The following is a 40,565-nucleotide window of genomic DNA, read 5'->3' as shown; positions in this document are numbered from 1 at the left end:
TGCGGGGCTGCGGGGCTGCGGGGCTGCGGGGCTGCGGGGCTGCGGGGCTGCGGGGCTGCGGGGCTGCGGGGCTGCGGGGCTGCGGGGCTGCGGGGATTGTTGACCACCCTCGGCCGGCGGGCCTGTCAGGACCACCACCGGCCTGCGCCCCTGCCGCCAAGGCCCCTCTCAGGACCACCACCGGCCAGCGCCCCAGCTGTCAAGCCCCTCTCAAGACCACCGTCCGCCAGCGCCCCGGCTGTCAGGGCCCCTGAAACGCTCGTCGGCCAGCGGGGCTGCCGGGACCGCCGACCCGCGCCAGCCGGTGGCACGGTTCGCCGCGACCGCTCACCGCCGGCGCGATGCTGCCTTCGGCATGCCCGGAGGCCACATGACCGGAGGCCGCACGCCAACAGAGGCCGCACGCCCGCCGAACGCCGCATGCTCTCCGACGCCCGCCGAACTCCGCATGCCTGCCGCGTGCCCGCCGAACGCACGCCGCACGCCGCACGACGAACGCACGCCGCACGACGACCGAACGCCGCACGCTGCACGCCGCACGCCGCACGACGAACGCACGCCGCACGCCGCACGCCGACCGAACGCCGCATGCCCGCCGAAGGCAGCGTGCCCACCGGAGGCAGCATCGCCGGCGGTGAGCGATCTACGCGCGCGGGCGAGCGATGCGACCCCCAAGCGATCCGTGGCAACGAGCCGATGCGAGCGACCCACGGCAGTGGAACGAGGCGGGTCCCGGTGACGGCCGGCCGCTTCCCACACCGTACCTCAGCTCACCTAATTGATCTTCAATCCGGTGACGAGGCAACGACGCAGGGAAGTTTCAGCTGGTCAAGGTTGGCACGACAGGGTTGGGGATGGCGCCGCCGAAGCGGCGGTCGCGCTTCGCGTAGACCTCGCAGGCGTACCAGAGGTGGCGGCGGTCGAAGTCAGGCCAGAGGGTGTCGACGGAGACGAACTCCGCGTACGCCGCCTGCCAGATCATGAAGTTGCTGGTGCGCATCTCGCCGGAGCTGCGAACCAGCAGGTCGACGTCGGGCAGGTCGGGCTCGTCGAGGTAGCGGGCGAAGGTCTTCTCCGTGATGCGGTCGGGCTTGAGGCGACCGGCCTGGACGTCAAGAGCGATACGCGCCGCCGCGTCGGCGACCTCGGCCCGGCCGCCGTAGTTGACGCACATGGTGAAGGTGAGCTTGTCGTTGCGCTTCGTGAGCTCCTCGGCGTACTCGAGCTCGTTGATGACGCTGCGCCACAGCTTGGGGCGGCGGCCCGCCCAGCGGACGCGGATGCCCATCTCGTGGAACTCGTCGCGACGGCGGTGGATGGTGTCGCGGTTGAAGTTCATGAGGAAGCGGACCTCCTCGGGGGACCGCTTCCAGTTCTCGGTCGAGAAGGCGTAGGCGCTGACGTACTTGACGCCGAGCTCGAGCGCGCCCTCGATGACGTCGAAGAGGGCGGCCTCGCCGGCGGTGTGGCCGGCGGTGCGGGGCAGGCCGCGTTGCTTCGCCCAGCGGCCGTTGCCGTCCATGATGATCGCCACGTGCTGCGGCACGGCCTCTTTCGGCAGCGCCGGCGGGCGGGCGCCGGTGGGGTGCTGCGACGGCGGACGGAATCTGCTCACGAACTGTCCTTTCGATCCCGGGCGCGGCCACGGGTGGTGTCGTCCCGGTCTACCAGCGGGAGCGAGCGTAGCGCCCGCTCCAGGTGCCACTGCAGATGCGCCGCGACCAGCCCGCTGGCCTCGCGCCGATGGTTGGGCTCGCTGGCGTCGGCGACCAGCCAGTCCGACAAAGCGAGCGCCGCCATCAGTTCGATCGTCGCAGGCGCCGGGTGCGACGCGCCGGGCGGGCGGCAGTCGGGACACACGGCGCCGCCGGCGGGCACGGAGAACCCGCGGTGCGGGCCGGCGGTGCCGCAGACGGCGCACTCCCGCAGCGCGGGTGCCCAGCCGGCGATGCCCATCGCGCGCAGCAGGTAGGCGTCCAGGACGAGGCTGCTGCCGTGCTCGCCGAGGGCGAGGGCCTTGATGGCGCCGAGGGTCAGCTGAAACAGGCGCAGCGCCGGCTCCTGCTCGACGGGGGTGAGCCGTTCGGCGGTCTCGGCGATCGCGGAGGCGACCGTGTACCTGGGGTAGTCGTCCATGATGCGGCGGCCGTACAGGTCGACGCCTTCCACCTGGCTGATCACGTCGAGGCTGCGGCCTTCGAGGAGCTGCACGTCGACGTGGCCGAAGGGTTCGAGGCGGCCGCCGAACTTCGACATGGTCTTCCGGACACCCTTCGCGACGGCGCGGATGCGGCCGTGCCGGCGGGTGAAGAGGGTGATGATCCGGTCGGACTCGCCCAGTTTCTGCACCCGCAGGATGACCGCGTCGTCGCGGTACAGCTTCCCCTTGAACCCGGCCCCGGACACCGAAGAACCCTCAGAAGCCCAGGCGGCGCAGCTGCTTCGGGTCCCGCTGCCAGTCCTTGGCGACCCGGACGTGCAGGTCGAGGTAGACGCGGCCGCCGACGAGGTCCTCGATCGCCCGGCGGGCGCGGGTGCCGACGTCCTTGAGGCGGCTCGCCTGGTGGCCGATGACGATCGCCTTCTGGCTGGGGCGCTCCACGTAGACGTCGGCGAAGACCCTGGTCAGGCCGCCTTCCTCGACCAGCACCTCCTCGACCAGGACGGCGATCGAGTGCGGGAGCTCGTCGCGTACGCCTTCGAGGGCGGCCTCACGGATGAGCTCGGCCATGAGGACGTGCTCGGGTTCGTCGGTGAGCATGCCGTCCGGGTACAGCTGCGGCGACTCCGGCAGGTGTTTGATCATGACGTCGACGAGGGTCTGGACCTGCGCGCCGGAGACGGCGCTGACCGGCACGATGTCGGCGAAGTCGCCGAGCTCCTGCACGGCGAGGAGCCGCTCGGCGAGCTTGCCGCGGTCGACGAGGTCGGTCTTGGTGACGACCGCGACGAGGGTGGCCTTCAGCTCGGCGATCTCGCCGGTGATGAAGCGGTCACCGCGGCCGATCTCCTCGTCGGCGGGCAGGCAGAGGCCGATCACGTCGACCTCGCTCCAGGTGGCCCGGACGAGGTCGTTGAGTCGCTCCCCCAGCAGGGTCCGCGGCCGGTGCAGCCCGGGGGTGTCCACGAGCACGAGCTGCGAGTCCGGCCGGTGTACGACGCCGCGGACGGTGTGCCTGGTGGTCTGCGGCTTCGCCGACGTGATCGCGATCTTCTGGCCGACGATCGCGTTGGTGAGCGTCGACTTGCCCGCGTTGGGCCGGCCGACGAAGCACGCGAAGCCTGCGTGGTAGTTGTGCTGCACGGTGGTTCAGCGTACTCAGACCTCGAGCTGCAACTGGCGGGGGCGTTGTGCAGGTGTTGTGACGGTGCGTGCGTCGGGTGGTGTGGCGAGGGCCGTCTGCAGCTCGATCGTGCCCTCGACGAGGCCCCGGCCGGCGGACCGGAGCACGATCCGGCCGGGCATGAGCCGGGACAGGGCCGTCGGCACGGCGCTGCGCTGCTCGGTCGCGAGGACCAGGTGCACGCCGACCGCCTTGCCGTCGCCGGCGAGCCGGATGAGGGCGTCGTTGAGCCGTACGTCGTGGCCGTCGACGAGGACGAGGACGCGGGCGCCGGCGTGCTCGGCGAGCGCGGCCCGCTCCACGACCAGCTTGTCGATGGTGGCGAGCAGCGCCTCGGCCTGCTCGACGGCGGTGCCGTCGACGCGGTACACGCGCAGCCTGGTGCCGTCGAACCGGGCCGAGAAGGAAGCGGCGATCGTGTCGAGCAGGCTGCTCTTGCCGCCGCCGGTGGGTCCGAAGACGAGCAGGTGGCCGAGCTCGTCGAGGTCGAGCTGCCAGACCTGCCGGGCCTGCGAGTTGGGCAGGTCGACCATGCCGATCGCGGCGGCGAACCCAGATGCGTGGGCCGTCGTCTCCGGCTGGGTCAGCTCGTCCAGCGTGTACGACTGGGCGAGCGGCGGCTGCCAGGGGCGGGGCTGGTCGGGGACGCGGGCCTCGCGGTGCGCGGCGGTGATCGCCTCCACGAGCCGCTGCAGGTCCGTCGGCGCATTGTCGTCGCCACCGACGGGCGCGTCGAGCGCCTCGCGGTCGATGAGCCCGGACTCGAAGCGGACCTCGGTGATCGTCGTGGGGGTGGCGCGGCGGCCGGCCGGGGACCGGAACCCGCCGTAGGCGACCTGGACGGCCTGGAAGCCGCCCTCGGTGGTCCGCACGAACGCCCGCCCGGCGAGCAGCGGCGACAGGTGTGCCGCGTCGGGGCGTTCGAGCACCTCGAGGCTGTCGGCCTCCTCCTCGACGCGCAGCGCGATGCGCAGGTCGGCCTCGGCGCGCAGGTCGTCGTCGACGGCGCCGTGCGGTTTCGCGGTCGCCAGCAGCAGGTGGACGCCGGCGTGCCGGCCGCGGCGGGCGAGCTCCCGCAGGGCGGGCACGAAGTCGGCGGGGGCGTCGACGAACTCGGCGACGACGACGAGCAGGTTCGCCGGGGCGGCGGCCGGGAACTTGCGTTCCATCTCGACGATGTCCTTGACCGAGTGCCGGCGCAGGACGGCCTCGCGGCGGCGCAGCTCCGCGTTGAGCGACACGAGGACCCGGCGGGCCTGGTGCGGGTCGGTGTCGGTGAAGACGCCGACGGTGTGCGGCAGCGAGACACATTCGGCGAAGGTGCCGACGGGCGCGGACCCCGGGTCGGCGTCGGCGGCCGGATCCGACGCGGCAACGGAATCGGAGGCGGGCGGGAAGTCCATGAGGACGAACGTGAGACGGTTCGCCGGGTAGGTGGCGGCCAGCGCGGCCAGGTAGGACCGCAGCAGCCACGAGCGGCCCGAGCCGCCCACCCCCGCGACGAGCCCGTGCGGCCCGTCCCGGCGCAGGTCGACGCTGACCGGTCCGACCCCGCCGGGTGCCATGCCGCCGAGCCCGATCGGCGCGGCCAGCCCGCGGTCACGGGTCGACGGCACCCAGCGCTTCACGATCGCGCTCGGGCTCAGGTCGGTCAGGTTCAGCACCTCGGCGAGGGGCGCGACCCGCGGCGCGGCGCTGCCGGCGGCGTCGGGCGTGGCGGCGAGCGCGTGCGCGACCCGTGTCGCGACGTCCGCCGGCAGCGGCTCGCCGTCCTGCACGGAGACGCCCGGGGGCAGCTCGTCGCGGGTCGGCGCGCCGACCAGCAGGCTGATCCCGCAGCGCGGGCCCTCCTCGACGAGGCGGGTCAGGGACGCCGGCGGCACCAGCGACGGGTCCGGCAGCACGACGACGACGTGCGGCACGAACGACTCGGCGATCGCGTGCCGGCCCCGGCGCCGCTGGCGCAGCAGCGCCTCGACGAGCGCCAGGACCTGCAGCCGGTCCTCCTCGCCCGCGGCGATCGTGCGGGCGCCGGGGGCGATCGCGGCGGTCAGCGTCCGGGTGTGCGGCAGCCAGCCGGTCCAGGTCCACTCCGGCGCGTCGCTGAGCACGACGACGGCGAGGTCGGTGGGGTTGGCGAGGGTCGCCAGCTGGGTCAGCCAGGAGCGCAGCACCCCGTCGGTGACGCCGGTGGGGCCGGCGACGCCGAGCGCGCCGAGGACCCGCAGGTCGGCCTCGACGGGCACGTCCCGGTCGACGGCGTGCCGGGCCCGCAGCGTCTCGGTCCGCTCGACGTGGGCCGGGTCGGCGTCGGGGCCCGGCGGCGGCTGTTCGAAGCGGAGCCGGCCCGGCAGGTCGGCGGTCCGCAGCCGCAGCGTGAGGAAGTCGCGGTCGTCGGGGCGGCGGGTCCAGAGGCCACCGGCGCGCACCGCGGCGAGCTCCGGGTTGTCGATGCTGCCGGCGTACCGGTCGGCGGCGCGGGCGAGATGCGCCAGGCTCGGTGTCGCGGCGCGGCGCATCCGCAGCACCGCCCGGTGCTTGACGGCGGCGTCGGCCTCGGCGCGTTCGACGGCGGCGGCGAACTCGGCGACCGGGTCGAGGGTCGAGCGCCGGAACGCCAGGCGCCGCTTCTTCGGCGGCTGCGGCACCGCCGGCAGCCACACGGCCGGCGCCGGGCCGACGGCCACGTCGAGGGCGGGTGTCTCCTCGACGGTGACGAGGGTGCCGGCGAGGCGCAGCAGCTGCCCGGGGGCGAGGGTGACGGTGCCGGTCAGCGGCTCGCCGTCGATGGTGGTGCCGGCCGGCGAGCGCAGGTCGGTCGCGGCGACCTCGTGGCTGCCGATGCCCAGGTGCAGGTGGCGGCGGCCGGCGGCCGGGTCGGCGAGGACCAGGTCACCGGAGGGGTCGGTGCCGATGACGAACTCCCCCGCCGGCAGCGGCAGCCACCGTCCGGCGTCGGGCCCGGCGACGACGAGCAGCTCGAAGCGGTGCTCGGCGGGCGCGACCGGCGCTTCGGGTGCCTGCTCGGGCGGGCCGAGCACGATCGTGTCGCCGCACCGCAGCCCCTGCGCGCCGAGCGGGCGGGCCGGGTCGAGGCGGCGGCCGGTGCGCAGGTTCCACGCCCAGGTCGCCTGCTGCGGCCGGTCGGCGGGGTCGAGGTCGCTCAGGAGCGCGGTGATGAGGTCGGTGACGGTGCCGCCGTGGTCGGCCCGGAGGCGGACCGTGCGGTCCCGTCCGGTTGACAGCGACGACGGCGTCGTGCCGTCCCGTCGCGCCACTCGCACGTCGATCAGCAGGTCCATGGACCGGCCCCTTCCTTCCCGCGCAGTGCGTCCGTCGGCTACCTGTCGGCGTTGTCCAGTAGGCCTGGTGGCGGGGCGGGCGCACTGCAGGGCTCCGCATCCGACAGTAAGCGCCGGAAGGCCGAGTGGATCGCATCGACGCGCACCAGGATTCCGTCACATACAGCAGTAAAACTGGCGGAAAGCCGCGTCGGTTACCCTCGTCAGCCATGACGGTACGAGTGGCGATGTGGTCCGGCCCCCGCAACATCTCCACCGCGATGATGCGCAGCTTCGGCGCGCGGGCGGACACGGTGGTGGTCGACGAGCCGCTGTACGCGCACTATCTGGCCGCGACCGGCATCGAGCACCCGGGCCGGGAGGAGATCCTGGCGTCCCAGCCCGTCGACTGGCGGGAGGCCGTGTCGGCGCTGGTCGCGGACGTGCCGGCGGCGGTGCACTACCAGAAGCACATGACCCATCACCTGCTGCCGGACATCGGCCGGGACTGGCTGGGGGCGGTCCGCAACGCGTTCCTCGTCCGGGACCCGGCGTACGTGGTCGCCTCCTACGCGAAGGTCCGTGGCGAGCCGACCCTCGCCGACCTCGGCTACGAGCAGCAGGTGGAGATCTTCCGCGCGTACGGCGGCCCGGTCGTCGACGCCGCGGACGTGCTGCGCGACCCGGCGGGCACGCTGTCGCGGCTCTGCGCGGCGCTCGGCGTCCCGTGGGACCCGGCGATGCTGGCGTGGCCGGCGGGGCGGCGCGACACCGACGGGGTGTGGGCGCCGCACTGGTATGCGGCGGTCGAGTCCTCGACGGGCTTCGCCGCCTACGACCCGCGCCCCGCCGACGTCCCGGAGCGCCTGCGGTGGCTCGTCGACGCGGCCGCCCCGCTCTACGCGGAGCTGTCCGCGCACAGCCTCTGAGCCGCTACAGCCGCTGGGCGTGCTTGCGGGCATGCTCGCGGTACGTGCCGGCGAGGCGTCGCGTGACCGGGCCGACGGTGCCGTCGCCGATGGGGCGGCCGTCGATCCGCACGACGCCGGCGATCTCGCCCATCGTGCCGGTGCAGAAGACCTCGTCGGCGGTGTACATCTCGACCTGCGACACGTCGCGGACGGCCACGCCCAGCCCTTCGCCGGGCGCGAGCCGGATGACGGTGTCGCGGGTGATGCCCTCCGGGCAGGCGACCGCCCGTGGCGTGACGAGGCCGCCGTCGACGACCGCGAACAGGTGCGTGGCGTTGGTCTCCGCGACGAACCCGCGGCCGTCGAGCATCATCGCGTCGTCGGCGCCGGCGAGGTTCGCCTCCATCTTCGCCAGGATCGAGTTGATCAGGTTGTTGTGGTGGATCTTCGGGTCGAGCACGTCCGGGCCGGGCCGGCGCACGCTGGAGGTCACCAGGGAGAGGCCGCCCGTGTCGTACACCGGCGGCTTGTGCTCGGCGAGCACGATCAGCGTGCAGCCGGACGCGTTGAGCCGCGGGTCCATGCCGCTGGTGACCTTGACGCCCCTGGTCAGGGTGAGCCGCACGTGGACGCCGTCGGTCATGGCGTTGGCGTCCAGCGTCGCCCGGACCGCGGCCACGATCTCCTCGTCGGCGGGGATCCGCGCGAAGCCGAGCGCCAGGGCCGAGCGCCGCAGCCGCGCCAGGTGCTCGCGGAGGCCGTAGACGCCGCCGTCGTAGACCCGCAGCCCCTCCCAGACGGCGTCGCCGCCCTGCACCACCGAGTCGAACGGCGAGATCCCCGGCTCGTCGCGGTGCCGCAGCACGCCGTCGACCCAGTAGCGGATGTCGGCGTTGCGGGGGTCGTACTGCTGCAGCACGTGTTCAGGCTCCTTCGGATACGGCCTCAGCGGCCTCAGCGGCCTCGACGGCCTCGTCTCCCAGCTCCACCAGCAGCTCCCGCAGGTGGCCGGCCGCGGTGAGCAGCAGCTCGTCCGGCACGGGGGCGAAGAGCCGCGCCTGCGCCCTCGTCACGGCCCGCACGACCCGCTCGGCGACCGTGACCCCCTTCGGCGTCAGCCTGACCCAGGCGACGCGGGCGTCGGCGGCGTCGGCGGCCCGCTCGATCACGCCGTCCTGCTGCAGCCTGCGCAGCACGTTGCTGATCCCGCCGGACGTGAGCAGCAGGCTGCCGGCCAGGTCGGACGGTTTCAGCGCGTACGGCGCACCCACCCGCCGCAGCGCGGACAGCACGTCGAACTCGGCCGGCGTCAGCCCGACCGCCGCCGTCTCGGCGCGGACGACCTCCTGCAGCCGGCCGGCGAGCCGGTGGATCCGCTTGCCGAGCTCCATCGCGGGCCCGACCGTGTCGGGCAGCTGCACCCGCCACTCGTCGACGACGTCGTCGACCCGGTCTCTGCGCACCACCGTGGATCCCGGCGTCAGTCCGCGATGGTGGCGAAGACGACTGCGTCGGGGGCGGCCAGGTGGATGGGGGCGGACGGCGACACGTCGCGGACGGCGGCGCGGCCCAGGGTGTCCAGCGACGACGCCTCGGTGACGACGGCGGCGGCCTCGATCTTGCCGGCGCCGGACGCGACCGCCATCGCCACCGCCAGCTGCAGCGCGGTGACCGACAGGGACGGCAGGGCGACGGAGGCGGCGTTGTAGGTGCGGCCGTCGCCGTCGCGGACGGCGGCGCCCTCCGCGGCGCCGATCCGGGCGCGGGCGGCCCGGGCCAGGGTCACCAGCTTCGCGTCCTCCGCGGAGAGCTGCGAGGGCTCTGACTCAGGCATCGGCGTGCTGCCTTTCGCTGTCGTGGCTGGCCTGCTCCTCGTCGTCGGGGTCGGCCCGGCGGACGAGCAGGGTGTCGATGCGGTTGCGGCGGCCGGCGGTGCCCTCGGCGAGCAGGTGCAGGCCGCCGACGACTGCGGCGGCGCCGGGGATCGGGACGCGGCCGAGGGCCTGCGCGAGGAGGCCGGCGACGGTCTCGACCTCGTCGGCGGGCAGCTCCACGTCGAACAGCTCGCCGAGGTCCTCGACCGGCAGGCGGCTGGTGATCCGGTACGCGCCGTCGGGGAGCTCCTCGACCGGGGGACGCTCGGCGACGTCGTACTCGTCGGTGATCTCGCCGACGATCTCCTCGAGGATGTCCTCGATCGTGACGAGGCCGGCGGTGCCGCCGTACTCGTCGATGATGATCGCCATGTGGGTGCGGGCGGCCTGCATCTCGCGGAGCAGGTCGTCGACGGGCTTCGACTCGGGGACGAACGTGGCGTCGCGCATGATCTGGGCGACGGGGATGTCGCCGGCGGCCGCGTCGCCGGACGTGCGGCGGACGAGGTCCTTGAGGTAGGCGATGCCGAGGACGTCGTCGACGTTCTCCCCGACGACGGGGATGCGGGAGAACCCGCTGCGCATCGCGAGCATGAGCGCCTGGCGGACGGTCTTGTGCGTCTCGATCCAGACCATCTCGGTGCGCGGGACCATGACCTCACGGGCGATCGTCGTGCCGAGGGCGAACACCGAGTGGATCATGTCGCGCTCGCCGTGCTCGACGACGCCGCGCTGCTCGGCGAGGTCGACGAGCTCGCGGAGCTCGATGGTGGTGGCGAAGGGCCCCTCGCGGTAGCCCTTGCCGGGGGTCACGGCGTTGCCGATGAGGATCAGCAGCCGGGCCAGGGGGCCCAGGGCGGTGCCGAGCCACCGGACCGGGGGCGCGGCGATCCGGGCGACCGCATAGGCGTGCTGGCGGCCGATCGTGCGCGGGCCGACACCGACGACGACGAAGCTCACCACCGTCATCGAGCCGGCGGTGATGAGCGCGGCGAGCCAGTCGCGGTCGCCGCCGACGGCCGCGGCGGTGACGAGCGCGACGAGCGTGGTCGCGGTCAGCTCGCACAGCAGCCGCAGCAGCAGGAGCAGGTTGATGTAGCGGGCCGGGTCGGCCGCGATGACCTGCAGGGCGTTGGCGCCGGGCTTGCCCTCCCGGGCCAGCTCGTGGGCACGGGCCGGCGACACCACGTTGAGCGCGGCGTCGGACATCGCGAACAACCCTGCCACCACGACCAGCCCTGCGGCGGTCGTCAGCAAGGTCACGTCACTCACTTGCGCCAGCTCTCCAGAAGCCGTGCCTGCAGGCCGAACATCTCGGCCTCCTCCTCGGGCTCGGCGTGGTCGTAGCCCAGCAGGTGCAGGGTGCCGTGGACGGTGAGCAGCGCCAGCTCGTCGATGGTGGCGTGCCCGGCGGCGGCGGCCTGTTTCGCCGCCACCTCCGGGCACAGCACGATGTCGCCGAGCAGCGCGGGCTCGCCGCCGCCCTCGCCGGGGCCGTGGTCGACGCTGCCCTCGTCCATCGGGAAGGCCAGCACGTCGGTCGGGCCGTCGCCGTCCATCCAGCGGTGGTTGAGCTCCGTCATGTACTCGACGTCGACGAGCAGGATCGACAGCTCGGCGAGCGGGTTGACCCCCATCTCGTCGAGCGCGTGCCGCGCCACCGCGAGAATGGTGTCGGAGTTGACGTCGACGCCGGACTCATTGGCGATCTCGATGGACAACAACTGCTCCTGTTAGCCGGGGTTACCTGCGGCGCCCGCGGTCGGGCACAGCACGCACCGGCGGCTTCTGGGCCTCCTGTGCCTCCTGCGCCTCGTCCCACTTGGCGTAGGCGTCGACGATCTCACTGACCAGCCGGTGGCGCACGACATCGGCGCTGCCGAGCTGGGCGAAGTGCACGTCTTCGACGGCACCGAGGATCTCACGGACCACCCTGAGGCCGCTGCGGGTGCCCCCGGGTAGGTCGATCTGCGTCACGTCGCCGGTGACCACGATGCGCGAGCCGAAGCCGAGCCGGGTGAGGAACATCTTCATCTGCTCGGGCGTCGTGTTCTGCGCCTCGTCGAGGATGATGAAGGCGTCGTTCAGCGTGCGGCCGCGCATGTACGCCAGCGGCGCGACCTCGATCGTCCCGGCGGCCATCAGTTTCGGGATGGACTCCGGGTCGAGCATGTCGTGCAGCGCGTCGTACAGCGGGCGCAGGTACGGGTCGATCTTGTCGTAGAGCGTGCCGGGCAGGAAGCCCAGCCGCTCGCCGGCCTCGACCGCCGGCCGGGTCAGGATGATCCGGTTGACCTGCTTGGCCTGCAACGCCTGGACCGCCTTCGCCATGGCGAGGTAGGTCTTGCCGGTGCCGGCCGGGCCGATGCCGAACACGATCGTGTGCTGGTCGATCGAGTCGACATACCGCTTCTGCCCGAGCGTCTTCGGCCGGATGGTGCGGCCGCGCCGGGAGAGGATGTTGAGGGTCAGCACATCGGCGGGGCGCTCCGTGGTGTTCTGCTGGAGCATCCCGACGGTGCGCCGGACGGTGTCCTGGGTGAGCGTCTCCCCCTTGCGCACCAGCTCGATGAGCTCGCTGAAGATGCGCTCGGCCATGGCGTTGTCCGCGGCCGCGCCGGTGATGGTGATCTCGTTGCCCCGCACGTGCACGTCGCTGCTGACGGCCCGCTCGACGAGCTTGAGGATCTCGTCTCCGGCGCCGAGCAGCCTGACCATCGTGTGCGGGTCGGGGACCGTGATCTTGCTGATGGCCCGCACGGGCGGCTCCGACGACACTGCCGGTGCGGGGGTTGGGGTCTCGGTCATACGTCGGCCGCGTAGGGCCTCAAGCACCTGCTTCCGGGGCTCGCTCCTGCTGGGGTTGTCCAGGCTCTTCATGGTATCGGCTGACCGCCCCTGAAGCCGTTCCCATTTCTTGCCCATGCCCGGTTCATGCCTTATAGACGTTATATCCGGTTGGTTGTCGCCCGATCATGTCCTTTGCGCTGAAAGTCCGGACAGGCCCCTCCGCCCGGTGGTACTGAGGCAGAGGACCACATCGACAGGGAGGCCTGATGGTCGAGCGCAGCGGATACGTCGACGGTGAGCCCTGCTGGGCCGACCTGGTCGCCCCCGACCTCGCCGCCGCCCAGCGGTTCTACTCGGCGCTGTTCGGATGGACGTTCCTGGACACCGGCGCCGACTTCGGGCACTACGTCATGTGCCTCAAGGAAGGCAAGGTCGTGGCGGGGATGAGCCCGCCGATGCCCGGCGCGGAGCAGACGCCCGCCGCCTGGAGCCTGTACCTCATGTCACACGACCTGGAGGACACCGCCCGCCGGGTCGACGCCGGCGGCGGCAAGATCATCGTCGCGCCGATGGACATCCCGGGCAACGGCCGGATGCTCTTCGCCCTCGACCCGTCCGGCGCCGCGTTCGGCGCGTGGGAGCCGGGCCAGCACACCGGCTCGCAGCTGTTCGACGAGGACGGCGCGCTGTGCTGGGCGGAGGTCAACACCCGCGAGCCGGACCTCGTCGACGCCTTCTACCAGGGCCTCTTCGGCTACCGGCAGGCCCGGGTCGAGGCCGACGAGCAGTTCGACTACACGGCGTGGAGCCTCGGCAACGCCGACCCCGTCGCCGGGCGGCTCACGATGACCGACGCGTGGGAGGGCATCCCGCCGCACTGGATGGTCTACTTCGCCGCCGCCGACACCGACCGCGCCGCCGACCTGGTCCGGTCGGCGGGCGGCCAGGTGCAGCACGGGCCGTTCGACTCCCCGCACGGCCGCATCGCGGTCGTCGTGGACCCCAACGGCGCCGTCTTCACGATCATCTCCCGCTGACCGCGCCCGGCCGTGCGGCACGGCCGGGCGCAGGGCGGCCCGCGGCGGCCCGCGGCGGTCAGAAGCGGTACTTGTCGAACGTCTCCTGGCCGCGCGTGAAGCGGTACGTCGCCCAGTGCAGCCGCTCGACCGTGCCGTCCCCGGCGCGGGTCAGCCGCAGCAGCTCGCCCGCCTCCCGCCCGGACACCGTGCGGAACACGTCCGGCTGGCCGTCGACCGGCGCGAAGACCGCCGGCGGCCGGTTCGCGGGCTGGTCCGCCTGCCGTGCCTGCAGGGCGCCGGAGTGCCAGCTGAAGACGTACTCGAAGCCCTCACCCCACCAGCGGCCCAGCAGCGAGCGGTACCGCTGCGGCGGCGGCTCGGCCGGCTGCCACGGCGCGATGTCGGCCGGGTCGCTCTCGACCGCCGCGGCGAGCAGCCGGTGCGTCAGGTCGATGACCTCACCGGCGGTGCCGGACGAGCCGAGCGCCGCCGCCCCGAACGCCGCGGGGGTGCCGGCGCCGCCGACCCGCCCGTAGGCGCCGGCGAGGAACCCCGGCATCGCCCCGTCGTGCCCGACGTGCACGATCCGGTCGCCGCCGGGCTGCGGCTGCAGGATCAGGCCCAGGCCGATCCCCCGCGCCCACAGCACGTCCTCGGTGACGGCCCGCGGCGCCCGCATCTCCTCGACCGTCTCCGCCGCCAGGACGCCGCCGGAAGGGTCGACCGCGCGCGGGTCGGCCAGGAACGCCGCCCACTTCGCCAGGTCCGCGGCGGTGCTCCACAGCTGCGCCGCCGGGCCGACCGCGCCGAAGTCGTCCGGGGGCTCCGGGTGCGCGTAGTCGGACCAGGCGTCGACCTGGTAGCCGACGACCGGCCGGGCCGGCGTGACGACGACGTCGTCCAGGCCGAGCGGGTCGAGGATCCGCTCCCGCAGCACCTCCTCCCAGGTGCCGCCGCGCAGCCGCCCGGCGAGGTGCCCGAGCAGCGCGATCGCGAGGTTGGAGTAGTGGAACCGCCGGCCGGCCGGCAGCACCCGCTCGGCCCGGTCGAGCTGGTCGAGCAGCGTGTCCACGTCGGGCGCCTGCATCGTGTCCCAGACGTCGCCGAACGGCTCGCGCTGCAACCCCGACAGGTGCGACAGCATCCTGCCGACGGTCAGGTCGCCGTGCGCCTTCACCGGCAGGTGCCGGGAGATCGGGTCGTCGAGGTCCAGGAGCCCCTCGTCGCGGCACTGCATGACCAGCACCGCCGTGAACGTCTTGGTGACCGAGCCGATCCGCAGCTGGCTGCGCTCGTCGACGTCCGCGCCGACGGTGAACGTCCACAGCGGCCGGTCCGCCCGGTGGATCGCGACGCTCAGCGCCGGGACCCGGGCCTCGGCCTGGACCTGACGGGCGAGCCGCTCGTACTTCTCGAGCGCGGTCATGCCGCCAGCATCCGGCCGAGCGGGCGGCCGCCGAGCACGTGCCCGTGCACGTGGAAGACCTCCTGGCCGCTGAACCGGCCGGTGTTGAAGATGATCCGGTACCCGTCGCCGGTCAGCCCCTCCTGCTCCGCCACCGCGGCACAGGCGGCGAGCACCTTCCCGGCGAGCGCCGGGTCGGCGGCGGCGAGCGCGGCGACGTCGGCGTGATGCGCCCTCGGGATCACCAGCACGTGCGTGGGCGCCTTCGGGTCGATGTCGCGGAACGCCAGGGTGTCGTCGGTCTCGTGGACCACGGTCGCCGGGATCTCGCCCGCGACGATGCGGCAGAACAGGCAGTCATCAGTCACAGTCGCATCGTATGTGGCCTGCGGCTCTTGTACGGTGCTGCCATGGCTGGACGCAAGGTGTTGGTGACAGGGGCATCCCGCGGCATCGGCGAGGCGGTCGCGCACGCGTTCGCCGCGGCGGGCGACACGGTCGCGGTGCACCACCGCGACTCGGCGGACCTCGCTGAGAAGGTCCGGGCGGCGCTGCCCGGCGACGGCCACGTGATCGTCTCCGGCGACCTGACCGACCCCGCCGCGGTCCAGGCCTTCGTCGACGGCGCGGCGCTCTCCCTCGGCGGCCTCGACGTGGTCGTCAACAACGCGGCCGTCGCCGTCGAGCACCCGATCCTCACCGACGACTACGCCACCTGGCAGGCCGCCTGGCAGGTGACCCTGGCCGCCAACCTGGCCGGCCCCGCCAACGTCTGCTGGTGCGCCGCCCGCCACCTCGGCGAGGGCGGCCGGATCGTCAACGTCTCCTCGCGCGGCGCGTACCGCGGCGAGCCCCGCTACCCGGCGTACGGCGCCGCCAAGGCCGGCCTGAACTCGCTGACCCAGTCCCTCGCCCTGGCCCTGGCCCCTCGCGGCATCGCCGTCAACGCGGTCGCCCCGGGCTTCGTCGCCACCGACATGGGCAACGCCGTCATGGCCACCGGCGACGGCGACGCGATCCGCGCGCAGAGCCCGTTCAACCGGGTCGCCCGGCCCGAGGAGGTCGCCGAGGCGGTGCTGTTCCTCGCGGGCTCGGAATGGTCCTCGGGCGCCGTCCTCGACCTGAACGGCGCCTCCTACTTCCGCTGAGCGGTCCTCACCAGCGGCCGAGGCGGACCGACAGGGCGGCCAGGGCGGCGGCGCCCGCCGTCGACGTGCGCAGCACCTCGGGGCCCAGCCGCACCGGGACGGCGTCGGGGAACGCGGCCAGCTCCTCCGGGGCGATGCCGCCCTCGGGGCCGACGACCAGGGTGATGTCGCCGCCGAGGGGGACGGTCGACAGCGGTTCCGACGCCTCCTCGTGCAACAGCAGGACGGTGCCGGCAAGGGAGAGCTGCTTCGTGGTTCGCGCGTCGGTGACCTCGGGCAGCCAGGCGCGGCGGGACTGCTTGACCGCCTCGCGGACCGTGGACCGCCACCGTTCGACCGGCTTGGCGTCCTTCCACCGCGCGATGCTGCGGGCCGCCTGCCACGGCACGATGCGGTCGACGCCGAGCTCCGTCATCAGCTGCACGGCCAGCTCCGCCCGCTCCCCCTTGGCGATCCCCTGCACGACGGTGATCCTCGGGTCGGGTGCGGGGACCTGCTTCAGTTCGCCGAGGTCGAGATCGAGCGCGCCCTTGTGCGCGGCCGCGACCACCGCCTGCCGCAGGCCGCCGCGGCCGTCGCAGAGCAGGAGCGCCTCACCGGGCGAGAGCCGCTGCACGTTGGCCGCGTGATGCCCCTCCGGCCCGTCGAGCCGCCAGTGGTCCCCGACCGGAAGATCGGGGACCAGGAAGAGCGGAAGGCTCACGCAGCGACACCCGGACCGGACAGCCCACACGCGTGAACGCCCTCCGCTACGCTCCGGCCGCTCACGCGTGTCCGTTGAAGGCGTCGCGCACACGGGAGAAGAAGCCGCCCTGCTTGGACAGCTCGGCGACCTCCTCGCCGCGGGTGCGGGCGAAGTCGCGCAGCAGCTTCTCCTGCTCCGGCTCCAGGCGCGTCGGGGTGCGCACGTCGAGGTGGACGTGCAGGTCACCGCGGCCGGTGCCGCGCAGGTGCGGGACACCCTTGCCGCGGATGCGCAGCGTCTGGTTGGGCTGGGTGCCGGCCTTGACGTCGACCGTCTCCTCGCCGTCGAGGGTCTTGATCGTCAGCCGGGTGCCGAGGGCCGCCGCCGTCATCGGGACGGTGACCCGGCAGTGCAGGTCGTCGTCCTTGCGGGAATACACGTCGTGCGGGCGCTCGTGGATCTCGACGTAGAGGTCCCCGGGCGGGCCGCCGCCGGGGCCGACCTCGCCCTGCTGGGCGAGGCGGATGCGCATGCCGTCCTCGACGCCGGACGGGATCTTCACGGTCAGCGTGCGGCGGGTGCGGACCCGGCCGTCGCCGCCGCACGTCGCGCACGGGTGCGGGATGACGGTGCCGAAGCCCTGGCAGGCCGAGCACGGCCGGGCCGAGACGACCTGGCCGAGGAACGTGCGCTGCACCGACTGGACCTCGCCGCGACCGCCGCAGATCTCGCAGGTGGTCGGGTGGGTGTTGGGCGCGGTGCCGGCGCCGGTGCAGGTGCTGCACACGACGGCGGTGTCGACGGTGATCGGTGCCTCGACACCGAACGCGGTCTCGTGCAGGTCGAGGTCCAGCCGCAGGATCGCGTCGGCGCCCGGCCGGATCCGCGGGCGAGGCCCGCGGCTGGCGGTCGTGCCGAAGAACGCGTCCATGATGTCCTGGAACCCTACGAACGCCCCGCCCTGCGGGCCGGCCCCGCCGCCACCGGGCGCGAGCGGGTCGCCGCCGAGGTCGACCATCTCCCGCTTACGCGGGTCGGACAGCACCTCGTAGGCCGCGTTGATCTCCTTGAACTTCTCCTGTGCCACAGGATCGGGATTGACGTCCGGGTGGAACTCGCGCGCCAGCCGCCGGTAAGCGCGCTTGATCTCGTCGGCCGTGGAGTCCCGTTTGACACCGAGAATTCCGTAGTAGTCCTTCGCCACTGAGTCCTATGCCCCTGACTCGTCCATGAGGTTCAACCTTGTCCCAGCAGATCGCCGACGTAGCGTGCCACGGCACGCACCGTGGCGATGTTTCCGGGGTAGTCCATCCGCGTCGGCCCGAGCACACCCATGCCGCCCACCACGATGGAGCCCGGCCCATAGCCGGTCGCCACGATGGACGCGCTGCGCAGGTCCTCGATCTCGTTCTCGTCGCCGATGCGGACCCGGGTCATGCTCGGCTCGACCTCGCCGAAGAGCTTGAGCAGGATGACCTCCTCCTCGAGCGCCTCGAGGATCGGCCGCAGCGAACCCTGGAAGTCCAGCAGACCGCCGCGGGCCAGGTTGGCGGTGCCGGCGAGCGCGATCCGCTCCTCGGTGCGCTCGACCAGGGTCTCCAGCAGGACGGTCGACAGGACGGTCATCGGCGGGCGCAGGCTCGGCCCGGACTCCTCGACGAGCGCCTGGACGAGTGGCGGGGTGTCCACGAGGCGCTTGCCGACGAGCTTCTCGTTGATCCTGCGGCGCAGCTCGGTGACGTCGTCGGCGAGGATCGGGCCGGGCAGGTCGACCATCCGCTGCTCGACCCGGCCGGTCTCGGCGATCATGACCACCATCAGCCGGGTGGTGGACAGCGGCACCAGCTCGAAGTGGCGCACGCTGGCCCGCGACAGGCTCGGATACTGCACGACGGCGACCTGCCGGGTCAGCTGCGCGAGCAGCCGCACGGTGCGGTGCACGACGTCGTCGAGGTCCACGGCGCCGATCAGGAACCGCTCGATCGCCCGTCGCTCGGCGGGGCTCAGCGGCTTGACGCGGGACAGCTTGTCGACGAAGAGCCGGTAGCCGGCGTCGGTGGGCACGCGACCGGCGCTCGTGTGCGGCTGCCGGATATAGCCCTCCTCCTCGAGGACGGCCATGTCGTTGCGGACCGTCGCCGGAGAGACCCGCAGGTTGTGCCGCTCGACGAGGGCCTTGCTCCCGACGGGCTCCTGGGTGGCGACGTAGTCCTCGACGATGGCACGCAGGACCTCGAGCTTGCGCTCGTCGAGAGCCATGCGCACCTCCTCGAGAAACTGGCACTCCCACTTTGTGAGTGCCAGTCTACGTCGCCCGCGCCGCCCACGGAATGATCGTCATGTGTGCGAACCGCCGCTATTGGACTGGTCTGCGCCAAGTTTGTCCAAAAGAAGTCATGCCACGTCGCTGGCGATACTTGATCGGTACCCCTACCGTGGCCCCCATGAGTGAACCACCTCGCCCCGGGGAGTACGGCGTGCCGCAGGACCCCAACAACCCCTATTCGATGCCGGGCGGGGCACAGTATCCGCCGCCGGGCCCGGACTACGGCCAGCAGCCGCCGGTCTCCGGTGGAGGTTACCCGCCGCCGACCAGCGGCGCGGGCTACCAGGACCCGAACGCCTACCAGCAGGGCGGTTACCAGCAGCCCGGTGGCTACCAGCAGCCCGGCGGTTACCAGCAGCCCGGCGGTTACCAGCAGCCGGGTCAGTACGGATACCAGCAGCCCGGTGGATACCCCGGCGCCGGCCCGGTCGGCTACGCGAACAGCGACGAGAAGACCTGGGCCCTGATCGCGCACTTCGGTGGCATTTTCATCGGCTTCATCGCCCCGCTCATCGCGCTGCTGGCCAAGGGCAACGAGTCGCCCACGGTCAAGGCGCACGCCAACGAGGCGCTGAACTTCCACATCACGTGGGGCATCATCCTGTTCGTGGGCGCCCTGCTGTCGGTGTGCACCTTCGGCCTCACGCTCATCGTGCCGTGGATCGTCATCGTCGTGTTCGCGATCATCGCGGGCATGAAGGCCAACGGCGGCGAGCTGTACCGCTACCCGATGACGTACCGCTTCATCAAGTAAGGCCCGATCGTTCGAGGGGCGGCCATCGAGCCGCCCCTCGCCATGTCCGGCCCCTCTGAGGGCAGGTCAGGTCAGGTGAGGGCAGGTCAGGTCAGGTCGCGGGCCACGGCGTCCGCCAGCAGGCGGCCACGCAGCGTGAGCACGGCCCGGCCCTCGGCGAACGGCTCGGCCTCCAGCAGCCCGTCGTCGAGGCAGCGGCGGGCGCCCTCCAGCGCCGGCGGCTCCAGGACGGCCAGGGGCAGGCCCGAGGCGAGCCGGATCCGCAGCAGCACGTCCTCGAAGCGCCGCTCCTCCTCGGTCAGCACCTCCCGCGCGTGCCCCGGCGACGCACCGTCGGCGAGGCGCGCCGCGTACGTGTGCGGGTGCTTCACGTTCCACCACCGCACCCCCCGCACGTGGCTGTGCGCGCCGGGCCCGAGGCCCCACCAGTCGCCGCCGCGCCAGTAGAGCTCGTTGTGCCGGCAGGGCGAGTCGCGGGACCAGTTCGACACCTCGTACCACGTCATCCCGGCCTCCGTCAGGGCCTGCTCGGCGGCGAGGTAGCGGTCGGCGGCCACGTCGTCGTCCGGGAACGGCAGCTCGCCGCGGCGCATGCGGGCCGCCAGCCGGGTCCCGTCCTCGACGATCAGGGCATACGCGCTCACGTGGTCCACGCCCGAGCCGATCACGGTGCGCAGGGACGCCGCGAAGTCCTCGGGGCGCTCGCCGGGCGTGCCGTAGATCAGGTCCAGGTTGACCCGCTCGAACCCGGCCGCGTGCGCCTCCGCGACCGCCGCCGCCGGCCGCCCGGGGGTGTGCCGGCGGTCGAGCACCGCCAGGACGCCCGGCGCGACGGACTGCATGCCCAGGGAGATCCGGTTGAACCCGGCCGCGCGCAGCTGCCGCAGCCCCGCCGCGTCGACGGACTCCGGGTTGGCCTCCGTGGTGACCTCGGCGTCGCCGGCGAGGCCCCAGGTGCGGTCGATGCCGTCGAGGATGCGGGCCAGCTCCGCCGGCGGCAGCAGCGTCGGCGTGCCGCCACCGAAGAAGACCGTGTCGACCCGCGGTGGCGCGACCACCTTGGCGGCCAGGGCCAGCTCGTCGAGGACCTGCTCGGCATAGCCGGCGCTCAGGACGCCCTCGTCGGCGGTGTACGTGTTGAAGTCGCAGTACCCGCAGCGGGACGCGCAGAACGGGACGTGGACGTAGACCCCGAACCCCGCCTCCCCCGCCGCGTCGGCGACCCCTTCGGGCAGCGCGCCGTCCCGCGGGATCGGCTCACCTTCTGGCAGTGTTCCGGGCATTTCACTAGTGTGCCCGCATGCCACTCGTACGGTCACAGACGGCGCATGGCGTGGCGACGGTCACGCTCGACAGCCCCGCCAACCGCAACGCGCTGTCGACGGCCCTGATCGAGGAGCTTCTCGCCGCGCTCGCCGCCGCCACCGCGGACGACGCCGTGCGGGTCGTCGTGCTCACCCACACCGGGCCGGTCTTCTGCTCGGGCGCGGACCTGAAGGAGACCGCGGCCGCGTTCGGCTCGGGCAAGCCGCCGATCAACCGGCTCGGCGAGGTGCTGACCGCGATCTGGGAGTGCCCGAAGCCCGTCGTCGCGCGGCTCACCGGGCCCGCCCGCGCGGGTGGCCTGGGCCTCATCGCCGCCGCCGACATCGCGGTCTGCTCGCTCGAGGCGACGTTCGCGTTCTCCGAGGTGCGCATCGGCGTCATCCCGGCCGTGATCTCCGCCACGGTGCTGCCGCGGCTGTCCCCGCGCGCCGCCGCGGAGCTGTTCCTGACGGGGGCGACGTTCGACGGCGCCCGGGCCCGCGAGATCGGTCTGGTCACCGCCGCCGTCGCCGCCGACCAGGTCGACGAGGCCGTCTCGGCGTTCGTCGCGGCACTGGTACGGGGAGCGCCGGGCGCCCTGCGCGGCACGAAGGAACTGCTCCGGCGACGGAAAGCCGACACGTTCCGTGACGAGCTGGCGGCCATGACAGAACTTTCCGTGTCGTATTTCGGTTCCGCCGAAGGAATCGAGGGAATCATGGCATTCCGGGACAAACGAGACCCAAACTGGATCCCTGACGGCGTCGCCTGAACGGCCGGACCCGTCCCGTCCCGGTGTGTAGCGCGGGGATGTGGTGGCGGGTGGGACGTACGCTGGTCAAGTTCTCAGGTCAGGAGGTGACGATGCGTACACGACACGTGCTGATCGCGATCGTGGTGCTCGGCATCGTCGCGACCGCCGGCATCTACGCGCTGCTGCAGAAGGTCGGCGACCACCTGCCGGCGCTGCTGCCGCCGGGCCGCGCCTGCGTCATCGACGCCGGTAGCGCGCCCGCCGCGTCGTCCGGCTCCTCCTCGACCGTCACCTCCGTGCCGCTGGACTCGGAGCAGGTCGCCAACGCCGCCACCATCACCGCCGTCGGCCTGCGCCGCGGCGTGCCCCGGCGGGCGCTGGTCGTGGCCCTCGCCACCGCGTGGCAGGAGTCGAAGCTGGAGAACCTCGCCGGCGGCGACCGCGACTCGATCGGCCTCTTCCAGCAGCGGCCCAGCCAGGGCTGGGGCAAGCCCGAGCAGATCGCCGACCCGCGCTACGCGGCGAACGCCTTCTACACCGCCCTGCTGAAGGTCAAGGGCTGGGAGAAGATGCGCGTCACCGACGCCGCGCAGGAGGTGCAGCGCAGCGCCCACCCCGAGGCGTACGAGAAGTGGGTCGACGAGTCGGAGATCATGGCCCGCGCCCTGAGCGGCGAGGCCACCGGCGCCGTCTCCTGCACCGTCACCGAGTCCTCCAGCCACGGCGTCGAGGCCGCGCAGACCCTCGCCGCCGGCGTCAAGCTCGACTGGGGCAACGTCAGCACCGCCGACGTCACCGACCTCGTCGGGGTCGCGCTCAAGGTCCGCGAGCAGAAGACCGGCTGGCAGTACGCGCACTGGATGGTCGCCCACGCCCAGGACCACGGCGTCAAGCGGGTCGCGTTCAACGACATGGAGTGGACCGCGAAGAGCGGCAGCTGGGCCCGGATCACGCAGCGTGGCGGCGCCGGCGGCGACCGCGTCGTCGCCGAGGTCTACTGACGCGCAGGTTGCACGCCGTTCGGACGCGATTTCGCACTGTCCGGTGGAGAACTCCCGACTCGGTCCGTTGTACACCTCGCGTTACCATCGGTCGTTCCCTGGTTGACGAAAGTAAGGGGAGGACATGACGTCCGCTGCACCCGACTACGGCGGTCTGACCGGCTATGAGCCGATCAGCGAGGCCGACCGCAAGGAATTCCTGGACCAGGGCTTCCTGCTGGTCCGCAACGTGTTGAAGGAAGACCACCGCGCGCAGCTCGAAGCCGCCATGGACCGGGTCTACGCCGAGGAGCAGGCGGCCGGCTCCAGCAGCATGAAGAAGGACGGCACGCTGCACCTGCTGGGCTTCCTGAACCGTGACGAGCTCTTCGGGCACCTGCTGACCCAGCCGACCCTCTTCCCATACATGTGGGGCCTGGCCGGCTGGAACATCTACACGCACCACAACCACCTCGACATCACCCCGCCGGCGGCGATGACCGAGGCTCCCTCGTGGGGCTGGCACCAGGACGGGTACCGGCAGAACTCCGACCCCGAGACCATGGACCCGAACCTCCCGCGGCCCATGTTCTCGCTGAAGATCGCCTACGTCATCTCCGACCTCTCGGAGAAGGGCCGCGGCGCCACCAAGGTCATCCCGGGCAGCCACCTCTGGAACTCGCTGCCCCGCCCGGCCGACACCACGGTCGAGAACCCGGACCCCGAGGGCACCGTGGAGATCACGGCCAACCCGGGCGACTGCTTCATCTTCGACCGGCGCCTCTGGCACTCCCGGTCGCCCAACTACTCCGAGGTCACCCGCAAGATGCTGTTCATCGGTTACACGTACCGGTGGATCCGCAACCTCGACGACATGCCGATCGACTACGACGGCGAGTGGTGGGCCAACCGCACCCCCGTCCAGCGCCAGCTCCTGGGCGAGGCCACGCACACGGCCAACTACTGGGGCATCAACTGGAACGGCTACATCGACGAGGAGATCCCCCTCCGCAAGGAGCTCAAGACCCGCGGCCTCCTCGACCGCTCCATCCCCTGGCTCCGCTAGCTTTACCCCCCTGCCTGACCGAAGCGGCCGTGCCCCTCAACCCCTGAGGCGCACGGCCGCTCCGCGTCCACCCCGCGCGAAGGCCCCCAGTCCGGGGAGGCTGGGGGCCTGACGCGATGGGGGTGTTACAGGGTGCTGCGGCGCCCGCGACCGGACACGCCGACCACCAGGGCCACGCCGACCGCGGCGACCAGCACCTGGATCAGCAGCTCGCCCCAGTCGACACCGGGGGTGTCGGTGGAGATGCCGATGGCGTTCGCGATGACGGTGCCGAGCAGGGCGGCGACCACGCCGATCACCATGGTCAGCCAGATCGGGATGTTCTGGCGGCCGGGGACGACCAGGCGCCCGAGCGCACCGACGATCAGGCCGACGATCAGTGCCGTGATGATTCCGGTGACAGTCACGGTGTCCTCCTTCAGAGCCTCAACCTGGGGGATTGCAGTTGCGGTTGCGCTCTTATTGCCCGTGACCTCAGGTGACCAAACGCCCCGGCGATCGACGAACCTCGCGTATGGCCGACTCCATCGTGATGAACGCGAGAGGGGGCGGATCGGACAAAGGCACCCAGGCATACTCGGTGCCTTCGGACGTGTCGAGGGTGATGGTGGCGCCGGGGGCCAGCCGGGCCAGCCAGAAGCAGTCCAGGACGGACAGCTGTTCGTTCTGGTACTCGTAGGTGCCGATCCACATGCCGACGAAGTCGCCGAGACGGACCTCGACGCCGAGTTCTTCGCGGGCCTCGCGGACCGCCGCGTCGCGGGGGTGCTCCCAGCCGTCGCAGAAGCCGCCGGGCAGATCCCACCAGCCGACCTGCGGCGGGCGGGCGCGGCGGATGACGACGAAGCGGTCGGCGTCGTCGAAGATGATGGCGGTGCCGGTCGGGCGGGGGTTGAGGAAGACCTCGTAGCCGCAGGTGGCGCACTCCACCGGCGGGGCGTCCGTGGACGCCCCGCAACGGGGGCAGTGCTTCACTTCTTCGGCTTGTCCGCGGTGGGGGCGTCGGACGTGGACAGTGCGGCGATGAACGCCTCCTGCGGCACCTCCACGCGGCCGACCATCTTCATCCGCTTCTTGCCTTCCTTCTGCTTCTCCAGCAGCTTGCGCTTCCGGCTGATGTCACCGCCGTAGCACTTGGCGAGCACGTCCTTGCGGATGGCGCGGATCGTCTCGCGGGCGATGATCCGGCTGCCGATCGCGGCCTGGATCGGCACCTCGAACTGCTGGCGCGGGATGAGCTTCTGCAGCTTGGAGGCGATGGTGACGCCGTAGTTGTACGCCTTGTCCTTGTGCACGATCGAGCTGAAGGCGTCCACCGGCTCGCCGTGCAGGAGGATGTCGACCTTCACCAGGTCGGCCTGCTGCTCCCCGCTGGGCTCGTAGTCGAGGCTGGCGTAGCCCTTGGTGCGGCTCTTCAGCTGGTCGAAGAAGTCGTAGATGATCTCGCCCAGCGGCAGCGTGTAGCGCAGCTCGACGCGGTCGGCCGACAGGTAGTCCATGCCCTGCAGGGAGCCGCGGCGGCCCTGGCACAGCTCCATGACGGCGCCGACGAAGTCGTTGGGGGTCAGGACGGTGGCCCGGACGGTCGGCTCGTAGATGTTGCTGCTCTTGCCGTCGGGGAACTCGCTCGGGTTGGTGACGGCGTGCTCCTTGCCGTCCTCCATGATCACCCGGTAGACCACGTTGGGCGCGGTGGAGATCAGGTCGAGGTTGAACTCGCGTTCGAGGCGCTCCTGGATGATCTCCAGGTGCAGCAGGCCGAGGAAGCCGCACCGGAAGCCGAAGCCGAGCGCGGCGCTGGTCTCCGGCTCGTACACCAGGGCGGCGTCGTTGAGCTTGAGCTTGTCCAGCGCGTCGCGCAGCAGCGGATAGTCCGAGCCGTCGATCGGGTAGAGCCCCGAGTAGACCATCGGCTTCGGGTCCTTGTAACCGCCGAGCGGCTCGGTGGCCGGCTTGGCGTTGATGGTGACCGTGTCACCGACCCGGGACTGGCGCACGTCCTTCACGCCGGTGATGAGGTAGCCCACCTCGCCGGCGCCGAGCCCGTCGCTCTTGATCGGCTCGGGCGAGATGACGCCGATCTCCAGCAGCTCGTGGACCGCGCCGGTCGACATCATCCTGATCCGGTCGCGGGCGCCGAGCCGGCCGTCGACGACCCTGACGTACGTGACGACGCCGCGGTACACGTCATACACCGAGTCGAAGATCATCGCGCGGGCCGTGCCGTCGTCGCTGCCGACGCCGGGGGTGGGCAGCTGGCGCACGATCTCGTCGAGCAGGTGCGCCACGCCGACGCCGGTCTTGCCCGACACGCGCAGGCAGTCGTCGGGCTCGCAGCCGATCAGGTGGGCGAGCTCCTCGGCGTACTTCTCGGGCTGCGCGGCCGGCAGGTCGATCTTGTTGAGCACCGGGATGATCGTCATGTCGTTCTCGAGCGCGAGGTACAGGTTGGCGAGCGTCTGCGCCTCGATGCCCTGCGCCGCGTCGACCAGCAGCACCGCGCCCTCGCAGGCGGCCAGGCTGCGGGAGACCTCATAGGTGAAGTCGACGTGGCCCGGGGTGTCGATCATGTTGAGCACGAACTGCTCGCCGGTCAGGTCCCCCTCGCGGACCCGCCACGGCATGCGGACGGCCTGGCTCTTGATGGTGATGCCGCGCTCGCGCTCGATGTCCATGCGGTCGAGATACTGGGCCCGCATCTGCCGAGCGTCGACCACCTCGGTCAGCTGCAGCATCCTGTCGGCCAGCGTCGACTTGCCGTGGTCGATGTGCGCGATGATGCAGAAGTTGCGGATCCGGTCCGGCACGGTGGCACCGGGACGGTTCACGCCGGGGTCGTTCGTCGGTGGCACAGGCGTCCGTTCTCCGAGTTGGCGGGGATCAGACCCCTATCGTCCCATGCCCACGGATCACGTCGAAGCGGCGCCGGTACGCGGCCCCGCCGTTACCGGAAATGTCCGGAAAAGGCGGGGCACACAGCAGCGTCAGAGCAGTGCGCCCTCGTCGTGCAGCCAGTCGACGAACCCCATCGCGACGACGGCCGCGCAGTCGACGAGCTCGGCGATGAGCTCGGGGTGGGCACCGGACAGCAGGGGCACCTGCATCTCGGCGTAGATCGGGAGCTGGCCGCGGTCGGTGGGGTCGCCGACGTAGGCCTTGTAGAAGCGGCGTGTGTGGTTCCACTCGTTGACCACCCGGTAGGACCGGTCGGCCCAGTCCGGGGGCACCGTGGCATGCGGCCTGGCACGCACGACGAGGATCTCGTCCGATGGCCCCTCGAGGGCGAACAGCACAGCGTGGCGCTCCCACAGCGCGAGAAGGCTGCCATCCCCATCTGTCAGGTATCGAATCTCCAGCTGCTCGAGGGCCTCAGCGACCCGCAGCAACGTCACCGGTGCGATCACGCCCGCACCCGCGTCCGGGGCTCCGTCGCACACCGCGTCGGTCACCGGAATCGGCTCTTCCCGTGCCAGCTGCGCGACGGTCGTGTCGGTCTGCGACCCGTCCGTCTGCTCGGCACGCCATGGCCACTTTGGCATCGTCCCGCGCTCCCTAGCTCCCCCGTGGCCTCCACCCGCAATTGCGGTCCGTCGCCGAGTGATTTCGCTCGGCGGTGGACCCGAATGAGGACGGTACCCGTTCGGACGAGTTTCAGCAGCCCCCAATTTCACCCTCGCCCCACCCGTTCGGGTGAGGGTCTTACCACCGTCTATCCGATGAAGAGAGTCTTGGCAGCACGATGCCAGGCTGAGCCATATGCGCAGGCCAGAGCCGTCCATGGACCCGATTTCCGAACATCGACGAAGTCTCGTGCAGGTGCACGTTCGCTCGTCATGAACCCCATTCGCACGACCGCCTGCACGAGCCGTTGGGGGATCTCGACCCGCTCGCCGCCGTCGGTCGTCACGACGATCGGCACATGATCGAGCAGCGCGTCGCGGAGCACCCGGGAGCCGACCGCGCGGCCACCCACGCCCTCCGCGGCGGCGGTCCGCAACGTGTCCGCCGCGGCCGCCCCGACCCGCCGGATGTCGGCACCCGGGATGCGCTCCACGACCACACCCGCGTCCCCGGGGATGGACCACAGCCACTCGCTGTCCCGGATGGCGGGAAGATTGCCATCGAGCACAGTCATCAGCTCGCGGGCCAGGACGGTGTGATCGCCGTCGACGCGTCCGGGGACGCCGCGGCTCACCAGGACACCCCACGGCAGGCGCGACCAGAGGGTGACGCGCCCGTCACCGGCCGGCCGGAGCCGGACCAGTGCGCCCGTGTCGAGGCGGACCGCCCGGGCCAGGAACGCCCGGGCGTCCGCGATCCCGGAATCCGCTAGCCAAGCCACGGGGACAGGAACTCGCGCTCGACGTCCTTGACCCGGCGCGGCCGGCCGGCGGCGAGGTCGAAGGGCACGCAGACGGTCCGCGCGCGGGACGCGACCACGTCGCCGTCGAAGAGCTCGTAGGCGACCGTCAATCGGCTCGCCTTGATCTCCTCCAGCCACAGCTCGATGCGCACGGGATCGCCGTAGTCGATGGGCCGCAGGTAGTCGATCTCATGACGTGAGATGACGATGCCGTCCTCGAATGTCTGCAACCCGGCCGACTTCGCCGCGGTGAACATCAATGCCACGCGCGCTTCCTCGTACAGGGTGAGGAAGCGCGCGTTGTTGACGTGCCCGTACGCGTCCAGGTCGGACCAGCGCAGGGCGCAGTGGTAGACGAAGCGGGCCACCTCAGTCGCGGGTGAGCTTGCGGTAGGTGACGCTGTGCGGGCGCGCCGCCTCCTGGCCGAGCCGGTCGACCTTGTTCTTCTCGTACGACTCGAAGTTGCCCTCGAACCAGAACCACTTGGCCGGATCCTTCTCGTCGCCCTCCCAGGCGAGGATGTGGGTCGCGACCCGGTCGAGGAACATGCGGTCGTGGGAGATGACCACTGCGCAGCCGGGGAACTCCAGCAACGCGTTCTCCAGCGACGACAGCGTCTCGACGTCGAGGTCGTTGGTCGGCTCGTCGAGCAGCAGCACGTTGCCGCCGATCTTCAGCGTCAGCGCCAGGTTGAGCCGGTTGCGCTCGCCGCCGGACAGGACCTTCGTCGGCTTCTGCTGGTCGGGGCCCTTGAAGCCGAACGCCGCGACATACGCCCGGGACGGCATCTCGACCTTGCCGACCATCAGGTGGTCGAGGCCGTCGGAGACGACCTCCCAGACCGTCTTGTCGCCGTCGAGGCCCGACCGGCTCTGGTCGACGTAGGACAGCTTGACCGTCTCACCGACCCGGACCTGGCCCGCGTCGGGCTGCTCGAGGCCGACGATCGTCTTGAACAGGGTGGTCTTGCCGACGCCGTTGGGGCCGATGATGCCGACGATCCCGTTGCGCGGCAGCGAGAAGGACAGCCCGTCGATCAGCACCCCGCGCTCGTCGAAGCCCTTCACCAGCTCCTTGGCCTCGATGACCATGTTCCCCAGGCGCGGGCCCGGCGGGATCTGGATCTCCTCGAAGTCGAGCTTGCGGGTCTTCTCGGCCTCGTTGGCCATCTCCTCATAGCGCTCGAGGCGGGCCTTCGACTTGGTCTGGCGGGCCTTGGCGTTGGAGCGGACCCACTCCAGCTCCTCGGTGAGGCGCTTCTGCAGCTTCTGGTCCTTGCGGCCGGCGACCGCGAGCCGCTGCGCCTTCTTCTCCAGGTAGGTGGAGTAGTTGCCCTGGTAGCCGTGGACCTGGCCGCGGTCGACCTCGGCGATCCACTCGGCGACGTGGTCGAGGAAATACCGGTCGTGGGTGACCGCGAGCACGGCGCCCGCGTACTTCTGCAGGTGCTGCTCCAGCCAGTTGACACTCTCGGCGTCGAGGTGGTTGGTGGGCTCGTCGAGCAGCAGCAGGTCGGGCGCCTCGAGCAGCAGCTTGCACAGCGCGACGCGGCGGCGCTCACCACCGGAGAGCGTGGTGACGTCGGCGTCCGGCGGCGGGCAGCGCAGCGCGTCCATGGCGAGGGCGAGCGCGGAGTCGATGTCCCACGCGTCGGCGTGGTCGAGCTCCTCCTGCAGGCGGCCCATCTCCTCCATCAGCTCGTCGGTGTAGTCGGTCGCCATGAGCTCGGCGACCTCGTTGAACCGGGCGAGCTTCGCCTTGGTCTCGGCGACGGCCTCCTCGATGTTGCCGAGGACGGTCTTGCTCTCGTTGAGCGGCGGCTCCTGCAGGAGCATGCCGACGGTGTAGCCGGGCATGAGCCGGGCCTCGCCGTTGCTCGGCTTGTCGAGCCCGGCCATGATCTTGAGCAGGCTCGACTTGCCGGCGCCGTTGGGGCCGACCACGCCGATCTTCGCGCCGGGCAGGAACGACAGCGTGACGTTGTCGAGCACGACCTTGTCGCCGTGCGCCTTGCGCGCCTTCTCGAGCACGTAGATGTACTGCGCCACGGTGCGCCCCTACCTCCGGTAAGTCTGTGTTCGCGTCGGGTCAATCTTTCCAGGCCATGCCGCCCGCCCCCAAATCGGGCGTCACTTCCTCGGCTGGGACTCCCGCACGTCCTCCGAAGTGGTCTGCTTGCCGGCGATCACGAGCTTGTCCCGGGAGACGGTGTACGTGGTGCCCTCGTTGGTCGCGATGTACTTGTCGTTGCCGGCGTTGGTGACGTTACCCCTGGGAACCAGGAGCCCGTTGTCGCCCTCGATCGGCGTCTCGCCGGACCCGTCGACACCCGAGAAGTTCTTGCGCCTGTCGTGCCCCTGATACCACAGGCCGTCGCCGTCCGCCTCCAGGCAGATCCAGACCTCGTGCCGGTCGGTGCGGACGTACAGCTGCAGGACCAGCGGCAGGGCCGCCTTGCCGTCGCGGTCCTTGACCCCGTCCTCCATGAAGGCCGGGCACGGCATGCCTTTCGGGGCGGCCTGGCTGGTGACGGAATCGACAGGCCGGGAAGACTGTCCGTTGCCGGCATTTGACTTAGGGTCATCAATGTCTCGACGCCCTAGCACGAATCCGAACAATGCACCGATGACGGTCAGGATCAGCAAAGCGAGCAGGACGACGGTGAGCGTCCGGCCCCGTTCGGGCTCGGCGTAGGCATCGTGCGAGGACATGCCCAGCAGGATCGCACCTGTGAGCCAGGACGCTGCATGCTGCCGGGCACTTCGCGGATCAGTAGGCTGAAAGTACGAGGGTGGATCACCCAGGGGGAGGACACGACACGTGGCTGGAAACAGTGCATTCGTGGTGGTCGCCAATCGACTGCCGGTCGACAAGGTGGTCGGACCGGACGGCGAGGTCAGCTTCCGCAGGAGCCCAGGAGGCCTCGTAACGGCACTGGAGCCGGTCCTGCAGCAGCGCAACGGGACGTGGGTGGGCTGGTCGGGCGGCACGGGGGACGCGCAGCTGCCCGAGGAGACCTTCGAGGCGGGCGGGGTGCAGCTGCACCCGGTCGCGCTGAGCGCGGGCGAGGTCGAGCGGTACTACGAGGGGTTCTCCAACTCCAGCCTGTGGCCGCTCTATCACGACGCCGTGGAGACACCGATCTTCAAACGACGATGGTGGGAGTCGTACCGGCTGGTCAACGAGCGGTTCACGAAGGCCGTCGCCGACGACGCGGCACCCGGCGCCACCGTATGGATCCAGGACTACCAGCTGCAGCTCGTGCCGGCGCTGCTGCGCGAGACCCGACCCGATCTCAAGATCGGGTTTTTTCTGCACATCCCATTTCCCCCGGTCGAACTGTTCATGCAACTACCCCGCCGGGCGGAACTTCTCAAGGGTCTGCTCGGTGCCGATCTGGTTGGTTTCCAACGGCCACTCGGCGCGCAGAACTTCGTCCAACTGTCCCGACATCTGCTGGGCACCCGGGTGCGGCGCGGCGTCGTGGAGTGGGAGGGCCGCACGGTGCGCGCCGAGGCCTTCCCGATCTCGATCGACGTCGAGGAGATGGAGCGGCTCGCCGCCTCGCCCGAAGTGCAGGCCAGAGCCAAGGCGATCAGGACCGAGCTGGGTGAGCCGAAGACGATCATCCTGGGAGTGGATCGTCTCGACTACACCAAGGGGATAGAAAGAAGGCTGAAGGCCTTCCGTGAATTGTTGTCGGATGGACGACTCACGGCGCCGGATACGGTGATGGTACAAGTGGCTACGCCGAGCCGGGAGCGAGTGGAGCACTACCAGACGCTGCGGGTGAACGTTGAGCGTGAGGTCGGGCGGATCAATGGGGAGTACGGACGAGTTGGCCAACCGGCCGTGCACTACCTGCATCAGTCGTACAGTCGGGCTGAGCTGGCCGCGTTGTACGTCGCGGCCGACGTCATGATGGTGACTCCCCTGAGGGACGGCATGAATCTCGTTGCCAAGGAGTATGTCGGCGCCCGCGCCGACGGTGGCGGCGCGCTCGTGCTGTCGGAGTTCGCCGGCGCGGCGGCCGAGCTGCGACAGGCCTTCCTGTGCAATCCGCACGACCTCGACGGGGTGAAAGACGCACTCATGCGTGCGATCCACGTCGACCCGGTCGAAGGGCGCAAACGGATGCATGCTATGCATTCCCACCTGCGCTCACACGATGTCCGCGCCTGGGCGGACGCGTTTCTCGACGCTCTCGGCGCAGCATCATGACGACCACACGACCGCCCTTGCACCGCCGTGTGCACGTCAAATGCCCAAACGACCTCCATCGCTCCCACGAACAGGCCGGACATGAACCAACACTCGGCGACAGGCAGCGTCCTCTCGCTCGACCCGGACCTCCGCGCGGCGGTGCTGCGCGTCGCCCGCGTGCCGAACCTTCTGGTGGCATGTGACTACGACGGCACTCTCGCCCCCATCGTCGCCGACCCTACGAAGGCGACCCCCAGCCCAGAATCCGTAGCGGCCGTCCGCGCGTTGTCCTCGTTGCCACAGACGACCGTCGGCGTGATCTCGGGCCGCGCGCTGCGCGACCTCGCCGCACTCTCGCGCCTGCCGGCCGAGGTGCGGCTGGTCGGCAGCCACGGCTCCGAGTTCGACGTCGGCTACGTCGACGAGCTGCCCCCGGAGCGCCAGCAGCGCCGCGCGGAGCTGCACGCGGCGCTCACCGCGATCTGCCGCGACCAGCCGGGCGTGCGCCTGGAGGCCAAGCCGGCCAGCGTCGCGGTGCACACCCGCGCGGCGCCGCGCGACGTCGCCGGGCGGGTCTTCGACGCGGTCCGCAGCGGTGCGGCGCTGTGGCCCGACATCGAGGTGACCACCGGCAAGGAGGTCATCGAGCTGTCGGTGGTGCCGACCGACAAGGGCCTCGCGGTCGACGCGCTGCGGATGCAGGTGTCGGCGAGCGCCATCGTGTACCTCGGCGACGACGCGACCGACGAGAAGGCGTTCGCCCACCTGCACGGCCCCGACCTGGGCATCAAGGTCGGCTCCGTGGACGGCGGCACCGAGACGCTGGCCCGCTTCAGCATCCCCGACGCCGAGGCGGCCGTGAGCGTGCTGGAGCTGCTGCTGCACACCCGGCGGCGCTGGCTCTTCGGCGAGCAGGCGGTGCCGATCGAGCGGCACTCGATGCTCTCCAACACGCACACCGTCGCGCTGCTCACGCCGGCGGCCCGGGTCACCTGGCTGTGCCACCCGAAGCCGGACTCCGGCGCGGTCTTCGCCGACCTGCTCGGCGACACCGCCGCGGGCCACTTCACGGTCCAGCCGGAGAAGGGCGGGATCCCGCTGGGTCAGCGGTACCGCCCGGGCACGATGACCGTGGAGACCCGCTGGTCGGGCCTCACCGTCACCGACTGGCTCGACCACCACCGCACGGGCAACTCGCTGATCCGGGTGCTGTCGGGCAGCTCCCGGGTCCGGGTCGACTTCGTGCCGCGGCCCGACTTCGGCCAGGTGCACATCCGCCTGCAGCCGCTCGGCGACGACGGCCTGCTGGTGCTCGGCTCCAACGAGCCGATGGTGCTCTACTCCCCCGGCATCGAGTGGGAGATCAGCTCCGACGGCCACAGCGACCTGGCCCGTGCCACGGTCGACCTCGGCGCCACCGGCGGCAGCGCCATGCTGGAGCTGCGGCTGGGCACCGACTCGATCGAGCCGCCGCGGGTGCAGCTCGATGAGCGGCAGATCGCCGCGGAGGCCGCGTGGCGGGACTGGTCCGACGCGCTGAAGCTGCCGTCGGTCGCCCGCGACCTGGTCCGGCGCAGCGCGCTGACGCTGCGCGGCCTGTGGCACAAGCCGACCGGCGCGATCCTGGCCGCGGCGACGTCGTCGCTGCCGGAGGAGGTCGGCGGGTCGCGCAACTGGGACTACCGGTACTGCTGGCTGCGCGACGCCTCGCTGACCGCCAAGGCGCTCGTCGACCTCGGCTCGACCGAGGAGGCCGAGTCGCTGCTGAAGTGGACGCTGAAGGTCGCCGACAACACCGACGGGCACCCGGAGCGGCTGCACCCGCTGTACAACCTCGACGGCACGGAACTCGGGCCGGAGGCCGTCATCGAGGCGCTGCCCGGCTACGCGGGCTCCCGCCCGGTGCGGGTCGGCAACGCGGCCAACGGCCAGGTGCAGCTCGACGTGTTCGGCCCGGTCGCCGACCTGGTCACCACGCTCGCCGAGCTGCGCCCGCCGGAGGACGGCGACTTCGCCCTCATGGAGCAGATGGTCGAGGCCGTCGAGCGGCGCTGGCACGAGCCCGACCACGGCATCTGGGAGGCGCGCCGGCGGCCCCGGCACTACGTCTACTCGAAGGTCATGTGCTGGATGACCGTGGACCGCGGCATCCAGCTCTTCGAGCGGGCCGGCCGCCCCGTGCCGGAGTCGTGGGGGCCGCTGCGCTCCACGATCGCCGAGAACGTGCTCGACAAGGGCTGGGACGAGAAGCTCGGCGCCTACACCGTCGCGTACGGCTACGACGAGATGGACGCGTCGGTGCTGTGGATCGGCCTGTCGGGGCTGCTCGCCGACGACGACCCGCGGTTCCTCGCCACCGTCCTGGCGGTCGAGGCCGACCTGCGGGAGGGTCCCACGGTGTACCGGTACCGCTGGGACGACGGGCTGCCGGGCGTCGAGGGCGGCTTCCACCTGTGCACGACCTGGATGATCGAGGCGTACCTGCGCACCGGCCGCCGGGCGGACGCGGAGGAGCTCTTCGCCCAGTTCATCGAGTGTGCCGGCCCGACGGGCCTGCTGCCGGAGGAGTACGACCCGCTGACCGAGCGGGCCCTGGGCAACCACCCGCAGGCCTACTCGCACCTGGGCCTGATCCGCTGCGCCCTGGAGCTCGACCGCTCCTGATCCACCGTTCCCATGATCCGGAAGACTTCGTGCAGCTATAGGTGCACAAGGTCTTCCGGATCATGAGGTTTCGGCTCAGGCGGCGAGGGCGTCGACGACCGGGCCGACGACGATCACGGCCGGTGGGCGCAGCGCCGCCTCCTTCACCGCGTCGGCGACCGTGGAGAGCCGCGCGCGCACGACCTTCTGGTCGCGGGTCGTGCCCTCCTGGATCACCGCGACCGGGGTGTCGGGCGCGCGGCCGTGCTCCTGGAGGACGGCGGCGATCGCCGGCAGGTTCTTCAGACCCATCAGGATGCTCAGCGTGCCGCGCAGCCGCGCGAGGGCCGCCCAGTCCACCAGCGACTCGGGGTGCGCCGGCGCCAGGTGGCCGGAGACGACGGTGAACTCGTGCGCCAGCCCCCGGTGGGTGATCGGGATGCCGGCCGCGGCGGGCACCGCGATGGAGCTGCTGATCCCGGGGACGACGCTCACCGGTACACCGGCCGCGACACAGGCCAGAAGCTCTTCACCGCCGCGTCCGAAGACATACGGGTCGCCGCCCTTGAGCCGGACGACGAACTTGCCCTGCCGGGCGCGGTCGACCAGCACCCGGTTGATCTCCTCCTGCGCGGCGGACGGGCCGTAGGGGATCTTCGAGGCGTCGAACAGCTCGACGTCGTGGCGCAGCTCGTCGAGCAGCAGGCCGGCGGCGAGCCGGTCGATGACGACCACGTCGGCGGCCGCGAGGAGCCGGCGGCCGCGGACCGTGAGCAGCTCCGGGTCGCCGGGGCCGGAGCCCACCAGCGCGACCCGGCCCGGACCGGCCTCGGGCGGGGTGGTCGCGAGGATCGAGCCGGTCGCGAGGTGCTCGCCGATCGCGTCACGGACGGCGACGGCGCGGGCCGGGTCGCCGCCCCCGAGCACGGCGACGGTCACCGGCCCCTGGCGGGTCACCGCGGGGGTCCAGGCGGTGGCGGCGTGCCGGTCGTCGGCGCGGACGCAGAAGACCCGCCGGGCGGCGGCCAGCTCGCTGATCTCGGCGGCCGCGGCGGGGTCGCTGACCGCCACGTGGACCAGCCACGCGTCCTCGATGTCGCCCGGCTCGAAGCGCCGCGCGCGCCAGGTGACCCGGCCCGCGTCGACGTGGGCCTGCAGGGCGGGGGTGATGTGGGGAGACACCAGCACGACGTCCGCGGCGGCGTCGAGCAGTGCGGGGACGCGCCTGGTGGCCACGGCACCGCCGCCGACCACCAGGACACGCAAGCCGTCGAGCACCAGACCGAGGGGGTATGGGTTCACTTGTGGGCTACTCCAGCTGAGTCGAAAGTGGCTACCTCGTGCAACACGCGGACAGCACTGGCCACGATCGGCAGCGCCAGCACGGCGCCGGTGCCCTCGCCCAGGCGCAGGCCCAGGTCGACGAGCGGTTCCAGCTCAAGATAGCCGAGCGCCACGCCGGCTCCGGGCTCGGCCGACCGGTGCCCGGCGATCATCGCCGAGGTGCTGGCCGGGGCGAGCGCGGCGGCGGCGAGGGCCGCCGACGCGGCGATGACCCCATCGATGATCACGGGTACGCGCAGCGCCGCGGCCCGCAGGATGTAGCCGACGAGGGCGGCGTGCTCCAGGCCGCCGACCGCGGCGATGACGTCGACCGGGTCCTCGGCGTGCAGCGCGACGACCGCGGACGTGACGACCGCCACCTTCCGGGCGTGGGTCTCGCTGTCGATGCCGGTGCCCAGCCCGGTCACCGACGCGGGGTCGGCGTGCGTGAACGCCGCGATCAGCGCCGCCGACGGAGTGGTGTTGGCGATGCCCATGTCGCCGGTCAGCAGCACCTTCGCGCCGCCGTCGACGAGCTTCTGGGCGATGTCGATGCCGACCTCGATCGCCTGGAGCGCCTCCTCGCGGGTCATCGCCGGCCCGGCGCTCAGGTCGCGGGTGCCGGGGCGGACCTTGCGCAGCTCCAGGCCGTCGGCGGGGTCGAGGGTCGCCTTCACGCCGACGTCGACGACGGTCACGCTCGCGCCGCACTGCCGGGCGAACGCGTTGACGACCGCGCCGCCGGCCAGGAAGTTGGCGACCATCTGCGCGGTGACCTCCTGCGGCCACGGCGTCACCCCCTGCGCGTGCACGCCGTGGTCGCCGGCGAAGATCGCCAGCGCGGCGGGCTGCGGGATGGGGGGCGGGCAGGCGCCGGCGAGGCCCGCCAGGCGCACCGCCAGCATCTCCAGCGCGCCGAGGGACCCCGGCGGCTTGGTCAGCCTGGCCTGCAGCGCCCTGGCCGCCGCGATCGCCTCGTCGTCGAGCGGCCGGATCGCCGCGATTGTCCCAGAAAATGTCTCAGTGAGCACGTCACCCTCCCAGTACCTTGGACAACACCGCGACGAACGCGTCACTCGTGGCAGTGTCCCGCACCGCAATACGTAACCAGTCCGGGCCCAGTCCCGGGAACGTTTCGCCACGTCGCACCGCGAACCCGTGCCCGCGCAGGGCGTGCCGGACCCGGCCGCCATCGACGACCCTGACCAGGACGAACGAGCTGCGCGGTACACCGGCGATCTCCACACCGGCGGCTCGCAGCGCGGCGACGAGGTGGTCGCGGTCCGCCGTGAGCCGCTCGGCGATGGCCCGCTCGGTCTGGACCGCGAGGGGCGACGCGCAGGCGGTGGCGGCGGCGAGGGCGGGGGTGGAGACGCTCCACAGCGGCGCGTGCCGGTCGAGCTCGGCGATCAGGTCGCGGGGACCGAGGACGTAGCCGATGCGCAGGCCGGCGAGGCCCCAGGTCTTGGTCAGGCTGCGGATGACGACGACGTCGCGGTTGCCGCTGAGCGACTCGGGCTCGCCCGGGACGGTGTCGGCGAACGCCTCGTCGACGACGACCGTCCGGCCGGGCCGGACCCATCCCGCGATTTGTGCGGATTTATGCAGACATGAGGTTGGATTGGTGGGGTTGCCGACTATGACGAGGTCGGCCGATTCCGGCGGATCTTTCAGTGCGAATCCGTCGTCGGCCGACAGCAGCAGCCGGTCCACGGCGTGCCCCACGGTCAGCAGCGCGCTCTCCGGCTCGGTGAACTGCGGATGCACCACCACCGCGTGCCGGGGGCGCAGCACCTGAGCGAGCAGCGTGAACGCCTGCGCCGCGCCGGCCGTCAGCAGCACCTCGTCCACCGGCCGGCCGTGCCGCGCCGCGATCGCCGCGGTCGCCTCCGTCCGGTCCGGGTATCGCGCGAGGTGCGCCAGGGACGCCGCGACCGGCTCCGTGAGCCACGACGGGGGCGTCTCCTGTCGCACGTTGACCGCCAGGTCGACCAGACCGGGCGCGACCTCGGCATCGCCGTGGAACCGCAGCATCAGGCGATCGTCGCGTACGGCACGGCGAATTGTCCTAGCTTGGAGGTGTGATCGCGCGCACGCTGCGAGTGGCCGGCGGATTCCTGGCCCTCGTCCGGACCGGCCTCATCGTCGGGCTCGCGATCGCTGCCCTGGTCTATCCCATGGTCGCGCTCACCGGCGTGGGCGTGAAGCGCGGCACCGACGCCCTGTCGATGCCGGTCGGCGCGCTGCGGTCCTCCCTGCCGGCGCAGACCAGCCACGTCTACGCGGCCGACGGCACGACCCTCCTCGCCCAGTTCTACGAGGAGTACCGCACGTACACCACCATCGACACGATCTCGCCCACGATGCAGCGGGCGATCGTCGCCGCCGAGGACGCCCGCTTCTGGGAGCACCACGGCGTCGACTTCAAGGGTGTCGCGCGGGCGTTCGTCGCGAACCAGAAGGCGGGCTCGGTGTCGCAGGGCGCGTCGACGCTCACCATGCAGTACGTGCGCAACGTCCTGCGCGACAGCGCCGACACCCCGGCCGAGGTGTCGGAGGCGACCGAGCAGACCGGCGCCCGGAAGCTGCGCGAGATGAAGCTCGCCATCGAGCTCGAGAAGCACATGAGCAAGACCGAGATCCTGGAGCGCTACCTCAACGTCGCCTACTTCGGTCACCGCGCCTACGGCGTCCTCGCCGCCGCCGAGGTGTACTTCTCGAAACGCCCCGCCGACCTCACCGTCCCCGAGGCGGCGCTGCTGGCGGGCCTGGTGCAGGCGCCGTCCTCGTACGACCCGGCGGCCACCGACGCGGCGGCCGCCACCGCCCGGCGCGACTACGTCATCGACCGGATGGCCGAGCTCGGGCACGTCAACGCCACCGACGCCGCCGCCGCGCGCGCCACCCCGATCGCGCTGAAGCTCAGCGAACCGCCGAACGACTGCCTGGAGACCCGGGCCGGCTGGGGCTTCTTCTGCGCGATGTTCCGGTCCTGGTGGGCCGCGCAGCCCGGGCTCGGCGCCAACCCGCAGGAGCGCCTCGACCGGCTGCGGCGCGGCGGGTACACCGTGACGACCTCCCTCGACCCGCGGGTCCAGGACATCGCGCAGGCGCAGGTGCTGAAGCGGGAGAAGACGCGCAGCGCCTACGCCCTCGGGCAGGTCGCGGTCGAACCCGGCACCGGGCTCGTGCGGGCGATGGCGGTGAACCGCACGTACTCCCTCGACCGCGCCAGCAACGGCCCGCACTCCGACCCGCGCCAGCGCAAGCGCCTCCGCGGCAACTACCCGAACACCGTCAACCCGCTGCTCGGCGGCGGCGACATGGCCGGCTACCAGGCCGGGTCGACGTTCAAGATGTTCACGATGCTCGCCGCCCTCGAACAGGGCATGCCGCTGGACACCGCGATCAACTCGCCGAAGACGTTCGTCTCCAAGTACAAGACGGGTCGCGACAGCCCGGCGCGCTGCGGCATCGACAGCTGGTGCCCCTCCAACGCCTCGGCCTCCATGACCGGCCGGCACACCATGTGGTCGGGCTTCGGCAGGTCCGTCAACACGTTCTTCGTGCAGCTGGAGCAGCGCGTCGGCGCCGAGGCCGCGGTCCGCATGGCCGAGCGCCTCGGGCTGCACTGGCGCACCGGCATCGACAAGCTGCAGGCCTCCCCCGCGAAGGCGAAGACCTGGGGCGCCTTCACCCTGGGCGTCGCCGACACCACCCCGCTGGAGATGGCCGGCGCGTTCGCCACGGTCGCCGCCGACGGCATCCACTGCGAGCCGATCCCCGTCGTGTCCATCCGGCAGCAGGACGGCTCCGAGGCCCTGGATGCGCAAGGTGTACCGGTGGCCCGCCCCCGCTGCGCCCAGGTGATCTCGCCGGACGTCGCCCGCGGCGCGATCGACGCGGCCCGCTGCGTCACTGGGTACAAGGCGGCGACCGGCGACTGCGGCGGCGCGGGCACGGCGGCGCGCGTCTACGGGACGGTCCAACGGCCCGTCGCGGGCAAGTCAGGCACGACGGACGACAACCGGGCCGCGTGGTTCGTCGGCATGACGCCGGGGCTGACGATCGCCGGGTTCATCGCCGACCCCGACAACCCGCTGCACCGGGTCGGCTCCGCGAACGCCGGCAAGCCCCGCGAAACGGTCGCCGACACGCTGCGCGACGCGCTCGCCGGCACCGCCGTGCGCCAGTTCACGCCGCCCAGCAATCTCGTCGCCCACGGCACGAACGCCAAGCCTCGCGTGCTGAAAAACCGCCGCTGAGTTTTCAGGCGCCGCCGCCGTTTTCAGGCACCGCCGCCGTTTTCAGGCACCGCCGCCGTTTTCAGGCACCGCCGCCGTTTTCAGGCACCGCCGCCGTTTTCAGGCACCGCCGCCGTTTTCAGGCA

General features: G+C 71.8%; 36 protein-coding genes and 1 pseudogene. 10 read left to right on the top strand and 27 right to left on the bottom strand.

The genetic code is table 11. The annotated features are described in order from the left end of the window. Positions 1-820: 820 nt before the first annotated feature. Genes AB0I21_RS29660 through AB0I21_RS29645 form a run of 4 tightly spaced genes read right to left on the bottom strand, consistent with a single transcriptional unit; the run spans position 821 to position 6,646 of the window. The gene (locus AB0I21_RS29660; RefSeq protein ID WP_360566044.1) at positions 821-1,615 is read right to left on the bottom strand and encodes an isoprenyl transferase; all 795 of its coding nucleotides are present in this window, start codon (positions 1,613-1,615) and stop codon (positions 821-823) included. After that, positions 1,612-2,406, bottom strand: a complete 795-nt coding sequence (recO, locus tag AB0I21_RS29655) for a DNA repair protein RecO (RefSeq protein ID WP_360566043.1) — start codon at positions 2,404-2,406, stop codon at positions 1,612-1,614. Before recO ends, AB0I21_RS29660 begins: the two co-directional genes overlap by 4 nt. A gap of 10 nt (positions 2,407-2,416) precedes the next feature. Then, the gene (gene era, locus AB0I21_RS29650) at positions 2,417-3,304 is read right to left on the bottom strand and encodes a GTPase Era (protein ID WP_360566042.1); all 888 of its coding nucleotides are present in this window, start codon (positions 3,302-3,304) and stop codon (positions 2,417-2,419) included. A gap of 15 nt (positions 3,305-3,319) precedes the next feature. Then, entirely contained in the window at positions 3,320-6,646 is a 3,327-nt protein-coding gene (locus tag AB0I21_RS29645) for an FtsK/SpoIIIE domain-containing protein (RefSeq protein ID WP_360566040.1), read from the bottom strand. A 209-nt stretch (positions 6,647-6,855) separates the two neighbouring features. On the opposite strand from AB0I21_RS29645, the gene AB0I21_RS29640 reads away from it, so the two are divergent. After that, a complete protein-coding gene (locus AB0I21_RS29640; RefSeq protein ID WP_360566038.1) occupies positions 6,856-7,554 on the top strand; it encodes an HAD family hydrolase in 699 nt (232 codons plus the stop codon). 4 nt (positions 7,555-7,558) lie between these two features. Here AB0I21_RS29640 and AB0I21_RS29635 read toward each other — a convergent pair whose 3' ends face one another. Genes AB0I21_RS29635 through AB0I21_RS29610 form a run of 6 tightly spaced genes read right to left on the bottom strand, consistent with a single transcriptional unit; the run spans position 7,559 to position 12,218 of the window. Beyond that, positions 7,559-8,455 (bottom strand): aminotransferase class IV, encoded by an 897-nt coding sequence (locus AB0I21_RS29635; RefSeq protein ID WP_360566036.1) that lies wholly within the window; start codon positions 8,453-8,455, stop codon positions 7,559-7,561. Positions 8,456-8,459: 4 nt separating this feature from the next. Next, complete coding sequence (locus AB0I21_RS29630; protein WP_360566035.1) at positions 8,460-9,002, bottom strand: MarR family winged helix-turn-helix transcriptional regulator; 543 nt, start codon at positions 9,000-9,002, stop codon at positions 8,460-8,462. Positions 9,003-9,016: 14 nt separating this feature from the next. Further along, positions 9,017-9,370, bottom strand: a complete 354-nt coding sequence (locus AB0I21_RS29625) for a cytidine deaminase (RefSeq protein ID WP_344511959.1) — start codon at positions 9,368-9,370, stop codon at positions 9,017-9,019. Beyond that, entirely contained in the window at positions 9,363-10,691 is a 1,329-nt protein-coding gene (locus AB0I21_RS29620) for a hemolysin family protein (RefSeq protein ID WP_360566097.1), read from the bottom strand. The genes AB0I21_RS29625 and AB0I21_RS29620 overlap by 8 nt, the downstream gene beginning before the upstream one ends. Further along, entirely contained in the window at positions 10,679-11,131 is a 453-nt protein-coding gene (gene ybeY / locus AB0I21_RS29615; protein WP_344511961.1) for an rRNA maturation RNase YbeY, read from the bottom strand. Before ybeY ends, AB0I21_RS29620 begins: the two co-directional genes overlap by 13 nt. Before the next feature lie 22 nt (positions 11,132-11,153). Further along, positions 11,154-12,218: a PhoH family protein gene (locus AB0I21_RS29610; protein WP_360566033.1), complete on the bottom strand. Its 1,065-nt coding sequence runs from the start codon at positions 12,216-12,218 to the stop codon at positions 11,154-11,156. 248 nt (positions 12,219-12,466) lie between these two features. Between AB0I21_RS29610 and AB0I21_RS29605 the strand changes: the two genes are divergently transcribed. Next, a complete protein-coding gene (locus AB0I21_RS29605) occupies positions 12,467-13,237 on the top strand; it encodes a VOC family protein (RefSeq protein ID WP_360566031.1) in 771 nt (256 codons plus the stop codon). 58 nt (positions 13,238-13,295) lie between these two features. On the opposite strand, the gene AB0I21_RS29600 is transcribed toward AB0I21_RS29605, so the two are convergent. Then, positions 13,296-14,645 (bottom strand): serine hydrolase domain-containing protein, encoded by a 1,350-nt coding sequence (locus AB0I21_RS29600; protein WP_344511967.1) that lies wholly within the window; start codon positions 14,643-14,645, stop codon positions 13,296-13,298. Further along, complete coding sequence (locus AB0I21_RS29595; RefSeq protein WP_360566029.1) at positions 14,642-14,992, bottom strand: histidine triad nucleotide-binding protein; 351 nt, start codon at positions 14,990-14,992, stop codon at positions 14,642-14,644. Before AB0I21_RS29595 ends, AB0I21_RS29600 begins: the two co-directional genes overlap by 4 nt. Before the next feature lie 42 nt (positions 14,993-15,034). Between AB0I21_RS29595 and AB0I21_RS29590 the strand changes: the two genes are divergently transcribed. Further along, on the top strand, positions 15,035-15,772 hold the full coding sequence (locus tag AB0I21_RS29590) for an SDR family oxidoreductase (RefSeq protein ID WP_360566027.1): 738 nt from the start codon (positions 15,035-15,037) through the stop codon (positions 15,770-15,772). 7 nt (positions 15,773-15,779) lie between these two features. Here the strand turns inward: AB0I21_RS29590 and AB0I21_RS29585 are convergent, their stop codons facing one another. The 3 genes from AB0I21_RS29585 to hrcA all read right to left on the bottom strand — a co-directional run bounded on the left by AB0I21_RS29585 (position 15,780) and on the right by hrcA (position 18,716). Beyond that, positions 15,780-16,475 carry a 16S rRNA (uracil(1498)-N(3))-methyltransferase gene (locus tag AB0I21_RS29585; RefSeq protein WP_360566025.1) on the bottom strand — a complete coding sequence of 232 codons (696 nt, stop codon included), beginning with the start codon at positions 16,473-16,475 and terminating at the stop codon, positions 15,780-15,782. 61 nt (positions 16,476-16,536) lie between these two features. Further along, positions 16,537-17,661, bottom strand: coding sequence for a molecular chaperone DnaJ (gene dnaJ / locus AB0I21_RS29580; RefSeq protein WP_344511975.1), 1,125 nt, complete (start codon positions 17,659-17,661; stop codon positions 16,537-16,539). A 32-nt stretch (positions 17,662-17,693) separates the two neighbouring features. Then, positions 17,694-18,716, bottom strand: coding sequence for a heat-inducible transcriptional repressor HrcA (gene hrcA, locus AB0I21_RS29575; protein ID WP_344511977.1), 1,023 nt, complete (start codon positions 18,714-18,716; stop codon positions 17,694-17,696). Between the two features lie 185 nt (positions 18,717-18,901). Here hrcA and AB0I21_RS29570 point away from each other — a divergent pair, with 185 nt between their 5' ends. Continuing rightward, positions 18,902-19,537, top strand: coding sequence for a DUF4870 domain-containing protein (locus AB0I21_RS29570; RefSeq protein WP_360566023.1), 636 nt, complete (start codon positions 18,902-18,904; stop codon positions 19,535-19,537). Positions 19,538-19,623: 86 nt separating this feature from the next. Here the strand turns inward: AB0I21_RS29570 and hemW are convergent, their stop codons facing one another. Next, entirely contained in the window at positions 19,624-20,820 is a 1,197-nt protein-coding gene (gene hemW / locus AB0I21_RS29565; protein WP_360566021.1) for a radical SAM family heme chaperone HemW, read from the bottom strand. A 17-nt stretch (positions 20,821-20,837) separates the two neighbouring features. On the opposite strand from hemW, the gene AB0I21_RS29560 reads away from it, so the two are divergent. From AB0I21_RS29560 to AB0I21_RS29550, 3 genes are all read left to right on the top strand, one after another. Then, positions 20,838-21,614, top strand: a complete 777-nt coding sequence (locus tag AB0I21_RS29560; RefSeq protein ID WP_360566019.1) for an enoyl-CoA hydratase-related protein — start codon at positions 20,838-20,840, stop codon at positions 21,612-21,614. Positions 21,615-21,700: 86 nt separating this feature from the next. Next, entirely contained in the window at positions 21,701-22,597 is an 897-nt protein-coding gene (locus tag AB0I21_RS29555) for a hypothetical protein (protein WP_360566095.1), read from the top strand. A 124-nt stretch (positions 22,598-22,721) separates the two neighbouring features. Beyond that, the gene (locus AB0I21_RS29550) at positions 22,722-23,642 is read left to right on the top strand and encodes a phytanoyl-CoA dioxygenase family protein (protein ID WP_360566017.1); all 921 of its coding nucleotides are present in this window, start codon (positions 22,722-22,724) and stop codon (positions 23,640-23,642) included. 125 nt (positions 23,643-23,767) lie between these two features. On the opposite strand, the gene AB0I21_RS29545 is transcribed toward AB0I21_RS29550, so the two are convergent. The 8 genes and pseudogenes from AB0I21_RS29545 to AB0I21_RS29510 all read right to left on the bottom strand — a co-directional run bounded on the left by AB0I21_RS29545 (position 23,768) and on the right by AB0I21_RS29510 (position 30,492). Then, positions 23,768-24,049 (bottom strand): GlsB/YeaQ/YmgE family stress response membrane protein, encoded by a 282-nt coding sequence (locus tag AB0I21_RS29545; RefSeq protein ID WP_360566015.1) that lies wholly within the window; start codon positions 24,047-24,049, stop codon positions 23,768-23,770. A 67-nt stretch (positions 24,050-24,116) separates the two neighbouring features. Then, positions 24,117-24,572 carry an NUDIX hydrolase gene (locus AB0I21_RS29540; protein WP_360566013.1) on the bottom strand — a complete coding sequence of 152 codons (456 nt, stop codon included), beginning with the start codon at positions 24,570-24,572 and terminating at the stop codon, positions 24,117-24,119. 41 nt (positions 24,573-24,613) lie between these two features. Next, positions 24,614-26,494 carry a translation elongation factor 4 gene (gene lepA, locus AB0I21_RS29535; protein WP_360566011.1) on the bottom strand — a complete coding sequence of 627 codons (1,881 nt, stop codon included), beginning with the start codon at positions 26,492-26,494 and terminating at the stop codon, positions 24,614-24,616. Positions 26,495-26,626: 132 nt separating this feature from the next. Continuing rightward, a complete protein-coding gene (locus AB0I21_RS29530) occupies positions 26,627-27,181 on the bottom strand; it encodes a YbjN domain-containing protein (RefSeq protein WP_360566009.1) in 555 nt (184 codons plus the stop codon). A 293-nt stretch (positions 27,182-27,474) separates the two neighbouring features. After that, positions 27,475-27,984 (bottom strand): annotated as a pseudogene (locus tag AB0I21_RS29525) (hypothetical protein); the annotation flags it as partial. Further along, the gene (locus tag AB0I21_RS29520; RefSeq protein WP_344511997.1) at positions 27,972-28,373 is read right to left on the bottom strand and encodes a thioesterase family protein; all 402 of its coding nucleotides are present in this window, start codon (positions 28,371-28,373) and stop codon (positions 27,972-27,974) included. The gene AB0I21_RS29520 and the pseudogene AB0I21_RS29525, both read right to left, overlap by 13 nt. A 1-nt stretch (position 28,374) precedes the next feature. After that, positions 28,375-30,054, bottom strand: coding sequence for an energy-dependent translational throttle protein EttA (gene ettA, locus AB0I21_RS29515; protein WP_360566007.1), 1,680 nt, complete (start codon positions 30,052-30,054; stop codon positions 28,375-28,377). An 81-nt stretch (positions 30,055-30,135) separates the two neighbouring features. After that, positions 30,136-30,492 (bottom strand): hypothetical protein, encoded by a 357-nt coding sequence (locus AB0I21_RS29510; protein WP_360566006.1) that lies wholly within the window; start codon positions 30,490-30,492, stop codon positions 30,136-30,138. 334 nt (positions 30,493-30,826) lie between these two features. On the opposite strand from AB0I21_RS29510, the gene AB0I21_RS29505 reads away from it, so the two are divergent. Both AB0I21_RS29505 and otsB read left to right on the top strand, forming a co-directional pair. Beyond that, complete coding sequence (locus tag AB0I21_RS29505; protein ID WP_344512003.1) at positions 30,827-32,227, top strand: trehalose-6-phosphate synthase; 1,401 nt, start codon at positions 30,827-30,829, stop codon at positions 32,225-32,227. Positions 32,228-32,308: 81 nt separating this feature from the next. Beyond that, entirely contained in the window at positions 32,309-34,873 is a 2,565-nt protein-coding gene (gene otsB / locus AB0I21_RS29500) for a trehalose-phosphatase (protein WP_360566003.1), read from the top strand. Positions 34,874-34,948: 75 nt separating this feature from the next. Here the strand turns inward: otsB and cobA are convergent, their stop codons facing one another. The 3 genes from cobA to cobC are packed head-to-tail and all read right to left on the bottom strand — an operon-like array spanning position 34,949 to position 38,239. Next, positions 34,949-36,154 (bottom strand): uroporphyrinogen-III C-methyltransferase, encoded by a 1,206-nt coding sequence (gene cobA / locus AB0I21_RS29495; protein ID WP_360566001.1) that lies wholly within the window; start codon positions 36,152-36,154, stop codon positions 34,949-34,951. Next, positions 36,151-37,206 carry a nicotinate-nucleotide--dimethylbenzimidazole phosphoribosyltransferase gene (cobT, locus tag AB0I21_RS29490; RefSeq protein ID WP_360565999.1) on the bottom strand — a complete coding sequence of 352 codons (1,056 nt, stop codon included), beginning with the start codon at positions 37,204-37,206 and terminating at the stop codon, positions 36,151-36,153. The genes cobA and cobT overlap by 4 nt, the downstream gene beginning before the upstream one ends. Position 37,207: 1 nt before the next feature. Next, positions 37,208-38,239: an Rv2231c family pyridoxal phosphate-dependent protein CobC gene (gene cobC / locus AB0I21_RS29485; protein WP_360566093.1), complete on the bottom strand. Its 1,032-nt coding sequence runs from the start codon at positions 38,237-38,239 to the stop codon at positions 37,208-37,210. 113 nt (positions 38,240-38,352) lie between these two features. Here cobC and AB0I21_RS29480 point away from each other — a divergent pair, with 113 nt between their 5' ends. Continuing rightward, positions 38,353-40,440: a transglycosylase domain-containing protein gene (locus AB0I21_RS29480; RefSeq protein WP_360566091.1), complete on the top strand. Its 2,088-nt coding sequence runs from the start codon at positions 38,353-38,355 to the stop codon at positions 40,438-40,440. Positions 40,441-40,565: the final 125 nt, after the last annotated feature.

Source organism: Dactylosporangium sp. NPDC050588 (assembly GCF_040654975.1).
In the GTDB taxonomy this organism is placed as follows: Bacteria; Actinomycetota; Actinomycetes; order Mycobacteriales; family Micromonosporaceae; genus Dactylosporangium; species Dactylosporangium maewongense.
This window is presented reverse-complemented; position numbering and strand designations above follow the sequence as displayed.

Coding starts and splice junctions, on each gene's coding strand:
- AB0I21_RS29645 (WP_360566040.1), bottom strand. CDS start 6,646: ATGGACCTGCTGATCGACGTGCGAGTGGCGCGACGGGACGGCACGACG.
- AB0I21_RS29640 (WP_360566038.1), top strand. CDS start 6,856: ATGACGGTACGAGTGGCGATGTGGTCCGGCCCCCGCAACATCTCCACC.
- AB0I21_RS29625 (WP_344511959.1), bottom strand. CDS start 9,370: ATGCCTGAGTCAGAGCCCTCGCAGCTCTCCGCGGAGGACGCGAAGCTG.
- AB0I21_RS29610 (WP_360566033.1), bottom strand. CDS start 12,218: ATGACCGAGACCCCAACCCCCGCACCGGCAGTGTCGTCGGAGCCGCCC.
- AB0I21_RS29605 (WP_360566031.1), top strand. CDS start 12,467: ATGGTCGAGCGCAGCGGATACGTCGACGGTGAGCCCTGCTGGGCCGAC.
- AB0I21_RS29600 (WP_344511967.1), bottom strand. CDS start 14,645: ATGACCGCGCTCGAGAAGTACGAGCGGCTCGCCCGTCAGGTCCAGGCC.
- AB0I21_RS29590 (WP_360566027.1), top strand. CDS start 15,035: ATGGCTGGACGCAAGGTGTTGGTGACAGGGGCATCCCGCGGCATCGGC.
- hrcA (WP_344511977.1), bottom strand. CDS start 18,716: ATGGCTCTCGACGAGCGCAAGCTCGAGGTCCTGCGTGCCATCGTCGAG.
- AB0I21_RS29570 (WP_360566023.1), top strand. CDS start 18,902: ATGAGTGAACCACCTCGCCCCGGGGAGTACGGCGTGCCGCAGGACCCC.
- hemW (WP_360566021.1), bottom strand. CDS start 20,820: ATGCCCGGAACACTGCCAGAAGGTGAGCCGATCCCGCGGGACGGCGCG.
- AB0I21_RS29560 (WP_360566019.1), top strand. CDS start 20,838: ATGCCACTCGTACGGTCACAGACGGCGCATGGCGTGGCGACGGTCACG.
- AB0I21_RS29550 (WP_360566017.1), top strand. CDS start 22,722: ATGACGTCCGCTGCACCCGACTACGGCGGTCTGACCGGCTATGAGCCG.
- AB0I21_RS29530 (WP_360566009.1), bottom strand. CDS start 27,181: ATGCCAAAGTGGCCATGGCGTGCCGAGCAGACGGACGGGTCGCAGACC.
- AB0I21_RS29510 (WP_360566006.1), bottom strand. CDS start 30,492: ATGGAGGACGGGGTCAAGGACCGCGACGGCAAGGCGGCCCTGCCGCTG.
- otsB (WP_360566003.1), top strand. CDS start 32,309: ATGAACCAACACTCGGCGACAGGCAGCGTCCTCTCGCTCGACCCGGAC.
- AB0I21_RS29480 (WP_360566091.1), top strand. CDS start 38,353: ATGGTCGCGCTCACCGGCGTGGGCGTGAAGCGCGGCACCGACGCCCTG.